The sequence below is a fragment of the Aureimonas sp. SK2 genome, from assembly GCF_029813115.1.
GTDB lineage: Bacteria > Pseudomonadota > Alphaproteobacteria > Rhizobiales > Rhizobiaceae > Aureimonas.
In genome coordinates, this window is sequence record NZ_JAPZDS010000018.1 from 1 (window position 1) to 54,550 (window position 54,550).

Below are 54,550 nucleotides of genomic sequence, written 5' to 3' on the forward strand. Positions count from 1 at the left end.
AGCCGCCGTCGCCAACTACGTCTCGATCCTCGAACGCGTGGGTTAGCGCAGGGCGGCGAGGCCCTCGAACAGGGCGCGGTGGGCCGTGCCGGCGCGGAAGAAGACCGCCGGCCGGCCGAAGGGCGCCTCGACCTCGACCTCCCCGCCGCCGGCATGGGCCGCCCCGCTCCAGAGGTGGATCCAGTCGGCGCCGGCCGGCAGATAGGCCGTGCGCGCCGTCTCGCCCGCCTTCCAGACCGGGGCGACCAGAAGGTCCGGCCCATAGAGATAGCTGTCCTGGATGGGAAAGGTCCGCCGGTCGTCGGGAAAGTGCAGGAACAGAGGACGCTGCACCGGCAGGCCCCGGCTCGCCGCCTCGTCGCTTAAGGCCCGCAGGTAGGGCGCGAGATGGACATGGATCCGCGTCATCCGGGCGAAGTGCGCGAGAACCGTCCCGTCGCCGTCGATCTGCAGGTTCTCCTTCGGCCGGTTGCCCTCGTGGGTGCGCATGACAGGCGTGAAGGCGGCCATCTCGGCCCAGCGCATGATCAGTTCGGGCGTGCGGACGTTGCCGAAGAGGCTGGTATAGCCGCCGATGTCGGAGTGATGGTAGGCGTTGCCGAGAAGCCCGGAGGAGAGGGCGCCGCAGATCACGGTGACGAGACCGTCGTGGCGCGAGAAGTCCACCGACTGGTCGCCGCCCCAGAGCAGCGGACAATGCGCCCCGACCCCGGTGAAGCCGGCGCGCATGAAGAAGAGCGCGTCGCCCGTTCTGCCCCTCGACGCCACGGCCCGCGCGTTGACCTCCGCCCAAAGCACCGGCCAGGGATTGTGCATGAGCTTGGCGTCGACGCCGTTCGCGAGATGCACGTCGATCGGCAGGTATTCGCCGAAGTCCGCCATCCAGCCGGACAGGCCGAAGTCCAGCATGTTGCGGCCGATCACCTCCTCGGCGAACCAGTCGGCGGCGGCCACGTTGGTGAAGTCCACCACGCCGCAGTCGAACTCGCCGAAATCGACCAGCGCGGTGCCGCCCTTGCCATCCGTCGCGAGATAGCCGGCGGCCTCGGCCTGCCCGAAGAGCGGCCCGTCGTTGCAGAGATAGGGATTGACGTAGCCGAGGAAGCGGATGCCGTCCTCGGCCAGATCCGCGATGCGCCGGCGAAGATCGGGATAGCGGGTGTCGCTCACCTGCCAGTCCCAGAAGAGGCGGGCGCCGAAGGAGGTGTGGCGCAGGCCCACCCAGTCCTCGCACCAGAGGCCGGAAACCTCGACGCCCGCCGCGCGGATCGCTTCCAGCCGGGTGAACGAGTTCGCGCCGTCCTTGAGGCCGACGATCGCGCCCCCCATCACCCAGTCAGGCAGCGGCGGCTGGCGGCCGAAGTGGGCGGAGAGCTGCTCCACCAGCCCGAGAAAGTCCGGCGCCTCGAAGAACTCGATGCGCTCGGGGATCGCCCAAACCTCGATCTCGTGGAAGGCGTCGTGGCGGAAGTCGAAGACCGAATAGGCCGGCGTCTCGACATGGAGGGCGTAGCGGCGCGAGGAGAGGAAGGTCGGCTGGGGATAGTTGGTGTGGTAGTAGTCGCCCCCCGCCCGGCCCGCGACGTCGGCCTTGAAGGTGATCTCCTGCGTCTTGTCGCGCCCGACACCGGGCTCGGAGGTCCAGAGCGGAAAGCGCCGGCCGCGCAGGTCGAAATAGGACATCTGCTCGCCGCCGCCCCAGACGTGCTCGCCGTCCTCCGCCTCGACGCGCAGCCAAAGCCGGTTGATCGCGGGATCGAGCGCTTCCGGGCGCAGCGTATCGCCCTCAATGACGAGGCGCAGGCGCGGCGCGTCCCCTTCGCGCGCCGAGAGTTCGATCGTGTCGCCGTCGACGCTCGCGTGGCGCAGGGCGACACGCTCGACGACATAGTCCTCGATGTCGAAATTGCCCCGGAACATCTCCATCCGCTCTTCGCCCCGGCCGACGAAGAGGCAGGGGCTTTCGGCCGTGTGGCGGATGAGGAGCCTGCCGCCGATCGACAGGGAGAAGCCACCGGCTTTGCGTGTCAGGGCGAGAGCGCCGGGCGTGGGGGCGAGGCTGCGGGTCATGGCGTTCCTGCGAAGAGAATGGGCGTCGGGGCTCGACCCGTTCAGCCCTTGATCGAGCCGGCGGTGAGGCCGGACACGACGCGCTCCTGGAAGATCACGATCAGCACCGCCACCGGCACGATGCCGACGACGAGCGCCGCCGAGATCACCGGCCAGGGGAAGGAGAACTCGCCCTGGTAGAGCTGGATGCCGACGGGCAGCGTGCGCAAGGCGGGGTTGGAGTTGAAGGAGAGCGCCAGCAGGAACTCGTCCCAGGCATTGACGAAGGCGAGGATGCCGGCGGTGAAGACGCCGGGCGCGCAGAGCGGTACCACGACCTTGAAGAGGGCGCCGAGCCGCGTGCAGCCGTCGATCATCGCGGCGTTTTCCAGATCCTGCGGGATGCCCTCGAAGAAGGACACGAGGATCAGCGTGCAGACGGGAAGCGAGAGCACCGTGTAGGGCAGGACCAGCGCCGTCCACGAGTTGAGGAGGCCGAGCGCCCGCATGATCTCGAACAGCGGCACGAGGAGCGTGACGAGCGGAAAGGTCGAGACCGCGATGATCAGCGACAGGATCAGCCCGCGATAGGCAAGGTTCAGTCGCGCCAGCGCATAGGCGGCAAGCACGGAGACCAGCAGCGTCAGGCCCGTGGACAGCAGCGCCACCATGAAGCTGTTGAAGAGAAACAGAAGCAGCGGCTGGTCGGAAAAGGCCGTGGCAAAGTTGGCGAGCGTCGGCGCGTGGGGCGCCCAGGTGATCGGCAGGGTGGTGAGTTCGGCTTCCGTCTTCAGCGAGGTGAAGAGGATCCAGACCGCCGGAAACAGGCCGTTGATGAGGAGGACGCCCGCCGCGATCAGGCGCAGCGGCGTGCCGGAGAACAGCGCGAAGGGCGAGGACGGGGCGTCGGTCGCGGTGCTCATGGGTCTCATCCCTTCCGGCGCAGCATGCGCAGGTAGACGAAGGTCACGCACATGGAGAAGGCGAACATCACCACCGCCAGCGCCGACCCGTATCCGAGGTCGAGGAAGGAGACGGTGTTCTGGTGGATGTACATGGCGAGCGTGACGGTGGACGTGCCGGGGCCGCCGCCGGTCATCATGTAGGGAATGTCGAAGGTCTGGAGCGCGGTGATGGTGCGGAAGATCAGCGCGATCACGATGGCGGGCTTCAGGAGCGGCAGCGTGATCTCGAAGAACTGGCGCACACGCCCCGCCCCGTCGACGTCGGCCGCCTCGTAGAGCGAGCGCGGAATGGTCTGGAGGCCCGCCAGGATGATCAGGGCCATGAAGGACGAGGTCTTCCAGATGATGGTCAGGCAGATCGCCGCGAAGGCATAGGTCGGCGAGTTGAACCAGATGATGCCCTCGAAGCCGAGGCGCTGCAGGACGTCGTTCACGATGCCGTATTCGGAGTGGAAGAACCACGCGAAGATGAGGCCCGCGAAGGAGAGCGGCAGCGCCCAGGGGATGAGGAGCGACAGGCGCACCGGCCAGCGGTGGCGGAACGGCAGGTTGGCGAGCAGCGCCATGCCGAGCCCCATCAGGAGCGCGCCCGGCACCGTGATCGCGACGATCAGGAGCGTGTTCCAGGCGGCGTCCCAGAAGACCGGGTCCTCCCACATGAGGACATAGTTCTCGAACCCGGCGAACTCGGCCGGCAGGCCGGAGGTCAGCGACAGGTTCTGGAAGCTCATCCAGAACAGGCGCCCGACGGGATAGACGATGATCAGGGACAGGAGGATCGCGGCCGGCGCCAGGAGCAGCGCGGCCAGCACCTTGTCGCTGGGGTCGAGCCAGCGCACCCAGGAGGCCGGCTGCCGGTCGGTCTGTTTCATGGTGTCCGCCACTGCCAGGGTCATCGCGTCCTCCCCGCCGCCGGCCTCCGGGCGAGGAAGCCGTCGCTCAAAGGACCGGCGGGGAGCCCGCGCCGGCCGTCACGTTCGCACGAATGGTCGCTCGGGTCAGCGCAGGACGCGCCGCAGGCGGCTTTCCATCTCGGCCGCGCCGTCTTCCGGCGTCTTCACGCCGGCGAGCACCGAGTTCACCGTGGTGCGGATGATCTCGCTGACCTCGTTGTAGCGCGGGGTCACCGGCCGGGCGCGCGCGGTCTCGACCACGGGCAGGGCGTCCGCGAACCAGGGGGCGGCCTTCACGACCTCCGCGTCGGTATAGAGGCCGGCCCGGGTCGGCAGCAGCGCGGCGTTGACGGCCATGTACTGCGACACCTTCTCGCTGCTGAGATACTCGGCGAGCTTCTTGGCCTCCTCCTGGTGCTGCGAGAAGGCCGAGACGCCGAACTCCCAGCCGCCGAGGCAGCTCGACTGCTCGCCCGCGCCCAGCGCCGGCAGGCGGGCGACGCCGACCTTGCCGACGACCGCCGATTCCGGTCCCTGGAAGTGCTTCCAGGCATAGGACCAGTTCACGGCGAAGAGCACCTTGCCGGCCTGGAACTCCTTTCGCGTGTCGTCGGTCGCCACTTCCGAGATGTTCTTCTTGGCGACGCCTTCGTCGACGAAACCCTTCCACAGCGCCAGCGAGCGGGTCGCCGCCTCGCGGTCGAAGTCGAGCCGGCCGTCCGAAACGAGCTGCTTGCCCTGGCTCCAGTAGGGCAGGAGGAAGGTGCAGACCGCGCCCTCGATCGCCTTGCCCTGGAAGGAGAGGCCCTGAAGGTCGGCGGCCGCCGTGCCCTCGCCTTGCGAGACCGTCTTCGCGGCGGCGCTCAGCTCCTCCCAGGTGGTCGGCGGCGCGATGCCGTATTTGTCGAGAAGGTCCTTGCGATAATAGAGGAACATCGCGTCGGCGAAGGCCGGCAGGGCGACGACCTTCCCGTCCACCGTGTTGGCCTGCGCGTAGGCCGGCAGGTAGGCCGACATGTCCTTGTCGGCGAAAGGCGTCGTCCAGCCCGCGGCGGCGTACTGCGCCGGGCGGATCACGTCGAGCATCAGGACGTCGAGATTGGTGTCCTTGGCCGACATGACCGTATTGAGATACTGGGCCTGCGCCTCCGACGTGTTGCCGCCGGTCTCGATCGTGACCTTCACGTCCGCATTCTCGGCCTCGTAGGCATCGAGCATCTTGCGCCAGACGTCGGGCTGGTGCTGGCTGGAGACGAAGATCTTGAGCTGCGTCTGGCTGAGCGCGGGCGTCGCGACGAAGACGCAGGCACTGAGTGCGGCGCCGATCAGGCTGGTCATGCGCATGGGGTTGGTCCTCCCGTTGGTCGTGGGTGCAAGGATTCGGGGCCGTCTCACAGGATGGCCTTCTCGGTCGATGCATCGAAGAGATGGATTTTCGTCGGATCCACGCCGACCTGAAAAACCTGACCCGGCTCCAGCCGGATCGTCGGCGGCATGCGTGCCGTCATCACCGCCTCTCCCAGGGCGAAGTGGACGAGCGTGTCGGAGCCGAGCGGCTCGATGACCTGGGCGGCGACGGCGAGCGTCGAGCTGGCGTCGGCGGTGTTGAGGAAATGCTCCGGCCGGATGCCGACGATCACCTCCCGCCCCTCCTCCAGCCGTGCGGCCAGCGGCAGCGAATTGCCTCCCGCGAAGGCGAGCCGGTCGCCCTCTGCCCTCGCCTTGGCGAAGTTCATCGCGGGCGAACCGATGAAGCCGCCCACGAAGACGCTTGCCGGCCGGTTGTAGACCTCGTCGGGCGTTCCGACCTGCTCGATGTCGCCGCCCTTGAGGATCACGATCCGGTCGGCCAGCGTCATCGCCTCGACCTGGTCGTGGGTGACGTAGATGATCGTGGTGCCGATCGCCTGGTGCAGGCGCTTGATCTCGGTTCGCACCTCGCCGCGCAGCTTGGCGTCGAGGTTGGAGAGCGGCTCGTCGAACAGGAACACCTGCGGCCGGCGCACGATGGCGCGGCCCATGGCGACGCGCTGGCGCTGGCCGCCCGAAAGCTGGCCCGGCCGGCGGTCGAGAAGGTGCGCGATGCCGAGCATCCGGGCGGCGTCCTGGATGCGCCGCTCCGCCTCGGCCTTGTCCACGCCGCGAACCTTCAGGCTGAAGCCCATGTTCTCGGCGACCGTCTTGTGCGGGTAGAGCGCGTAGTCCTGGAACACCATGGCGATGTCGCGCTCGCGCGGCGGCAAGGCGTTGACCACGCGGTTGCCGATCCGGATCGTGCCGTCCGTGACGCTTTCGAGCCCCGCCACCATGCGCAGCGTCGTGGACTTGCCGCAGCCCGACGGGCCGACCAGCACCACGAGTTCGCCGTCGGCGATCTCGAGATCGATGCCCCTGACGATCTGGACGGCACCATAGCTCTTGTCGAGCTTCTGCAGGCTGACCGAGGCCATGCTCCGTATCTCCCGTTCGGCGGGACGCCAGGCGGACCCATCCCGTCCGCCCCGTCGTCCGACCGTCTCCTCGATGCGATCCTTAGCCCAACTCCCGAATGTAGAGCAATGGTGTATCAATTGTGCATTGCACGAGAGCGCGGTCAGCGGATGCGCGAGACGTAGTGCGCGACGCGGTGGTCGTACCAGGTGTGCGAGACCTCGGCGATCACCCCCTCGGCCGTCCAGCTCTTCCGCAGGATATGGCAGATCGGCGAGCCGGCGGCGGGCTCGAAGCCCTCGGGCTTCCAGGCGGGAACGGTGCGCAGGCCGATCTGGTCCTCGGCCTTCTCGATGAAGAGCCCGAGCCGGGTGCGGTAGAAGAGGTAGAGCGATTCGGAGAGATCCTCGGCGGTGATCGACGGGGTGAAGCTTGCGTCCAGCCAGATCTCCTCCACCGCCGCGACCTGGCCGGACAGGCGGCGAAGGCGCCGGATGCGGTGGCCGGCGCGCGAGGGGCCGAGGCCGGCGATCTCGTCCGGCTTGTCGAAGCGGCCGACGTCGAGCACTTCTGCCGTCGGCAGCCCGCCGCCCGCGATCAGCTCCAGCCGGAACATCGCGTAGAGGCTCTTCGGGTCGCTGGCGGCCCGGATGTAGTTGCCCGACCCCTGGATGCGCTCCAGGAGGCCGCGGACCTGGAGCTCGGCGAGCGCCTTGCGCAGCGTGCCGATGGAGGTGCCCATGTCGACCGCCATGTCGCGCTCGGGTCGCAGCTTCTCGCCGTCCACGAGGCGCCCCGCCGCGATGTCGCGCACCAGCGTCTCGGTGAGCTGGAGATAGACGGGGAGGCTTCCGCGCACCTGCCTCATGACCGGCGTTCCCTTCGCAGACGCAAATTGATACACCATTGATTTACACCGAACCGGGTGTTAGCTCCAGAGCCGAATTCGGGTTGGAGGAGGAAAACCATGAGCGTCGTCCCGATCACCTCGGCCGATCTCGCCGAAGTGGAGGTATCCTGGTTCTCGGCCCTGTGCTCCGACGACTACGCCTATCTCGGCGTGCCCGACGGCGCGCTCCGCTCCAGCTGGGAGCACTGCTCCGAGATTGCGCTGACGGCCGAGCGGCTGGGCTTCCGCAACATCCTGTGCCCCTCCTCCTACCAGGTCGGCCAGGACACGCTCTCCTTCGTGGCGGGCTGCGCGCCCATCACCAGCCGGATGAACTTCCTCGCCGCCATCCGCTGCGGCGAGATGCAGCCGATCATGCTGGCGCGCACCGTCGCGACGCTCGACCACATGCTGAAGGGGCGACTGACGCTCAACGTCATCAGCTCCGACTTTCCCGGCGAGCGGGCTGACAGCGCCTTCCGCTACCGGCGCAGCCACGAGGTCGTGGAGATCCTGCGCCAGGCCTGGACGCGCGAGACGATCGACTTCGAGGGCGAGGTCTACAACTTCAAGGGCGTTTCCACCGAGCCCGCCCGCCCCTACCAGCAGAACGGCGGCCCGCTCCTTTATTTTGGCGGCTATTCGCCGGACGCGCTCGAACTCTGCGGCGCGCAGTGCGACGTCTATCTGATGTGGCCCGAGACGCGCGAGCAGCTGGCCGAGCGCATGAAGGCCGTCCATGCGCGGGCCGAAGCGCACGGGCGCACGCTGGACTACGGGCTGCGGGTCCACGTGATCGTGCGCGACACCGAGCGGGAAGCGCGCGACTATGCCGAGCATCTCGTCTCCAAGCTCGACGACGAATACGGAAAGCTGATCCGCTCACGCGCCCATGACAGCATCTCGCTCGGCGTCGCGCACCAGGCGCGCGCCCGCGAGCTCGCCGACCAGTTCGGCTATATCGAGCCCAACCTGTGGACCGGGATCGGCCGGGCGCGCTCGGGCTGCGGCGCCGCGCTCGTCGGCTCCACCGATCAGGTGCTCTCGGCGCTCGAAGACTACAAGCGCATGGGCATCCGCGCCTTCATCCTGTCGGGCTACCCGCATCTCGACGAGGCGGAGCATTTCGGCACCAAGGTCCTGCCTCATATGAAGACCTGCTCGCTGCCGCAAGCGCGCGGCCGCGTGCCCGACACCACACCGAACACGTCCTTGGGCCTGGGGGAGCGCCGCTGATGGACCGCGTCACACTCGGAAACGACCTCACCGTCAGCCGCCTCGTCTACGGCCTCTGGCGCCTCGGCGACGATGCCGACACGTCGCCCGCCCACGTGCAGCGCAAGGTGGAGTCCTGCCTGGAACAGGGCATCACCACCATGGACCACGCCGACATCTACGGCGGCTACACGGGCGAGGCGATCTTCGGCGCGGCGCTGAAGGCCGCCCCGCAGCTCCGCGACCGGATCGAGATCGTCACCAAATGCGGCATCGTCGCGCCGATGGGCCGCCATGCCGGCGCGCGGGTGAAGCACTACGACACCGGCCGGGCCCACATCACCGCGTCGGTCGAGACCTCGCTGCGCGACATGGGTCTCGAGCGCATCGACCTTCTCCTGATCCACCGGCCCGACCCGATGATCGACCCGTTCGAGACCGGCGCGGTGCTGGACGAGCTGGTGGCGGCGGGCAAGGTGCGCGCCGTCGGCGTCTCGAACTTCAAGCCCCACGACCTCTCGCTCCTCCAGTCGGCGATGGCGAACCCTCTCGTCACCAACCAGATCGAGCTGAGCCTCCTGGAAACGGACGCCTTCACCAACGGCGACATCGCCGGGCTCATGGAGCGGCGCATCCACCCCATGGCCTGGTCGCCGCTCGGCGGCGGGCGGCTCTTCGGGGGCGAGGCGACGCCGCTGAAGACGAAGCTGTCCGAACTCGCACGCGCGCAGGGCGTGGACGAAGGCGCGGTCGCGCTTGCCTGGCTCCTGGCGCATCCCGCCGAAATCCTGCCCGTTCTCGGCACGAACGCTCTGCCCCGCATCGCCGCGATCTCGCAGGCGCTCCGCGTCGCGATCGACCGGCAGACCTGGTTCGAACTCTACACCGCCGCCCGAGGCCACGAGGTTCCGTGATGACCATCATGCAGCCCATCCGCCAGCCGCCCGAGCATCTCTTCGTGCCGGATGCGGACAACACCCGGTCCTTCCGCAACGCGCTGGGCAGCTTCACCACGGGCGTCACCGTGGTGACCACGCTCACGCAGGCCGGCCCGATCGGCATGACGGTGAATTCCTTCGCCTCCGTCTCGCTCGACCCGCCGCTGGTGCTGTGGTCGCCGGCCAAAAGCTCCGGCCGGCACGCCGCCTTCACCGGCGCCTCGCATTTCGCGGTGCATGTGCTGGGCGTCGAGCAGGACGGCTTGAGCGCCCGGTTCACGCGCGGCGGCGCCGGCTTCGAGGGGCTCGACTGGCGGGCCAATGCGGAAGGCGTGCCGGTGATCGCGGGCACCATCGCCCGCTTCGAATGCGCCACCGCTTCGCTGCACGACGGCGGCGACCACACGATCGTGCTCGGCCGCGTCCTGCGCGCCGCCCATCGCGAGGGCGAGCCGCTTCTCTTCTCGCGCGGCACGTTCGGGCGCTTCAGCACCCGTCACCAGGCCTGACGCGGCCACGCGGACCTTCGGTCGGCGACATTCGGGCAAGCCCATGATCCAACGCCTCATCCACTGCCTGCCGGCCGGGGTCCACCGCGAGCGGGCCGACCGCCTCGCCCTCCTGTTTCCGGGGCTCCTCGTCAGCGTGGTCGTGGCGCTGGCGGCGACCTTCCTGTCGGAGCACTACGGCGGGCCGGTGATGCTCTTCGCGCTCCTGCTCGGCATCGCCTTCAACTTCCTGTCGGCCGACGGTCCCTGCAAGCCCGGCATCGATTTCACGTCCCGCACCGTCCTGCGCTTCGGCGTGGCGCTGCTCGGCGCGCGCATCACCGTGTCCGACGCGATGATGCTGGGGCCGACGCCGATCGTCCTCGCGGTCGTCGGCGTCGTCACCACGATCGGCGTCGGGCTCCTCCTGTCGCGCCTCCTCGGCTTTCCTCGCCTGTTCGGGCTCCTCACGGGCGGGGCCGTCGGCATCTGCGGCGCCTCGGCCGCGCTCGCCATCGCCTCCGTCCTGCCGAAACGGGAGGATCTGGGCGAAAGCGACGTGATCTTCACCGTCGTGGTGGTAACGACGCTCTCCACCATCGCCATGGTGCTCTATCCCGTCATGCTCTCCCAGGGGCATCTCAACGACACGCAGATCGGCATCTTCCTCGGCGCCACGATCCACGACGTCGCGCAGGTCGTCGGCGCGGGCTTCTCCATTTCGCCCGAGGCCGGCGACGCCGCGACGCTCACCAAGCTCCTGCGCGTCGCCATGCTGGTGCCCGTGGTGCTCGCGATCTCGGTGGTCGTGGCGCGCGGAGAGGCCAAGGGCCGCGTCGCGGTGCCGGGCTTTCTCGTCGGCTTCGTCGCCATTGTCGCGGTCCACAGCCTCGGCCTCATCCCGGCCGCCGTGCAGTCGGCCTTGTCCGACGTGTCGCGCTGGGCACTGGTCGCGGCGATCGCCGCGCTCGGCATGAAGACCATGCTCGGCCAGATCGTCACCGTCGGCCCGCGCGCCCTGCTGCTGATCCTGGTCGAGACGGTCTGGATCGCCGGCGTCGGCGCGCTTCTCGTCCTCCTCGCCTGATCCCTGCCTGAGGGCGCCCGGCCTCCGCTTCCGGGAAAAAGGGCGATGGCCCGCGTGCGATAGGGTCGTTGGCCATTAAACTAACGCAAATCAGCGTCCAGCGTGCCGGCAGGGACGTTCTGGAGACTTGCGATGTCGGATCAATACGACGAAGGCCGAAAGGCCCATGCCGAAGGCCGGGCGCGGCACGAAAACCCGCACGACGTCAACACGGAGGACTGGGCTCGCTGGATGGACGGGTTCGACCAGGCGTCGACGGAAGCCGCCTATCGAAAGGTGCCGGCCGTGCAGTAGCCGGGCCGCACGCCCGAGCCTACGAAAAAGCCCGCCGGATCGATCGATCCGGCGGGCTTTAAACTGGTTGCGGGGGCGCGCAGCAGTCGAAACCACGAACCTCTGACGTCAATTGTCATCCCGCTTCGTTCCCATGGGTTCGGCTGGACGAAATCGGCGTAGGCAATGGGCAAGACCGATTCCCCTCAATCGCCGAGGGCAAGCTTTGCCGACAATGAGTCGTCCACTAGTGCTGCGAGTTCCGTGTTCACAGAGGATGATGTCAAGCTTGCGCTATTGCAGGCGATCGAGAAGTCAGGATCGCAACAGGCCTTCGCAGAGGCAACAGGCTTTTCAAAGCAGTATGTCAACAACGTAGTACGATTGCATCGGCGTAAGGCAATCAGCGATGCGTTGGTACGAGCGCTTGGGTTTAGGCGGGAGGTCGTTTACTTTCAAAATAAAAAAGGCGACCCTTAGGCCGCCTTCTCTGCTTCAATTCAGATGCCGTGTTAGGCAACCGAACCGATGTTGTCGGTGGTCAGGGTGTCGAAGGCAGCCTGGGTATTAAGGTTGTTGACCTGGCCCAGAAGGGTGATCGTTCCAGTGGTCGTGCCGGCATCCGTATCATGAATGATGTGAGCCGAGTTGGTCGTGGTGTTGAAGTAGATGTACACCATGTCCTGACCGTCGGTCGTAACCCGACCTGCGACAGCAGCGTCCGCCAAGGCGTCGGTAGCATAGCCCGCACCGGTAAGCACGACGATCTCATCGGAGCTGGCAACAGCCAGACCGCTAAGCGCGCCGACGTACTCAGTATTGCCAGCCAGGCCATACGACGAGATGTCGAAGATCAGGCTGTCGCCACCATTACCGGCCGTGAAGCCGCTGATCGTGTCCGTACCGGAAGCCGCAACCGTGATCGACGATGTGCCGGTCGTGTCAAGAGTTCCGAAATAGACCAGATCGGTTGCAGCGGCGGTTTCCGTCAGGCTGATCGAGTCGTTACCAGCACCGGCAAAGATCGAGTCCGCACCAGCACCACCCACGATGGTGTCAGCCACCGTGCTGCCGACGAGCGAGTCTGCACCGATACCACCGGTAATGGAGACAGAACCGGTCGACGTTTCTGCGCCGAACGTAAGCTGCGTGGTGTTCGCGCCGTTGATGACCGAGGTCGCCGACGTCGAAGCGTTAGTGAAGCCAGTGACGTTGAACGTGCCGGTGTCGAACGTGACGTTCTCGAAGCCAGTGATCCCAGCGCCGATTGCCGTAGCAGTGTTCGACCCAGCCGTGACGAGCAGGGTATCCGTGCCGTCACCACCGCTGATGGTGACATTGGCGGCGGAAAGCTGAGCCTGCTGCACGATCACCTGATCGTTGCCGGCGCCAGCGTAGATCGTGTCCTGACCACCGCCCGCTACGATCGAGTCATTGCCCGCGCCGGTGATGATCAGTTCGGCATTCGCCGTACCGGTCACGCTCGCGTTCGTCACGCCAAGCTGCAGGTAAGCAGTCGTCGCGCTCGTGGCCGTAGCAGTTGCCGCGGTCACAGTGTCAGCGGCAGCGCCGACGCCGAACGCAAGGGTCGCACCGAACTCTGCCACAACGAGGCTATTCGCCGCGTTCTGGAAGGTAATGGTGTTGCCACCAACGACCAACAGAGCGTCATTGCCGCTGGCGCGCGTACCAGCAGTACCGGGCGCAGCCACGGCACCGATGCCGCCGGCAGCCGACGTAAGGGCAACGCGATCAGCAACCGCACCACCGGTGTAGTCGGCAATCGTCTTGTTGCCGGTACCGTTGATCACGATCGTGTCCTGACCAGCGCCACCGAACACGGTGTCAAGGCCATCGCCGGTCGAGATGGTGTCATTACCGCCGTTACCGTAGAGCACGCTGTTGCCAGCGCCGCCACGGATCACGTCAGCAGCGTCTGCCGAGTCGTTGATGCTCTCACCGCCGAGAACCGTGGCGGTGCCGACGAAGTTGCGGATGTCGATCACGTCGTTGCCGGCACCGCCAGCGACGTTCAGCGTCGAAGCAGCCGTGAAGCCGAAAGCAGCCTGACCGCCGGTCACGGAGACGAAGTCGTTGCCAGCGCCGCCGAAGACGGAGTTGGCGCCGAGGTTACCACCGGTGCCGAGGGTGATCGTGTCGTTGCCACCGTTGCCGTAGATGGCATTGTTGCCGGTGGACGTGACGTTGATCGTGTCAGCCGAGTCCGTCGCATCGTTGATGCCGGCGCCGCCGAAGATCGTGTGGCTGCCAGCGCCCGAGACATTGAACGTGTCCGAGTCAGCGTTGCCGTACAGGGTGCTGTTGCCAGCGCCCGAAACGTTCACGGTGTCGTTGCCCGAGCCACCGAACACGGTGTTGTTGCTCGTCGCGATCGAACCGGCGAGGGTGATCGTGTCCGCGCCAGCGTTGCCGTACACCAGGTTGTTGCCGGTGCCGTTGACGCTAATCGTATCGGCGCCGTCCACGGTGTCCGTGATGGCCGAACCACCAAAGATCGTGTTGTTGCCGTTGCCGGTCACCGTGATGCTGTCGGAGTCGGCGTTGCCGAACACCTGATTAGCGCCACCGCCGTTGACGGAGATCGTGTCGTTACCGAGACCGCCGAAGACCGAGTTGTTGCCCGACGAGAAGACGTTGAGCGTGTCGGTGCCGGCGTTGCCGTAGATCGCGGCGCTACCAGCGACCGAATTGGTCGAGGTACCGACGTTGATCGTGTCAGCGCTGGAGTCCGTCGTGTCGGTGATCGCACCACCGCCGTAGACGGTAGCGGTCTGACCAGCGAGCGGGTTGACGGTGATGTTGTCGGCGCCCACGCCGCCAGCAACCAGGTCGTTACCCGAACCCGAGTTGATGTTGTCGTCACCGCCGTTGCCGTAGATGCGGTCGTTGCCGGTGCCGGACGTGATCACGTCCGACTCATCGGCCGCGTCGAACAGGCCCGAGCCGCCGAAGATCAGGTTGTCGCCGTTGTTGCCCGTGATGGCATCCGAACCGCCGAGGCCCATCAGGATGTCGGCATTCGCGGTGCCGGTGAGCGTGTTCGCACCAGCATCAGCGATCGACGCGACAGCGCCATCACCGATGATGACCGAGCCGCCGCCCTGCAGGACGAAGTTGGCGGTCGCGAGCTGCGCAAGCGTAACGCTGGCGATCGTCAGCGAAGTCGCACCGGTCTGGATGACGACGTTGGCGCCCTGCTGCGAAATGTTCGTGATCGCAGAGGTTGCGACGTTCAGCGTGTAGACGTCGGAAGCGGCATAGGTCGTCGTCTGCGACGCCGTGCCGTTGTAGGTCAAGCTAGCCATTGGTTCTCCTGGAGCCCAAAAGTCGGTCAAGGTGCGAGCGTGCACACTGCGCACCCTCCCCTGCATGCGAGTCTCTTACCAAGCGGTAATCGACCCATGCCAAAGGACGTATGCATAACGGCATACCCCAGAGCAAGCGTGTTCCGTATCAGATGCTCCGCCACCTACTTTGTGTGATGCACAAGCGCCACACGGCAAGACAGGTTCGGTTAAGGTTCCGAGATTTCAACACAATTCCCCGAACCCGTGGGTTTCAGGGCTTCTGGCTGCCAGCGGGATGGATTTGTGACGGCTTGACCCCGCTAAGTGCCCCCCTGACACTCAGCGTTGCAGCATCAATTTCGCGCAGCTGCACTCGAAAAGCGTGATGATCAGCTCTAGCCGCGATGTCTAAGCGGTCAATGACGAGAGGTCCATGTCCCTCCTGCCCTACGATAACGTCGCAAGAAGGCTCGTCGCACTTCAATGCCACCGTGACACAGCGGGCGGCAATGTAAGCGAAATAGGCGCCCTGCAGCGAGACCATCTCGTTGCCGATGGCCTTCGTCCCAGCGACAAGCTGGTTGATTTCGGCTGCGACTCTCCCGGTGTAAAAATCGCTCTTTCGTCTTATCTCAATTCTGGTAACATTTATGGTATTGATTATATAGCGGCGCTACTCGCTGATGGCTATGACCCGACACCCAGCTATCATGCTTTAACGGGTCGCCCTAAGCTAAGGAACGTCGGCAACGAGCGAAATTTCCTTTCACCGTTCGAAGGAGTGTTATTCGACGCTGCGCTGGCGCGAGACGTCTTTACACACCTGCCAATTAATCACTTGCGTCTGTGCCTTGCTAGCTTGCATCCTCGCATGCGCACGGGCGGGCGCTTCTATTGCAGCCTCTTTATTGCGCAAGACGATGTCGACTTTAGCGCCTCAATTCGACAGCCGCCACACGGCGAGGTCGAGACCTTCTCCTACTGCGATCCGTTCCACGTATGGGAACGAGACATCCACTTCGCGATGGAAGGCCTCGCTTGGCGTCTGGACGGCATCCATTCTTGGAACCACCCGCGGGGTCAGCAGATGGCCCACTTCGTCGCGGTCTAGCGTCGAGGAAGGCACCATGATGGCCGAGGGCATCGAGGTTCACCTGGGCAAGCGCGTTCTCGAACGCCGCCAGGAACTGAGCTGGAGTCAGAACGGTCTCGCGAAGGAACTCGGCATCAGCACGCCGCAGCTCCGGAAGTACGAGGCCGGCGCAAACCGCATCGGCGCGGAGACGCTCTACAAGCTCGCGATCCTCCTCGACGTCGAAGTCGGCTATTTCTACGAGGGACTGCCAGGTGTCGAGGCGCGCGGCTCGATCCGCAAAGGCCAATGGTCGATCGTCAAGCACGCCGAGAGTTTGGAGGCGATCTCCGACGCGGAGGTGCGCAAGATCCTCCTGGCGCTGATCGACCGCGCAACCCCACCGACCATGAACGCTGAGCGGGAAGGCGGGCGCCGTGCCGAAAACCCCTAGCAGCATTCATCTCGGATCCAACCTGCGCGACCTTCGCCAGCAGGCCGGCCTGACGATGGCTGAGCTGGGTGAAAAACTTGAGATCCCCCATCAGCAGATTCAGCGATACGAGACCGGCCTCAATGCGATGAGCGCGAGTATGCTCTATCGATTGAGCCAAGCGCTCGGCTGTGACGTTCGGAGGTTCTACGCCGGCCTCGAGGAGAACCCCGAGATCGAGCGGACCCATAACCTGCATTGGACGACGCTGGAAATGGCGGAGCGTCTGGAGGCGCTGCCGGAGGGTGAATTGAAGGACGGGCTCAAGCTCGTGATTTCAGCCCTCGGCAACAGCTAGGCGAGCCCGTCACCGCTGAAGGCGGAATGACCGCGCCTCACATCGCCACGTCCTTCCAGACCGGCCGCCGCACGATGCGGATGGAATGCAGCCGGCGCAGCACCTTCCCCTCCTTTTCAGACGCCGCCATGTTGCGTCCCTCGACTTCCATGTAGTCCGGTCGACCGCACTCCTCGCATTTCAGGCGCCGACGCAGGCCGTCGATCTCGACATCACCCAGCAGCAGACGCATGTCGCCAGGGTCGTAGTACCGCACCTGCCGGCAGAAGTTGCAGGTGACACGGATGACTAGGCCGAGCTGTTGAGCGCGGTGCAGAAACAGGCCATCGTTATCGCGCGAGGGCATCGAGAACGGATAGAGAACGCCGCGATGATTCGACAAGGCCGATCATGAGCGATGACCGACATCCCTCCCGGCCGGGGGCCGACGACCCGATCGCCTACGCGGACTGGTGCACGCGCAAGGAAACCCGCGAGTACGTCGGAGCCCGGTTGATGCTGATCGCGCGTGGCGTGGTCCCTGGTCCCGATCCCATCCAGCAGCTCGCCGAACTGGAGATCATCGACATCGTCACCGGCCGCGGGTCGATCAAGGATGGCAACTGTCCAACGTAGAAATCTGCGGGTCGTCGCAGAAACCGACACGATCGGTAGCGGTCCTTTCCCAAACCGTGCGTCCGCCAGAACAAACACGGAAAGCCCCCGAACCGTTCGGTCCGGAGGCTCATTCCCAAACAGTTCCTTCGGCCTGGAGGCCGAAGGTCCCGTATCGAGGCTTTTGAGATTAGCCGCGGAAGAGCGACAGGACGTTCTGCGCCGACTGGTTGGCGATCGACAGAGCCTGCACACCGAGCTGCTGCTTGACCTGCAGAGCCTGGAGCTTGGTGGACTCCTCGTTCATGTCGGCGTCAACGAGGCCGGACACGCCCTTGTCGATCGTGTCCATCAGCGTGGTCACGAAGTCCTTCTGGAGCTCGATGCGCTTGCTGATCGCGCCCAGCGTCGAGGCCGACGCAGTGACCTTCGACAGCGCCGTATTAACGCTGTTGAGGTAGGTCGTCAGCTTGGCGCGGCTGGCCGTGGTGACGTCCAGCGTCAGGATGCTCGTGCCGCGGCTTGCCGAAGCAACGGCGGTGCTCATCGTCGTCGCACCGGCCGCATGGAAGTCCACGTTCGCGCCGTCAACCTTTGCTTTCAGACCGGTGATGCCAGCCTGCGAGAGGGCCGTGTTGATCACTTTCGCATAGTCGTCGGCGTCGGAGATTTCGCCTGCTGGCGACAGACCAGAAGTCGCCAGCACGGTGGCCTGAGTGACGCTGAACTCCTTGGCGACGCCGTTCACAGTCACCTTGAAGTCGATCGAGTCGTTCCCATCGAGAAGGATCTTACCCGAACCAAACGCAGTGCCGTCCGTCTTAAGGCCCGCCGAGACGCCCGCGGTGGGCGTGTCAGCGACCATGCCACCATCGGCGGGCGCATTTCCAAGAACTACCGAGATGGTCTGGTTGTCGTTGCTGTCGATGCTTTCGAGCAGCACATTGTTGGCGTCCACCACCGTGACCGTGATGAGGGTCGACAGCGCCGGTGCACCCGACTGAGGAACAGCATTGTCGATCAGCGTCTTCACAGCGGCTGTCGTGCCGTTGGCCGCAATGTTGTTCGCACCGCTGATCGTGTAGTTGTAGCCATTTACGGTGATCGTGGCGTTCAACGTCTGCGCATTGGCGGTGTCCACAGCGAAGCCCGATAGATTGGCGCTTGCCTTCGCGGCGGTGACGGTAGTGCCCGAAGCCACGGCTTCGATGCCACCGATCAGCTGGTTACCGAGCTTGCCGCCGTCCAGGATGCCTTCCTTGGTGCCGCTGGCATCCGTCAGGGCGAAGGAGCCCGAGGCGATCTTGATCGTGTCGAGCGTCACCGCACCGGACTTGTCGCGGTTGAACGAGGAGACGACCGTCTTCTCGGCGAGGTAGGACGACGACGAGGAGTCAATCGCCAGCCAGTTCTCGCCCGAGAAGCTCGAGGCCCCGGCGATCGCGGTCAGCTGCTTCTGCAGCTCCTTGATCTCGCTCTGGAGCGCGACCTTGTCGGCCGCGTCACCGCTGGCGGCGACGATCTTCTTCTTAATCTCGTCGAGGACGTCGGCGGCCTGGTTCAGGCCCTCGTAGGCAACGTCGACGGTGGCGCCGCCGAGGCCGAGCGCGTCGGAGACCGACGACAGGGCCTTGTTGTCGGACTTGAGGGTCGTGGAGATCGACCAGTAGGCCGCGTTGTCCTTGGCCTCGCCGATGCGAAGGCCGGTCGAGATACGCGCCTGAGTCGCGTCGAGATCGCGGTTGCTGGCCTGCAGCGTGCGGAGAGCGGACTGAGCGGCGCCGTTGAAGTTAACAGAAGACATGTATTTCTTGTCCCGTAAAAGATACTGGTGGGACATGACGGATCGAACCGTCGAACCGAAGCAGTGGCCTCATGCCTGCGATCGTTACTCTTGATCGCTGCCGGTGAAGGCAAACTACCTCCGGTCTCTGAAGAAATTTCTAACGCCAAGCCACCCGTTTGGGCGGAGCGATCATTTCGTAGAGGCGGGTCATCCACCCTTCCATGAGCGCTACATGTCCTTGGGCCGGCTCCGCCTTACAACCGAAGAGAATACGCTCGACAAGGGCATCGACCCGTTCGTCCTTGAGCCCGCGCAGCGAAGTGATTCCCGTCCAGGCGAGATCCGTCGGCTTGATGTCTTGGCGGGGCAGGAGCTTGTCGGTGACCTCGTAGATCGAGGCATACGAAAACGACCGCTTGGGATCGCCTTTCTGTCCGTTCTCGGGAAACACCAATTCGGTCGGTTCGGTGCGGTTGCAGAAATCGCCGAGAGCGATGGCGCGCTGCAAGAGTTCCGCTGCGTACTTCGGCATATGCACGAAGTGGCGGGCGCCATCGCTGTCCGCATTCACCCAAATACTGCGCTCGAAGTCGATGTCGGCCCGGCGCAGATGCAGGAGATTGGCGATCGGCTGGAGCGTGATCGCTGAAACCAGAATGGCCAGACACGGCCCACGATCGACCACGGCGCCGCCTTCGGCACCCATCCGGTAGGCATCGAAGGCCGCCCGGAACTCTCGATCGTTCAGGGCTCTGTCGCGGCGAGTAATCGATGGCGCCTTCAGCTTGCGGGTCCGGAACCGTTCGATGATCCCCTTCCAAACGCCGAACTTTTCCACGTCAACGAAGAAACTCTTGAGACCTTCAGCAGCGGTTTCAGCACCGGATGCGGCGGCGGCGTCGATCAGCGCCTGCATGTCCCGCGTGTCCAGCCCGGCAAACGACAGGCGGCGAAAGTCGCCTGGAATGTAGCTGTCGATCAGCGAACGCTGGATCGTGAGGTTCAGATGCTTCTTCGCGATGCCTTCGGCACTGTGCGTGCCATCTGCAGCGCAGTCGAGGTACCAGTTGTAGACCTGTCCCACCTTCGGATCGTCGCCATCACGCAGCATGGGCATGTCCTTTTCAATCAAGGCATGTGCATGACATCCCAGCCTTTCGTCGGGCTGGGAGGACAGCGCGTTCCCATCGAGCCCGTTACGAGACTGGCCGACGCTCGAAAATGAGATGCTATCCCGGCGGCACCGGGCCAAGTGCAGCCCGGCGCCCAGGCGCCTGCATTTCCAGCCGCTGGGTCAGAACGGCCACGTTCGTTGCGAGACCGCCGACCGCCTGGTTGATTTCACGCAGGCCCGCGCTGATGTTCGCGAGGGAAGCGTCCACCCTGGCGTTGGTGGCCTTCAGCGCTTCCTCCACCGCCTGCACGCGGAAGCGGACCTCGTCATAGGCCGCAAGCCGCCGGTCCACCTCCACGATCCGCGTGTCGCGCTTCAGCACCAGCTCGGCCTGTGAGATCTTCAAGCCGCCGATGTCGCGGGTATTGGTGTTGACCTGTTCGCGCAAGGTGAACCAGCCGGTCACGGCGACGGCGAGGACGCCGCCGATCGCGATCATGGTGGACACATTGATGGTCCAGTCGAACTTCGGAGTGTTCATCGGGGCGCCCTCGCCTTCGGTGCTCATTCTCTGAAATGCCTTTCGGGTATGCTGGGATGCGTCAGGCGACGGCGTTGCGCGGCGCGTACCAGGCGGCGAGACGCGCCCCGATCGCCGAGACGGCGGCTGTCAGGAGGATCACCGTCTCCGGATCGGCAGCGACCTCGTGCGGGATCCAACCGAACTTTGCCGCCAGCAGCAAAAGCGGCGCGACGATAATCGGTCCAAGGGTGGCGCCGTTGGCCTTCGCGTTCGGGCCGCCGGTGGGGACGGGGACGACCGGGGGCGCCTCGATCGGAGGCCCGCTGTTGTGCCCGATCGTCGCCGCCGGCTCCGGACGCGGCGCCGGGACCGGCACGCTGATCACCTCGTCGGCCGGCGACCACGGCGTATCCCGGATCTTCGACCACCGATCGAACGCCGCCTTGAGCTTGGTATGGTAGCCGTGCTCGGCATACTGCGGCCCGTTGTAGCCCCGCGCGAAACCCGCCCAGTCACGCGCCCGCAGCTCGTCGTCGAGCTTGGCCGACAGGATGAAGTTGACCATCCCCTCCAGGTGCTTGTCGGCGTCGTCGAGGAAGTCGAGCACCATGTCCTGCACGGTGTCATACCCGAGCATGGCGTGGTTCTCGCCGAGGATCTGCCCGAGCCCCCAGGAGCCGGACTTCAGCGCCGCCGTCTCGTCGATCGCCATCGCCTGCAGGAGGCGCGGGTAGCTGTCCTTCGGATAGTTGCCGCGGATCCACTTGGCATAGGCCAAGCCCTCGCGAGCGGCGCGGTCGCGCTTTGCGCCGGGACCGAGGTTCTTCCAGAACCGGTGCGGCTCGAACAGCATCTTGGGCCGCCCGCGCGCGTCCCAGGCGCCGCCAGCGGCCTCGACGTCGATCACGGCGTGGATCTCGTCCTCGCCGACGCCGATGCGATGGCCGAGGCGGGGAAGGTCGATATCGTCGAGCGGGCGCGCGGCGCCGCGGAAGCCGTTGAAGCGGTCCATGGGAAATCTCCGGACATGAAAAAGGCGCCTCACGGGCGCCGGGGGAGGAACAGATGCAGCCTCAATCACTTGGCTTAGAAACAGAGCCAGCGAGATGACGCGGATGCGGAAACGGAAAAAGGCCATTAAGGCCGTGCGCTACGGTCTGCTGGGCCTGAGCGTAGGGCTACTCGTGGTCCTTGGGCTCATCTTCATTGGCGACGCGAAACAGGATCCCGCAGCGCGAGAAGCGGAGCGAGTCCAATCGGCGCAGGAGCGCGTTCAGGAAGTCACGCCTAATTCGGTGCCGGCTGCGCCAGCACAGCAGTGAGTACCGCGCTCGTCATGGCGCTGAAGCGCAATGTCCTGATACGTGGAGAGGGTTCACCGCACGCCAGCTGAATGGTTGCCATCCCAGCTTTCAGTGCCAGCTGGTACGGTTCAAGCGTTGCTTTTGGTCTCTGCTTGCAGTTTTTTGCCCGCAGGAAGGAGGCTGAGAATGCCACGCTTCAAGTTCAATCTCTTCACCGGGAGTGAGGTCATCAGCGACCCCGAAGGTTCAGAGATGCCAAACCTCGAAGCCGCTACGCGCAAGGCGATCGGAGACTGCCGAACATTCGCGAGCAATGAGCTGAGAGCCGGGCGTCCGTTTCCCGTATGGGCCGCGATGGAAATTTGCGACGAGAACGGCAGGGTGCGTCACATCGAATGGGTGAAGGACTTGATCCCCACAGCCGCCACGCATATTCCAACGGAGTGAGCCTAGCGGAGCGCTATTGGTTCACAGTGGCTTTGCCGGGTGGGCAGATTGGAAACATGGCATCCGATCGCTCACAGGCTACGGGCAACAAATCTTTAAGCGGAACGTGATGTCATGCTCGGCAGTCGAGCGTGTTGCGTTAAGCTCGACCGTGACGAGGCGCCGGGTTTGAAGACACCCCGGCGCCTTTCTCGTTTCGACCGTTCAGATCCGCAGCAACGCTGAAACCGTTCTGCGCTAAACTATGCTTCCCTTACGGTCGGAAACGCCGCATTGTAATAAAACCTTACGTAACAAACGTGCGCATTGCCAGATCTGAGGGTAGACAGGGCCATAACCTCTGGGTGTATCCTACACGTCAGTCAGGGGAAGCGGTTATGAGTTCATTCGCTACACTTATTGGATGCGTGCTTCTTGCGAACCTCGCAGCGGTGGCAGGCGTAATATTTGCATTAGTTGGTACTAATGATCGATCCGAGCACACTAGCCCTCCTGACAAACAGAAACATTAATCCTCGCCCGTACGAGCATCAGGCACACAGTCATGTGTCAGCACTACGCACTTATCCCACCGCTAAGCGTGAATTGCATCGCCGCCATCACTCGCGCGTCACAAGATCATATGCGGCACATATTGTATCGTGCCCGAACTACCTAGTCTAACACATTTGTGACCCGCACGGACGTGCTTTACTAACAACCGACCGGATATTGGGAGATGAAACTCCACCGGATAAGGTCGATGATGACGCTGATCACGAATGCGAGCTGGACCGCCGCATCAGAGCGCTCCGTCAAGGCTACACCGATGCCCGAAGCCCTTCATCCAGCCCTGCAGGAAGAACCGCAGTTGCCTTCGGTTTGGTTCGCTTTCGCGGCGACAGTCATTGGTGGCTTGAGCGAGGTGATGGCTCAGCGGCGACGTCCAATTAGCGTGACCCAAACAACGCTGAGTGCGGAAAAGGGAACATCCGCCGGAGCTGCATTATCTGAGCTTGGGTGCGGCGAAGATCGCCGTAGGTGATGGTCCGCCGACTTCCATCAAACGTCTGACAAATGACGTGTGCCTCCTCGTCCGACCATGGGCTTGCCGAAACTCCCCTTATCCCGTGCGCCAAGGCATTCCGTATCAGCCGCGCATCTTTCAGTTCATGGAGGATTGGATAGTCCGGATCGCTACTATCAACTTGCGCGAGCGAACGTTTCCAATCGAAGCCCTCCCTGACCATTTGGGTTTCAAGGAAGCCCCAGAGAAGTAGCGTCCGTCCAACTTCGGTGAGAAGCGCCTCTACATCTGGACCTAGGTCACCCATCTCTTGATCTCACTGCCTCCCGGTTTTTGCCTGCACATATCCTAACGTAACTCAGGATTGCGGGAAGTCGATTTGGCGGTGAGCCGTGACCACAGATTTGATTGACTACAAACAGGGAAACCGGTCAGATATTCGCATCGCGAAGCGAACTGCCCAGTACGACGCGAAGACCCGTCCGGCCTGCACACACCCGGACGGGTCGACCTTTAGCCGGCGGGCGTCACGAGGATTGACAGCCAGCCTTACGATGCATCACCATACTGCATCGCACAGTCCTCCCGGACATCTTTGCGAAGACCCGCTCGGCTTGCGGACGACTGTCCGAGCGGGTCGCCCATGACCGTCTATGGGCGCGATAGGCGCCGCCGCCTCAAACGGTCGGCCAAGCCTCAATCACAGCCGCCTTGCCCTTCGGCAGATACCCGCCAGCAGCCAGCGCATCGAGCGAGCCGCGCGTGATCGGATCGTCACGCTCGACTGCTTCGGCCATCTGGTATTTGATCCAAAAAGCCGCGAAGGCTGGGTTGTCCTTCGCCTCAACGAGCATGGCGTCTGTCATCCCGCCGGCGGACTGTGCCAGGACGATGAACTGGAGTCGCCCGAGCGTGGTGGGACGCGGTTCAGGTACGGATGGCAGAGCGGCAATCTCCTCCGCCGTCAGGTCGCGCAGGATCGGGGTCGCCGAGACACGCTTTGCCTCAGCGTCGAGCGTCACGGCGAATTCTCCGGTCGCAACCTTCTTCCGGGCGTCGAACTCGACCGGCAGAAGGTCTGCCGGCCAGAAGCCGACGTCTTCGAATTGCTCAGGCACAGGATCGAGGGCGGCGGGCAGGTTGGCGAGTGTAACGAGGTCAAGACCTTGGAGTTCAGTAGGCAGACCGGTAGGCGTGCCGGCTTCAAGCGTTGCGAGGGTGACGCGCGAATATATCATTAGGCAATCCTCTCGATGCGAACGATTCCGTTGCCGCCATTGCCTGTCGCCCCAGGGTTTGTCTGGTATGCGTTGGTGCCGCCGCTGCCGGCCCCATTGAAGACCGAGGCAGAGCCTAGATTGGCTCCGTCCCTTGCATCGCTTCCGGTTCCACCTGGCAAGCCTACAAGCCCCGGTGCCCCGGCTCCGCCACCCGCAACGTAAGCGCTACTCAATCCTGCGGTAGAACCTTTACCGCCAAGGCCTCCGGCCGGGCCAAGCCCAGGCGCTCCATCGCTCGGTGTGTATTGGTTCATCCACTGCCCGCCTGCCGAACCGTTGAGGTTGAGGTCACCACCGTTTGCTTGCCCGCCCGCGCCGCCAGAAGCGGTCCCCGGTTCTCCGCCATAGCAATAGAGGTCAATCCCAGGGCCGGTAACGTAAGAAGTACTGCCGGCCCGACCGTGTCCGTTGGATACGCCCGATCCACCTTTGCCAACACAAAGCTGCAACTTCGCGCCAGCGGAGAGTTTTAGCGTTTTCTGCGCTAACGCACCGCTGCCGCCGCCGGCTGTTACGGTGTTGCCGCTCGCCGATCCGCTCCCGCCACCTGCGCGGGCGGTAATCCTATATGTTCCATTCTCGACAATGAAAAATGGAATTGAAACGTCAAACTCGTTGGCGAAATCGAGGAGCCAGGGCTTGAACACAGCCCCAGCTCCTATGGCTTGGGGCTGCATCCCCTGATCGTAGGTCGGTGACATTCCGAACATGGTCAGAAGTCCTCGCCCTCGACAGTGACGACGATACCCGCCGCGACCGCGACGCCGGCAGCGAAATATAGTCGCTCGTTCGACTGAAGCGAAAGCGGCTGCGCGAAGTTGATGCCGAAGTCCGTGACCGGCGTTGCGGTCGTCTGGTTCATCGTATAGGCCGCCATGAGAGCCGAGCCGGCATAGGTCAGCGTCGCCCCGCCATCGGTCGAGCGATACATCTGCAACTGGTTTGCCGTGTTAGTCGCGCGGGGGATGGCCGTCGCCCGACGGACGAGCGATCCGTCTGGCCCGGCCGTGAAGGCGAGCACGGCGTTCGCGGCATCGCCATAGGTGGTCTTCGCCGCCGAGAGGACGGCGACGCCGGTCTTCTTCGTCTTGGTGAATGCAGCGAGGTTCGAGAGGGCCATGTTAGCGGACTCCGGTCAGGGCGAAAGCTTGAGAAAGGATCAGGGCACGGGAGGGAAAGTCGGCTTCCACGGCACTGACGCGGCCCGTCAGACCGTTCACCGCTTGCTCGACATCCTGTTCGATATCCGCGGCGAGCTGTTCATAGCCGATCGCCGTCTTGATATGATCGGCGGTGACGACGCCTGAGCGCCCAACCACCGAAACCACAGGCCCAGCCTCGATCGCCTCGACGGCAGTTTCGATCCGCTCCGCACTGGCGTGCGCCGTAGCGGCCATCTCCCCGGCATACCGCGCCACGACGCCGAGATCGTCGGCGAGCGGCATCAGGTTGACCGCATGCCCGTCTTCGTCGAACCCATAAGGGTTGGACGCCACGTTGTAGGCGCGAACGTTGTATTGCGGGATCCGCGTGAAGGCCAAGTCCTCACGCGGCGTGGTCGGGCGGGGTGCCGCCATCAGATCAGCTCCTCGGCTACGAGCGATGCGCTCATGTGTTTGTGGAAGGCTTGTTCCAGCGGCGTCGGCTCGCGCAGATGCGCACAGAAGGATCGCCGCTGGAGATTGCGGATGTCGTCGGGGTCGGGGATCACCATCACCTCATCAGTGATGCCGAGCCGGGCCGTCATGTCGAACCAGCGGGAGAACTCCCGCCGCTCGCGCAGCATGTCGAAGGCGAACTCCATCCGCCGCCGTTTGCCGCGCCGGTCGAAAAAGCGCGTGCCCCCGAGCGACTGCGTCATCCGGCTTTCGTCCTGGACGCTGAGGGCGGCGCCAAACATGTAGTTGTGCGGCGGGTCGAAGGCCGGGCCGAGGAATACCTTGCCGACATCCACGAACCCGTCTCCGTTAGACGGATCGTCGAACACGACGCGCCAGAAGCGCGCCGTCCAGTTCCGGCCGAACAGGCAGAACGCCGCCGTGGTGGTGATACCGAGATCCTCCACCAGCGGCTTGCCGGAAAACCAGTTCGGGTGCGACCAGGCCAGATCCCGCGTGCGGAACAACCGGGGATAGACCTCGACCGGTTCGGCGCCCGGGTTGAACACGATGTCGGTGAAGGCCGCGTCGTGCGCGCCCTGCACGATCAGCCGCGCCCCTGTCGAAAGGTTGTGGCCAAGGACGACGAGACCCCCAACCTGGCGCGGACGGTCCAGTGCGAAGGAGACCCTCGTCTTCTTAGGATCGAGCCCGGTGGAGCGAGCGACATGCCCGAGCACCGGATCGTGCAGAGCGTCGATCGACAGATCGCCCGCCTGCCACCCGCCGGCGGGCGACGACAGGTCCGCGAGATAGGCGAGGTTCGGAAACAGAAGCCGCATCATCGCGATCGTGTCACCCCCATAGATCCAGTGTCGTGACGCCGTCGCCGAGGTCCTCGCGCATCCCGACGATGGTGAAGAGCTTGCCGTCGTCCATGCCGAAGCGCGGCAGGCGAAGCCGCACGACGTCGCCGAGATCGAGATCGCCGGCATAGCGGCTGGGTACCGGCACGTCGTAGCGGTCGCGCTGGCGGCCATAGAGCGCCATGCGACGCGTCGCTTCGGCCTTGGCCGCCGCCTTGTCGACGAGAAGGGTCTGGAACGAGAGCTTCGGCGCCAGCTTGTGCAGCTCGGCCGTCGCGTCGTCCTTCACCTCTTCCTGCCGCCATTCCTTGGTGACGAAGGCCACGAAGTCGGGATTGGTCTCCCGCGTCGAGCCCGACAGGCTGTCCTCCGCCATCACCGCGTGGTTCAGCGAATGCTGCACGGTGATCGACTTCGCCGGCAAACCGCCGCCGCTGTCGCCCGTTGCCAGACGCTGAATGCCCGTGCCGTTCGCCTCGACGATCTCGACATGCGTGAAGGTCCGCTTCGGCTCGCCCTTCGGCGCGTCGAACCGCACCAGGCGAAACACGCCGAGGCGGTCGGGCGAGATCGAGGCGCCGATGCTGTCGAGGATCGCGCTGATCGCCGCCAGCATGTTGACCGAACTCGCGCCTGGCCAGAACTGCACCTCGGCGCTGTTGGCGGCATCCAGCGCAGCAATGTCGCTGTCGAGGAAGTCTACCCCCGGCACCAAGCCGGCGCGCTCCATCAGGATGCGGCGGACCACCTTCCCTGCCGTCCGGTCAGCCGGCGCCGCCCCCTCGACGGCCTCCACCGTGATCGTCCCTTGCGTCGTCTCCGGGCCGAGCCGAATGAGGCCAAGCGCCAGGCACGTGGCATAGAACCCGCCGGCTATGGTGGAAGCCAGCAGGGCGGCGAGGGTCGGATAATCCTGCCCCGTCGCCGTCAGCGGCTCCCCGGCGTCGCGAACGGTGCGCACGGCGGACAGCTTGTGGCCAACGCCGTAGACTTGGTCGAACCGGTTGACGAGAACCGGCGCGACGAGCTTCGGCGCGCCGTAGAGGATCGCCCGTGGGGCGTCCTTCAGGTTCTCGTCACCCTCCGCCTCGATCATGCCCCCGGCGATCGTCGTGCCGGCATAGACCGCCTCCTGGATCGGCTTGTCGAGGATGGCGAGCCGAGTGCGGATGCGAAGGCGGATTTCTTCCCACGTCACGTCGACCTGTTCCACCGTGCCGCGGAACACCGCCTGCCGTGTCCCGAAGCGGGCGCGGGCGTTGGGAAGGCTCCAGATTGTGAGATCGTAACCGTCGAAGGCGTACTCGAGGAGACGGTCGAGGCCGCCGTCCGAATTGTTCAGAAGGATCTCGCCCCGATCCACCTCCGCCGCCCCGGTGGTGCGGCCCTGGCCACCGAACAGGGCGCGGCGATAATCCCCGGTCGAGTTGATCCGGGGCTGGTAATGCACGTTCGGCACGTCGTCGTCCGGCCGGGTGTTGTACCCGGCCGGGCCGACGCAGAACCGGAACACGGTGGCGGCACCGCTCTGCCGGTGCCGCCCCCCGAGGTCGATCAGGTACTGCATGGATCTCCCTCACGCTGCGAGGTCGAGCGCCTGCTTGACCTTTCCGAGGAGTTGGTTGGTCTTCTCGATACGCTCCCGCGTTTCCTGGCCGGAGGCGTAGACGATGTCGCCGAGGCGCCGCAGCTCGCTCTGGAGCTGCATGTCCGCAGCGCTGCCGGAATTGGCCGCCCGCAAGGGGCGCGCCCGCTCCGGCACCACGACGGCGGGCAGACGCCCGGTGCGGTTGATTTCGTCGAGCGTGGACACGCCGAGCGCGGCGACAGCCGCCGCGCGCAGCATGTATTCTCCGTTCGACGCGTTCACCGGCACCGAGTCCGAAGTGGACGTCCCCGGCCCGGTGATCAGCCCGCCACCGGCACGGTTGATGCCGATGTACTGCTGGATCACCCCGATCACGGCAGCGAGCTGTTCCGCCGGCAGGCTCTCGCGCCACGAGCGGAAAGGATCGCTCCCGTCCGCCTGGAAGCCGTAGTTGCCGGTGTAACGAAGGCCGAGCTGCCGAATGCCAGCGTCGATCGCACGGTTGCGCTCCGGGTTCGCCCCGAAGGTCCGATTGCCGTCCACCTGCTTCTGTAGCTCCTTCTCCGCCTTCTCGGCCGCGATCCACTCGCCCATGAGCGTGGCGAGCGACTTCGTGTTGTCGTCGATCGCCTCCAGGAAGGACGCCTGGGTTTTCATGTAAGCGAGTTCGGCGCTCGCCTTGGCGTCGGCCGACTTCAGCGTGCCCTGCACCTCGTCGAAGACGCGATAGAAGGCCTCGCTCGACGCGTAGTAGTCCCGCGCCGCATCCAGATACTCCTGGCTGACGCCGAGGAGCTTCTGCTGCGCCTCCGGATCGCCGGAGGCCGCCAGCGCCGCGACGTCCCGGAACGAGGCCGCCGCGGCATCTACCTTCGCCTTGCCCGACAGGGGCGACGTGTCGGAGAGGTTCATGCCCGACACGAACTCGCGCAGGGACTTCACCCAATCCACCGTCCGCTGGTAGGCGGACTGGAGCTTGGCTTCCGCATCGGCCCGCGCCGCCGTGAGTTCGGTGAGGCGGCTTTCCAAGAACGCCTGGTAATTCTCCTGCACCTGTTCCGTCGTGACGGTGACAGCCTCGGAGAAGGACTTCACCACCCCGGCCAGCTCGGGGAACTTCGCCACCAGGGCATCGAAGGCCGAGCCGGTCAGTTCCGACCCGTTGACGATGTCCTGCGCGGCCAGCTTGAACCAGTCCATCACAAGGGATGGATCTTCGTTCAGGAGAGCTGCGTCCGCGAGCATGGTGTCACGGACCTTCAGAAGCTCCGCGACATCGTTGAGGTAGCCGACGCCCGACAGGTCGTTGATGCGCGCCTTGATGTCCTCGACGAACGTCTTGCGCACCCGATCGATCGCCTGGGTCAGCCGATCGTTGATGTCGGCCGCCGCCTTGAGGGACGTATCCCCCAACTCGACCAGCACCGACACGAGCCCCGCCGCCGTGCCCCTGAGACCCTGCAGGGCATTGCCGACGTCGGACACGGTCTTGTCCGTGAACAGCATCGACAGGGCGTATTCGCGCGAGGCCTCCTTCGCCTTGCGGACATTCTCCTCCCGCTCGGAGCGTGTGCGCTCCTCGATCGCGTCATACTCGGCCGAGTAGCGGGGATCGACGACGTCGCCGGTTCCCATCCAGGCCTCGCCGTAGGCGACCTTCACGTCGTCCACGAACTGCTGGACCTTGGTCTTCAGCTGCGCGGCCGCGTCACGCCCCTTGGAGAAAGCGTTGTCGATGCCGAGCCCGCTGGCCAGGCTTTCCAGGGCGGGCGCGAAGCCCTCCCGGAACTTGTCGATTTCCTTGTGCCAGGCCTCCGAGATCTTGATGAACGTGTCCGACCACTCGGCCGACGAATTGCCCGAACCCATCTTCCAGGCCTTCGAGCCGACGTCGATGAAGCCGCGCAGCGTGTTCCACCGTTCAGACATGAAGGCGCGCAGGTTGCCCGTCTCCTCGCCGGAGAGGGATTTCTTGAACGCCTGGTACTGAGGCTGGACCTCCGCCCATTTGTCCGCCGCCTGCTGGTGAGCGGCCTTGCGCTGGGCACGACCGCCGAGAACACCGCCAAGGGCACCCGCCGCCAGGCCGATCAGCCCGCCGATCGGGCCACCGGCCATGAAGCCGCCGAGCGCGCCCTGCAGTCCCCCCATGACGGGGGAGCCGCCCTGATAACCGGCTGAGAAGCCACCGAGACCGGCGGACAGCCCGCCCATGGCGCTGAAGCCCGGATACTGGACGCCGAGGATCGACCCCGCCTGGCTGAAGCCGTTCCACCCCGTCGCATTGCCGGCGGCATCGGTACGGATCGTCGGGCGCGACGTCGGAACGGGAATGTTCCCGAGCCGGCGCTGCGCGTCCACGACGCCCTCGGACGTGCCCTTGCGGATCACGCGCGTGTCGTTCGTGGATGAGGCGGTGTTCTGGCCGAGCACCCCGGCCCGATAGGCGCCGAGGATCTCGCCCTCACCGACCCGGCGGAAGCCCTCCCATTCATTACGCAGGCCGCTCGCGCTGGCACCGCGCCGCTGCGCGAGCGTCAGCGCCAGACGGTCCTGCAGCTCGGGCGAGTACAGCTGCGACCCGTCGAGCCCCAGCTCCTCGCGCAGGCCTCGAAGGGTGGTGCGGACGATCTGGTAGGCGCCGAGCGCCGAGGAATTGTAGGTGTTCCCCGGATGCCGCAGCATCGACGTCTGAAGGGCGTCGATCTGATTGAGCGTCATGCCCGTCAGATTGCGCTCGCCACCCGTGAACCGGCCATACGCCAGCGACGTGTTGTAGCCGTTGGCCCCCGCCGTCCCCTCCGCCCGCCGGATCAGATCCAGAAAGGCGTTGCCGGCGCGCGCGACGGTCGTGCTGGCCGTTGCCGGCAGCGAAACCGTGACAGGCGCCAGCGGCGCGCGGTCTACACGGCCGACAGGGGCCGCGAAGGTCCGCTCGACGGAGGAGCTACGCGACGGGGCGCTGAGAAGCTGCCCGATCGCCCCCGTCGCCTGCGCGACCGTCGAGCCGCCCTGCCCGCCCGTGCCGAAGAGACCTGCGAAGATCTGATCGAAGCCCTTTTGAGCGAGACGGTTGCCGAGCTGCGCGAAGGCGCCGACGAAAGTTTCCAGGATGCCCTTGCCGGATGACAGCGACGAGAAGAAGCTGCCGGCGGCCTCGCGCAGGTCGTCGAAGGCCTCCGTCTGCCGATCCAGCACCGTTTCCATCGACGCGATCTGGCGGGCGTTCTCGACATAGCTCTGCCCCCAAGCGCTGTTGAGGTCGATCCCCTGCCGGCGAAGCTCCATCTCCGCCTGAAGCGTCGCGAGCGCCTCGCGACGGGCATCGTCGTTCAACCCGATCAGGCCGATCTCGGCCTGCAGGCGACGCATCTCTTCCTCCTGCGCGGAGAACAGCGAGCGGCGCACCGTGGCGTCGAGCGTCTCCAGTTCGAGGTTGCGAGCCTCAGTCAGATCGCGAACGGCGGCCTCGGACCCCTCGGCCAGGCGGATTTGCTCGGCATACTGCGCGTTCACCGCGGCGACCTCGGCGGCATAGCCGTCCAGCCCAGCCTGTTCCCGGCCGATGCGGGCCTGACGCAGCGCCTCCGCCGCCTCGCTCTCGGCCTGCGCGTACACCATGACGGATGCCGCTGCCGCCCTGCGCTCGATCTCCTCCCTGTTCGCGCCCGGCTCAGACAGCGCCAGGCGCTCGCGCTGGGCCGCCAGAAGCGCCCGCTCTGCCACCGTCCGGGCGGTGATGCCCTGGACGTCCAGCTCGCGGCCCTGGCGAAGCACCTCCTCCTGGCGCTCGATTTCCTTGAGGGCAGCGAGACGCTGAGCCTCGGCCGTGTTCATCCGGCCCTCGATGGCGCGCGGATTGTCGTCGAGCGACCGAATGGCGGCCACACGCTCGCGATAGGCCTGTTCGATCTTCTGCCGCTCCGTACGGTTGTCCGGCAGGAAGCGGTCGAAGGCGTCCACCGCCTTCCGGTAGTTGTCGTTGGCGATCTCGCGCTTCTGTTCGCGGATCGCGTTGGTGATTGCCTTGATCCGGGCTTCCACCTCTTCCGCCTGCCGGGCGCCGTCGCGCATCCGCTCGCCGATCTCGCGCAGATCGTCGGGCAGCTGCTTGTCGAGAAGGATCCTCTCGACCTCCTCGCGCAGTGACTGCGCCGAGCGACGGCCCGCCTCGAACTCGGCGCCGAGATACCCGAAGGTACCCCGGTTTGTCTCGCCCTGTCCCATACGGAACAGCTCGCGCATGGGACCGAAGGGGTTCAGCGTTTCCAGCATGCCCGGCTTGCCGGCATCCACCAGCGTGTCGGCAAGGGCGGCTCTGGCGGCGACCTGTTCCTTCGCGAGAAGCGCGAGTTGGCGGCGCGCGTCCTCCGTCGACCGGATCATCTCCCGGTCGAAGATCCGGCCCATGACGGACCCGAGATCGCCCTGCGCCGTCTGCAACGTGCGGATCGAGGCCGCATAGGAGTTGGCGGCCTTCTCCGCCTTCTCCAAGTTGGCGGCCGTGTCGTTGCCGAAGTAGCGGGCGGCGAGCGCCGCTGCGCCGAGCGCCCCCATCACCAGCGTCGTCGGCGTCATCAGCCCCATCATGGTGGTGCCGATCGCCTTCAACGAGCCGCGCACGCCGCCGGGGCCGTCCTGCAGCGCCTGGACGATCTGGCCCGCCTGACTGGAGATGATCTGGAACGGGCTGGCGCCCATCGCCCACATCGTCAGGAGGTCGTTCGTCTGATACCCCAGGTTCTTCATCTGGTCCTGGGTCAGGCGGATGTTGTCGTTCGCGGTGGTGAGGCGCCGCGAGGTGTTGTCGTATTCCTTGTTCAGCTGCTGCGTGCGCAGGATCACCTCGTCGTCGGTGATCGCACCGGCAACCCGGAGCGCCTGAGCTTCGGCGAGTTCCGCATTCAGCTTGGCCTGCGCGGCCGTCAGCGGATCCAGCTCGGCGCGAAACCGCGCCGTGCGCTGCGCCAGGTCCTCGGCGGCCTTGGCCTGCGCGCGCAGGGCCTCCTGGCTTTCCTCCGCCTGTTTCAGCATGCCGCGCAGCATGGCGCGCGTCTGATCGTCGAAGCTCTTGGCGGCGCCGATCGCCGCCTTCATCGGCGAGAGGTCGACGTCGGGCGACAGCTTCGGCGCGACGGCGCGCTGGAACGTCCGCAGGAGATTGTCTACCGCGCCGTCCAGCGCCGCGACGTCGCTCTTGCCGTCATCGGCCGCGCGGCTGACGACGCGCAGGCCGCGCTCCAGAGCCTTCCATGCAGCGGGCGATCCTTCGAGGCGCTTCTGCAGCTCCTGGAACGCTGCGGTCGGATTGCGGATCGAACGCCCAGCTTCCTCGTACACGCGGGCGTTCTCGCCCGCCGCCTGACCAGCACGGGCATGCGCTGCCGCGAGGCCGTCGAGTGCCGTCTTGGTCTGGTCGATCCCCTCGGCCTTGCCACGGAAGACAAGCTCTTCGATGCGCGTTTCCGTGACGGCCATGGGAACTCCTATCGCGATGGGAAAGGCGGCTGCGTGGGCCGCCTACTCGTCTTCGTCGGACTGCCGCCACAGCATCTGCATGACGCTGAGGGCGCTCGCGGCCATTTCGTCGTCGGTCTGATCGGGCGGGGGCGGGTCCTCGACCTCGTAGCGGTGCAGCCGAAGCTGGAACCGCTCCTCGGCGCCGCGCTCTTCGAGCGCCGTATCGATCGCCAGGCGCAGACGGCCGAGATCGCAAGACATGATCGCGTCGTCCGACCACGCCGGCAGAAGGCGGATCGCCGCCTGATAGATCGAGACGAACAGCTCGTCGGGCGTCAGCCCGCGGCGCCGTTTCCCGCCTGTCCCTCGTCGGGGGCCTGATCGTCTTCCGTCTCCGGATCGCGACCGCCGTTCCGGCACATGCCAACGAACTTGCTGAGCGGCACGACGAGCTTGTTCATGCCGGCGCTCCAGACCATCTCCTTCAGATCGTCGGTGGAGATGTTCTTGGCCGTCACGATGCCGGTTTTGACGATCGACTGGTAGACGTCGAGATTGCTGTTCAGGAGGCCCTGCACGGCGCCGTCGAAGCCGCCGAACTGGCGAGAGATCGCGGTGGCGTTCTTCAGGTTGGCGCGCAGGAGATGGGTCTCGCCGCCGAGTTCGACCTCGACGTCGTTGGAAAGCTTCGTGCTCATAGGATGGTCCTCGATCGGTTCGGATCGTTCGGGTTCGGAAGGGGTGAGCGGCGGCGCGCCCGAACAACACGCCGCCGCCCGTCACGCCCGCGGCCTAAGAATTCGCGGGCGATGGGGATCAGGCCGGGGTTTCGGTGACCGGCTTGTCGTCGAGTTCCAGGGTGAGCTGGAGCTTCTGCGTGTCGTTCGCGCCGCCGAAGTCCTTCTGGTTCGACATCACGTAGGCCGGGAAGTAGTCGATCTGGACCTTGCCCTTGCCGATCGGGATCTCGACCTTGATGTTGAAGCGCTCGTGGGACTCCACCGCCTCGATCGCGGCGAGCTGCCCGACGTCCTCCGGCTGACGATCGCAGGTGAGCGCCATCGACCCGTAGTTGATCGAGCCCTTGGCCTTCTTCGTCTGACCGGAGTTCACATGGTCGGACGTGATCAGCTGGCGCGTGCCGCCGTAGCCGCCGATGTTCGTCAGGCCGTCGATCGCCTTGTAGGTCGCGTCGGCTTTGGCGCTGGCGAGGGTGAACGTATCGTCGGCGATGGCGCCGATCGACACCTTCGTCTTTGCGGTTTTGATGATCCGGCCCACGGCCGACCTCCTATGTTGGGGCAACAAAAAAGCCGCCCATGGGGCGGCCTGGACGTCTCGCCGGGGCGAGGGGTTTGGGCTTGCGGCTTAGTCGGGCTTGGACCCGGCACCGCTCTCGCCCGCCGGCTTACGGCCACCGGGTGCGGGCTCGGGCTTCTTCTCGCCCTCGATCTGGATGGTGCCGATGGCGAGCTTCGCCACGACATGCGGATTGTCGGCCTCGATCTGGACCGACTTCGTCTCGCCCGGCAGGATTTCGACGCTGCCTTTTCCCTTCTGGGGAAGCGTCGTGCTCCGCTCGGACACGTTCGTCACGTTGATCATGGTTCCGCCTTCTGGAATTGGAACTCGTAGGGGACGCTGAAGCTCAATCGGAAGAACGCGTCCGTCTCGTTCCGATCATCGACGACGGGGGAGCCCGCCGACAGGCAGACCACCCCGTCGAACTCCTCGCCGCGAAACAGTGAGGCGATCTGTTCCGCCCACATCGGGCCGAGCGACAGGCCCTCGCCCTTCGGCAAGGTGATCACGAAGCGGAACGCACCGTCCTCGCGCCACCACTGCCCGCCGGGCGCGCCGACCGTTGCCGGATCCGACGTCGAATACGGGAACTGGAGAACCACGAATGCCGAATGCGAGCGATCCGCGCCCGGCCTCCGGTTGATCTCGCGGATCGGGCAGTCAGGCTCCTGGAAGCCGGCAGCGAGCCGAGCGGCGACCGCCGACATGACGATGGGATGGGCCATCAGTGGGGCCTCACGAAGATAGTGGGTTGCCGGCGCCGCCACTCGTCGAGCGCGGCGTCCTTCAGGTCCCGGTCGTTGCGTTGCATCGTCGTCTTGCCCGCCCAGGCTTCGAGCGGCACGGCACCCTGGAGCGCCTGCCAGCCGAAGGTCACCTTGGCGACGTTGCCGAAGCGGTGACCGGCGACCGCCGCTACGCCTTCGTAGAGGCCGTCCGGGACCTTCTTCGACCAGCCCTTCTCGATCCGGCGCGCATAGGGCTGCACGTTCACGAACGTATAAAGCTGCCCATCAGGGATCGGCGTCTTCGGATCGTGCGGCTCACCATCGACGTACATCACATGGCTTTGGCTGAAGCGCCCGGACAGAACCGGGGAGTTCCGCCGCAGCTCGGCGCCGATCCACACAAGGACGTCGTTCAGGAGGTCGAAGCGGGCGACGATCACGCCGTCCGGCTTCACGGAGATCAGCGGCGCGCCTTCCCGGCCGTCGACAATCTGGCGATGCGGGGCAAGCTGTCCGGACCCGCCGCCGTTGATCTGTTTCGCCTCCGTGATCTTGTCGAGCGCATAGGCGGCGAGGCGCTGCGAGCGGACACGGGGCGAAAGGTGGCGCTCGAATGCCAGCTCGACCTCCCGGAAGATCGGCGCGATCTTCGGCGGCTTCACAGACCGCTCGCCCGCAGCTCGTAGGCGATCAAGGTGCCGTCCACGCGGCGGCGCTGATCGTCCACGATGTTCACGTAAAGATCCTGGCCGTCGAACTGCACCCGGTCTCCTTCCCGCAGCGGTTCGGACCATGTCACGTCGGGCGCGAACACGATCAGCTTGCGCTGCCCTTCCTGAATGCCGGCGGTGATCTCGGCTTCGTTGAACTCGACGATGCGGGCGCGCACGGGACAGTTCGGCGCGCCCGAACGCACCAGAACCACCGACGAGCGGGGCATCTCTTCCGCATAGGCCTGCATCATCTCGCGAGCGCGCGGCGTCATGACCACACCCGGAACGGCGCCAGCAGCGCGTCCTCCGTCGCGGTGATGCCCTTGCGGACATCGTCCGGGTTCATCCAGCTCGTCGAGCCGACGCCTTCGACGGTGCGCGCTCGCATCGCCATGTCGGCACGGCTGGCCGAGAGGAGGCGCCCCGCCATCAGCGTGATCGCCTGGACGATCGGGGCGGCCTTGGCGGCGACCTCCTCGGCCGTGTCACCGTAGCCGCAGGTGAAGCGCACGCGCACGCCCTGGCGCTCGGCGCCGACGTTCGGCCATCCGCCGTTCGGCACGACGATGCCGAACTCGCCTTTCAGGGCGCGATACCGCGCAGAGGGCAGAAGCGTCTCGACGCCCTGCCCGTCCGTCACCGCGATCTCGTCGATCCGCTGAAACGGCGGAAACGGCAGACGCAGCTCGTCGGCCGGGAAGGCGTCGAGATAGAGATCCCAGGTCTGCGTCACGAGCGCCCGTCCGAGCCAGCCCTGCACCCCCTCCAGCGACTGCCGAGCGACTTGGATGAAGCCGCCAAGGCGGGCGTCGGCCTCGAACAGTCCGAGCGACGCGGCAACGGCTTCGGCCGTCACCGGCTCGCTCGCCGGAGGGGTGTGCAGGACCAGCACGGACATGGAGCATTAGCCCTTCGGCTTGCCGGGCTTGCCAGAGGCCGGCGGGGTGTCGTTCGTCTCGGCGCCGCTGCCCGCGCCGCTTTCCTGCGTTGCCGCTTCGAGGCGACGTTTGTGTTCGGCAATCGCCTCGTCGGCTTCCTCGCCCACCTTGCGGGCGCGCTCGCCATGGGCCGCGATGGCCTTGTCGGCCGCCTCGGCGGCCTCCGTCGTGCGGGTCTGGTGCCCGGCGATCTCGCGCTCGGCCGTCTCGCGAGCGTCATCGACCGACTTGCGATGGGCGGCGATCTTGTCGGCCGCCTCCGTCGCCGCCTCGTCGATCTCTTTTTGGAAATCGAAGCCGCTGCCCCACTGCGTCGCCGGCAGATCGGCCTTCGGCACCGCTGCGTTCTCCTCGTCGCTTTCGGCGACGCATCCGGCCTTTACCAGGCGGCCGAGCTGCAGGCGGTCGATGGTGACCACCTGGCCGACGCGCACCGGCTTGCCGTCTTGAGTGAATTCCGAGAGCGCCGTGCGCTCGATCAGGTCCGTCATGATCGTCTCCTGTCAGGATGGGCGCGGACGGGTCCGGCCTTACGGGTTGAAGCGATTGTCGCCGCTGATCAGCATGGCGGAGCCGAGCACCGCCGCGCCGTTGTCGGAGGAGAGCTGCACCGCGACGAAGCCGAAGCCCTCGTCCAGGCGCTCCGCATAGGCCTCGGCGGTGAAGGCTACCGGCCCTGCGGCCGTCGCGACCTTCTCGACCGGCGCGCCGAGCGCCTTCGAGCCGGTGCCCCCGGCATCGGTTGCCTGCAGGAACTGGACGACGGCTTTCTTGCCGACGCCGAGCGCTGCGGTGGTGACGGCGGCCATGATCTGACTGGCACCGGCAATGGACACGAACGGCGAGGTCTTGGCCGCCTGAATGTCCTGCGGAGTGACGGCCGCGTTGACGCGCAGCCGCTGCGAGAGCTTGACGCTCATGGTGCGGTTCCTTTCGGAAGTGGATGAAGGGGCAGGCGAGAGGCGGGGCCGCCGGAGCGGCCGCGCCGATCCGGATCAGATGCCGGGCACGTCCAGGGCGACGAAGGGCGAGACCTCGTAGCCGTTCTCCAGCGTCAGGGGCTTCCGCAGCCAGGGCGAGCCGTCGACGTTCCAGAAGATCTTGATCACCGTCTTGTTCTGCTTGAACAGGACGTGCTCGGACGCGGCGACGAACGGCCCGGAGCCGTCCTTGATCAGGTACATGGACAGATCGCCGTACCAGAGATCGCCGAACTGGCCGAGGAGCGGGTTGCGGTCGGACATGATCGCCGGGCGGCCGAGAAGCGTGGAGGGCTCTCCCTCGCGCGCCGACTGCGTCCAGATGTAATGCCCTTCCGGGTCCGTCATCTTGCTCAGCGCCGGCAGGGCCGAGCGGCTGTAGACGAAGACGCCGTTGCCGTACCCACGCGCCGACATCTCCAGGACGTCGTCATAGGTGATGCGGTTGGCCTGGACGCGCTTCACCTTATAGGTGGCGCCGGCGTTCAGAAGGCCGAGCGGCTTTTTGATGCCGTCGCCGCGCAGGAAGGCGAAGTCCTCGGACTGGCGAACGGCGCCGCGCAGCTGCGTTTCGATGAAGGCGGCCGAGCCCTGCCAGTTGCGCAGGAGCTTGTCCGTCACGGTGATGGTGCCGGCGACCTCGTGCGGCGTCAGCGTGATCTCGCGCAGGGCAAGGCTCGTCTCGGGCTTCTCGTCGCCCTCACCGATCCACTTCACCTCGACGCCGCCGAACATATTGCCCGGCGCCGCCCCGCTCTGATCGAGCGCCGTGACCGTCACAGCCGCATCGGGTGCGCTGCCCGGCTGCAGCACCTGCGCGCGGGGACGAATGATCGCCTCCTGCGGATTGACCTGCAGGAGGGTGTTGCGGAACTCCGGTGGGATCGCGAAACCGCCGGACGCGCCATCGTCCATGCGCAGCTCGGCCGAGGCGGGGTCGCCTTCATTGGCAGCGGCGTTCTCGACGTAGTTCAAACGCTGATCGTTCGGATTGAACCGGACGGCAGCCATGAACTCGCCCATGCTCTCGAACTCGCGGCGAGCACCAGGCGCGGGCGGGTGGATGACGCCGCCGCCACGCGCGGCTGCCAGGCGGGTTTCGGTGAGGGTGGCGGCGCCCGCGTTTAGCTCTTCCAGCCGGGCGATACGCTTGTCGAGGGCGGCACGCTGTTCCCGCATCGACTGGAAGTCCCGTTCCTCGTCTTCCGTGAGGTCGCGATCTTCCGCCTCGCTGGCTTCAGTCAGCGCCTCCATCTTCTTTTGAAGCTCGACGCGGCTGGCGCGCAGGGCAACGAGGGGCGAGGCGAGGAGCGCGCCGCCCCAGTCGTGAGCGGAGGCCACATGCACGGCGTGCTCGACGAGCGGCGAGGCATGCGCGGTGCCGATCGCCACGAGGGCAACGACAAGGGAAAGGGTCAAGAGGGCCGCGATCCCAAGGGGGCGAGCGGCGAAAAGCTGAGTGGACATGGTGGGTCCTTTCTACGGACACGAAAAAGCCCGCTCGCGGCAGTGCCGGAACGGGCCAGAAACTCGCCGCTGGCGAATGGATCAGAGGGCGGCGATCGCCCGGTGTCGTCGGGGTGTACTCGCCGCCGCGCGAGGCGGCGGCGATGCGTGACCGGCGCCGAAGCGGGCCAGGGTTTCGTCCATGGTGGCGATGCGATCAGCCATGCCGGCACGCACCGCGTCCGCGCCGATCACCATGCGCCCCTTACCGAAGTCGCTCCGCACGACGGCGGTGGAGACACCCCGGTTCGAGGCGACACGGTCCACGAACATCTTGTCGAAGAAGGCGCACTGCGCTTCGAGCTGCGCCCGCGCCTCGTCGCTGAGAGGCAGGTGAGGCGGCGCCTCGTTCTTGCCTTCGGCCGACTTGATCACCGTCCGCTTCACGCCCGCCCTTTCCAGCGCGGCGCTGATGTCGTCGTGGACCGTCATGGCGCCGATCGAGCCGACCCACCCCGTGGGCGTCATCACGACCTCGTCGGCCGCGCTGGCGATCCAGTAGGCCGCGCTCGCCGCCGTCGCGTTCACCTGCGCGACGATCGGCTTCTGCCCACGAAGCGAATGGATCAGGCTCGACAGCTCCTCCGTGCCCTGCACGGTGCCGCCTGGCGAGTCCACGTCGAGGACAATAGCGTTGACCCGATCGTCCGCGACGGCCTCGCGCATCGCGGCGCCGAACGCCTCGTTGCTGGTCCCGCCGGAGATCGACGAGAACATGTTCATGCGGTTCGCGACGACGCCGCGGAGCGGCAGGATCGCCACCGCTCCCTCACGTCGGGCGACGTCGGACGACATCTGAGGGCTGATCCGTGCCTCGATCTCAGCGGCGTCGAACTTCGCCCCCTCCGCCTGCAAGGCGAGGAAGGCGATCATCGCCTCGAGCTTTTCGGGCTGCATCGCCCAGATCTCGGACGCGACCGCCAGAAGGATGCGGGCATACTTCATGTTTCCGTCTCCCCTTCGGATTTCGGCCTGGCAGGCTGTTGCGGTGTCGGTGGCGGCGGGGGTCGCAACGCCTGGTCGATCGGCACGTAGCCGGCCTGGACGAAGTGGTGATCGCCGTCCGGGCCGATCCCGTCCTCGTCTTCGAGATCGAGAATGCGGTTCGGCGAGAAGGCGCCGACGCCGAACATCTTGGTGTAGAAGTCCGACCGGGCCGCCATGTCGCCGCGCAGGAGGGCGTTCATGTTGAGCTTGACGACGTAGCCTGCCGCCCGCTCCGCCTCCGTGAACAGCTTCCAGTTCATCTCGCTCTCGATCGCCGAGCACCAGGGCTCGATCGTCTGGCGGACGAAGCCGATCATCAGCTGTTCGATGCCCGATCCCCACGTTGTAGTGCCCTGATGGCTCTGCAGCAGGATCGTCGGCACGTCGTAGATGCGGGCGATCTCGCCGAGCTGGAACTCGCGTGTCGCCAGGAACTGCGCGTCCTCCGGCGGGATCGTCGTCTGGATGAACTTCATCCCCTCTTCGAGCACTTTCACCCGGTGCGCGTTGTCGAGGCCGCCCTGCCCTTCCAGCCGCGAGGCCGGGTTGTCCGGCGCCGGCTTACGCTCGCCGTTCTGCGCGCGCAGGTTCGACTGCGCCTGGGAACCGAGCTTGCCGGGATGCATCAGGAAGCCGCCGGACTTCATGTCGTTGGCGAAGAATTTGCCGCCGAACTCCTCCAGGGCGAGCGCCATGCCGATGGCCTGGCGCGCCGCCGTCACCGGCGAGATGCCCACGAACCCGTCATAGGACTGGTCCATGATGTGGACGACGTCCATGTGATCGATGTCGAACTGCTTGCCCCCGATCGTGGTCCGGTAGAAGAACCGGTCCCCTTCGCGCTTCGGTGCCGTGCGGTCGGGCAGGAGCGGCCAGAGACCGACCGCCTGGCCTGCGCCGTTGCGCTCGATCTCGTTGTAGCCGTTGCCCCAGCGCAGGACGTGGCCCATCAGCACCTTGCGGTGCGTCCGGCCCGACATGAAGTCGTTCGGCCTCTTGCCGAGGCGCTGCGCCAGCGGATGATCGTCCGCTTCCTCCATCCCGCCGCCGTCCTTCGGCCGCATGATGCGGAAGGGGAAGGTCGCGATCGGATTGGCGATCCGGTTGATGCAGGCGTAGACCGCCGGCAGGTTGAGCGCGAGGTGCTCGTTCACGTTGACACCGGCATTCGTCTTGCCACCGCCGATCAGCCGGACGAACCACCCCTGCGCGTCGGAGATCATGCTCGACGGGCCGTAGCTCGCCGCCTCGAACGGCGCGGGCGCCGCGTCGGCCGCTTCGACGATCGCGGTGGACTGGCGGCGGATACGGGGAACACGGGTCATCAGATTTCGATCTCCAATAGCCCGCGTTCCTCGTAGACCGACACTTCGGGACCGGCCTGGTTGACCGCCAGCGCCGTCGCCATGACACAGGCAACGATGCCGTCGATCTTGTCGGCGCTCGTGCTTTTCGCCGGCACGTAGTTCAGGTTCGCGTCAAAGCGGACCTGGCAGTGCGCGGCCATCCAGGCGAGGACGGGATGCCCGCCGTGATCGAGCGCCTGGGCGAACACCATGCGCTCGAACTCTTTCGTCGCCTCGCCAAGGGTCGCATGCCCCTGCCGCAGCGTCGTGATCAGCTCCGGGTCCAGCCCGTAATCGACTTCGAGATCGGTGATCAGCTTCTGCGCGTTCCATGGGTCGAACCCCATGGCCCGCACGTCGAAGGTGCCGATCCCGTCCATGATCGCCTTCGCTACGAAGTTCTGATCGACGCTATCGCCAGGCGTGACCTGCAGCGCGTCGTTCCGGACCCAACGATGCCAGTCCACCCGGCGATCTTCACGGGCACGCTCGTCGAGCGTTCCTTCCGGGACCCAGAACTGAGGCAGGAGCCCCCAGTGCTCGTGATCCTCGTCGGGCTCGAACAGCCAGACCAACGCCGTGATGTCGCGCGTCGCCGACACGTCGCAGGCGCCGAAGGCGCGCCGGCCCTTGAACCGCTTCGCGAACTCGCGCCAGCTGTCGGGCTCACCGCCGCAGGCCTTCCACTTCGACGTCGGAAGCCAGCCGCCGACCTGATCGACCCAGCGATTGAGGTGGTAGCACTGGAACAGCGCCTCATCGACCGGGCGCCCCTTCGCGCGTTTAAATTCCGTGCGCAGGTAGTCGAACGTCGGCGTCAGGCCGAGGCTCGGGTTCGCCTTCCGCCACACCGCCTCGTCGGTCCAGTCGTCCTCCTCGCCGATCGCGAAATGCACGACGAGCGTGCGGGGATCGTCGATCGCGCCGGACATGATGCCGATGCTCTCTTGGTACCACTCCCAACCGACGCGGCTGGCCTTGCGGCCCGCCGTCGAGGCGTACAGCTCGATCGGCTGCAGACGGGCGCCGGTTCCCTGGCGCAGCGTCGCGGCCAGTTCGGACGTCGTCCACTCGTGGATCTCGTCGCCTACGATCACCGTGGGCGAGCGCCCGTGCTTCCCGTCCGGCTTACCGGTCAGGAGCTGGCACAGCGCGCCGGTCTCGCGCAGGAAGATGCCCTTCTTCGACATCGTGATGCGCTGGTTGCCGGCACTGTCCTCGACGAGCCCCTTCGCCTGGGCAACGATGTCCCGCATCTTCTGAAACGTGACCATGCCCTGGTCCTCGTTCCGTCCGAACACGTAGCCCTCGCCACCCGGCACCCGCTCCAGGGCGAAGAACAGGATGCCGAGCGCCGCCAGGAACTCGGACTTCCCGTTCTTGCGCGGGATCCACAGATCCAGCCGTCGGAACAGCCGGACATGCGCGATCGAGGCCTCGTGCGTCGCCGCGTCGATGATCTCGATCGGGATCTTCCAACCGACGAGAAGCCGGACGGTGATCTCTTGCCAGGGGAGGAGTTTAAACGTCACCCCTCGGAAGCGGTCGTTGGTCAGCCGAAAGATCGTCGGCCAGGCGTGCGCGATCTTGTCGGCCTTGGCATGGTCGAACCAAGCCTTGTCCGTTGCCGCAGCCTTACGCCAGGCGTTGATTGCCCAGGCGTAGGCCGCGTCACCTTCGACGCTCGCCAGCCAAGCCGGGAGCGCGGTGACATCGCTATGCTCGTCCATAGCGTCAGTTCAGGACCGGCGGCATCGTGTCCGCGTCGTTCATCAGGTCGGACGGGTTGCCCGATCCGGCGGTCGCGTCTTGCTCCGGCGCCGACCGTGCAACGGGGCCGGAGCTGAACAGATCGCGTTGCTGCGAGAGGTTGAAGCTCTCGACACGCGCCAAGGCGCTGTCCGAGCGCGGCGTGAACCCGAAGTCATCCTCGATCGCGCGCAGGATCGGCTCCGCCTGCGCCATGATCTTCAGCGAGGGATGCGGGATCATCCGCTCTTCCCCGCCGACGGGCGTCCACTTCGTGACGAGGTTCCCCTTCGGACAGTCGCGGCGGAGCTGGTCCATCGCGGCTTCATGGATCTGCGTCCACATGCAGTAGCGCGTCAGGGCACCGCGATAGCCGGGACGCCGCCGGCCGCCAGCCTGAAGCGTCTGCGCCTGCGAGCGCCACAGCGAGATGGCGCGGGCGTAGTAGGCCGGCGCCTTCAGGAACACGCTCGGCACCGCGAACGGATCCTGCGAGACGACTTCCTGTTCCGCCGCCACCGCGGCGGCCTCGATCTGCCGATCCGTCGCCTTTTTGCGCCGGCCCGGATAGCCCTTCGCCGCCTGCAAGGCGGGATCGTCCCTGCGTCGGCCCATGACATCACCTCGTACAACCGTGCGGGCGACCCTTCTGCGCCCGGAAAAAAATGTTTCTGCCGGCGAAATTTCGCGCGCGCAAAGAGCGAGTTAACCTGCCGGTCCCGCCCCTTCGGCCCCCGACTTTCGACCCCCCTACCCCTCCGAAGGGTTGAGCCGGCGGAAGGCGTCCTCCTCGCGCTCCTGCGCCTGCACCTCGCCGTCATGGCAGGGCTTGCACAGGGGCTCGAACGGGCCCCCGAAGAACTTCACGGGATCGCCATGATGGCGCTCGACGTGGTTGACCACCGTCGCTGCCGTGACGAGCCCCCGACCCGAACAGCGGCGGCACAGCGGCTCGTCGGTCAGAACCGAGACGCGGATCGCCTGCCATTCGGGGGTCTTGTAGAGGGCTCGCCACGGCTTCGTGCGCCGTCGCTTGGCATCGTACTCGCGTCGCATGTCGATGCGCGCCGGCTGAGAGCGAGGACGGAAGGACGCGGGCCGAGTTGCCATCGTTGATCCTCCAGCAAAAAGCCCCGCTCGCATCTCTGCGCCGGGGCCTACGTCTTCGCACTGTGAGAGGTATGTCAAATTCCAGGCGCTCGTCAAGCGCCTTCTTCCGCCTGTGCGCAATCGCCCTTCGGAGCCAGCGAGAGGAGCACACGACCGGGCTGGCGCATCTCCTCACCTTCCCAAGGCCATACGGGCACGGTGCACGGCACGACGAAGAAGCGGGACAGGCGCCGCTCCAATGTGGAGGCGAGAGAATGGAGCGCCAGCGCCCAGGCCTGATACTCGATCCGCTCGGCCAGGAGGATGGCAGGCGAAGGGTCGAGGTACTGCTTGTGGTAGGCGCCCGGATACGGGCGGCGCGTCTTCGGGTTCCTGCCGTCGACCTCGCATGGAACCGCTGGAAGCCCCGGCCCGGCCGCTGCGTTGATCATACGAAACCACAGAGGCTTGCCGTTCGCCCCCTTGATCGTCCGACGATAGATCGGCCCGTGATCCCGCCATGAAGGCGTCTGGCCAGTAACCGCAAGCCGACGCACGAGAGCGGCGATCCGATCACCTTTCGGCACAGCGATCGCCAAGCCGTCCCGGTGCGCCTCGGCGTACTCAATCGGCGTCAGCCCCTGGCAGTCGCGCAGACCATCCCACTGCGGATCGACCTCGATCGTCCACTCGGCCAGCGCCTCCACGGCCTTGTCCACGATCATGGCATCGGCATCCGGGAACACCAGCTCGCTATAATCGCGGCCAGGGCCGGACGTATCCACCCGGCAGCCGAGAAGAGCGAGCCGTTCCAACGCATCCCATGGCGAAGACGAGGCGATCCGGTACCTGCCGCGCCCTTCTTCGTCAATCCGATCCAGCTTGGGGATTTCGTGCTGATACGTCCAAGCCAGCAAGTCCCTGATTTCTATGTGTTTCTTGTTCAAGGAAAGCTCTCTTGCGATAGTTGGAGCGATGGTTTTCGAGAGTTTGTCGAGGGTTTGATAAGGCGGGATAGCCGAGTGTTTTCCGTGGGTTGAGCCTTGGTTTCGATGGTTGCGAGGGTTTTCCCGGGGTGATGGCGTAAGAGGCCGGATCACGATGGAGATGGACTTTCGCGCGTATACGCGAGGAACCCTCGCGAACCCTCGCAAAGCCCTGGTGCACAAGGCATGGCGATGGTTCGAACACCCATCTTCGACCGTCGCAAACCCTCGCAAACCGTCGCAACCGCTAGGCGCACCCTTCCCGATCCCCCACGAGGAGGGTTCGGGCGAGGCATAACGGCAGGGATCGACGACGGCGAGGCGTTACGGCGGGCGCGGCAAGGCGTGATGCTCCACAGAGGGCTCCGAAATCGCGTCCAGCCGGGCGCGGCGTGAGAGGGGCGAACCGGCCATGGCTGGCGTTATTCCTCCTCTTCCGTCACGGCGGGGCCGCCGTAGTTCTCGGGATACTCGTCGGGCGTCTCCGTATGGGCGCCACGGCTCTTGCGACGGCGCTCCGGCACGTCGACGAGCTTCACCCCGAGATACCGCCGGGTGCGCCCGTCCTCGCGCTCGTGATGCTTGACCATGATGCGGCCGAACAACGTCTGTTTGATCGGCAGGATCGCGCTATCCTCGGCGAAGGCGACGTAGGCTTCGTACATCTCCGTTGCCGGCACGGAACCGCCGGGATCGGGCGCCACGCAACGCTCGCGGAACGCGGCCGTCGGGTCCATGGCGGCGCGGTACTTCTTCGTCTGCGCTACGACCTCGTCGGGAATGACGAGGCCTTCCCGCAGGTAGGTCAGCGCACCCTCGATCAGCCAGTTCAGGATACCGGAGTGCTCCGGCTCGAACTCGGCCACCACGTCCTCGAAATTGCGCTGCCGGTCCTCGGCAATCGTCACCGGCCAGTGCACCACCGTCATGCGGCGCCAGATGCCGTTGCTCATGTCCGTGATCTTCGGATAGCCGTTGCCGGACATATGCGCGGTGAAGATCGGGTGGAACTCGAAATAGCCCTGGAAGAGCGGGCGCACGGCGATCTTCTCGCCGCCGGTCAACTTCTTCACGAGGTCGACGCGCAGCATCTCGCCTTCGGGCAGCTCCTGGACGCGCAGGAGCCGCGCGTTGTGCAGGCGGGCAAGATCCGGCGAGGCGCTGCCACTCTGGCCGCTCTCGCCGAAGAAGCTCTCGGCCGGCAGGGTCACCGCGGCGCCGCCGAGAACGCGGCAGATGACCTCCATGATAATGGACTTGCCGTTGGCGCCGGAGCCGTAGTGGAAGAACAGCTTCTGCACGGTGATGCCAAGAAGGCCGAGCCCGAACCCGACCTGGATCAGGCGCTGCACCTTCTTGTCGGGCAAGAACTCGTCGAGGAAGGCCGTAAGCTTCGGGCACCGCGCGCTCGCGTCGTAGGCGGTCGGAACGACGGCGGTGATGTAGTCCGCCCGGTCATGGCCGAGCTTCGCGCTGTACCGGGCGAACTTGTGCGGGATCGTGTCCGGCGCGTCGGCGGGCGCGTCGTCGCGCTCGGCGTCCGGGTTTGGCACTCGCTCCGTGCCACTCGTGAAGGTCAGCGTATGCCCGCGCACGGCGACCTTGTGATGGTCCGCGTTGAAGGCGTCGGGGCCGCGCACCAGGTGCGGGGCCGCGCACTTCAACATGGCGTCCAGCTTATTCGCGTTCTTCGAGCTGACGGCCCACTTCATGCGGCTGGCGGCCCGGCCCTTGAAGCGTTCCATGATCTCGGCGGCGCGCTCGATCCGCGCCTTGTCAGCCTCCGTGCGATCGCCCTCGTCTTTCGCCAGGGCGTCCTTCGCCATGTCGATCACCATGGCCTCGCCGTTCGTCAGGCGCAGGCATTCCGCCTCCAGGCCGATGCGCTCGCCCAGGAGCTGCGCGAGGCCGAGCGCGGCCTGTGAGCCGTTGGCGATGTCCCAATGCGTCCCGGTCCACACGCCATAGGCCGCCTTGGTGCCGCCCTCCTGGCGAAGCACGACGAGGTCTGCCCCGAAATGCGCGATCAGGCGGCGGCCGTTGTCCGTGTCCGAATGATCGCAACCCGCGCACCAAAGAACGATCCAGTCTTCCGGGTCCTCCGTCTGCTTGGCGCGGGGGATGTCGAAGCCGCTGGCAACGGGAAGATCCTCGCCCTCTTCGACGATCTCGTCGCGATCGGCGGTCGGGCCGGCTCCGTTCTGCGCGCGGGCAGCGGCGACCAGCTCGCGGATCAGCGCGAGATTCGGATCGTCTTTCTTGGCCATGTCAGTGTCCGTATGCGTGAGAGGCGAGGATGTCGGCGAAGTCGAAGCCGCGAGGCGGCCAAGCGATCGTCACGTTCACGCCGTCGGCCCCGAGCCGCGCCTTTGCGCGCGCCATGTCCGAAGCGGTGGCGTAGACCTCGCTGTCCCCGTCCGCGACGAGGAGAATTTCCGTGATGCCCGGCGGAACCTGCATGGCGTCGCTCGGGCTTTGATCTGCCTTCGGGATCCACCCCTTCACCCACACGGGACGAAGCACCCCGTTCTTGTCGGGCTTCTTTATCTCCGGGTGCGCGAAGCGCCCGGAGAGGTCGGCGGGACCGGCGAGGTTCCCGAGGTCGCCGGCCGCCGCATAGATCGTGTCGGCGCGCGGTCCCTCCGCCATGGCGATGGCCAGCGTGTTCTCGATCCCCTCGCCCGAGACGAAGCGGTGACGGTGCGGATCGGGGAGTATCTGCCCGTCCAACTCCAGGAAGCCAACGAGCGGGATCAGGCCGCCCTTCTTCGAGCCGCGCATCTTCTTCGACGGCAGCGGGTCGCCTCGCGGCTTCTCCGGGTCGGGGATCAGCGGCCGGAACTTCGGCCGCCGCTTGAGGTCGATCCACGTCAGATGGCAGCCGAGGACGGCTCCGGAGGGATCGACGAAGGGAGCCACCATCGCGGGACCCACCAGCAGCTCTACCGGATGCTTGCGTTCGTCCTGACCATGCCAATAGGTCTCGATCGGCGCCGTGCGCAGAAACGGCGTCACGGGCAGTTCGCGGGCGTAGCAGTCGAGCCGCCGCGCCAGATAGGTAAGGTGAAGACCCTCAGGCTGCGCATGGAGCCACTTGCCCCGCGCCTTGGTCTGTTCGGCCAGGCGGAAATCGTGGGCTGCGCGCTCGTCTGCCTCCGCCTTCGCGGCGGTCTCGCGCTGCCGCGCCGCGATCCGCTCGGCGTGCTGACGAACCTCGGCCTCGTCGACCTCCTGGCCGTCCGGCACGGCGCGGCCGAGCACGGCCGCGCAGGCCTGGAGAAAGTCCCGCCGCTGATCGAGGCCGAGCACATGCGCGGCGAGGCCGATCGCGTCTCGCCCTTCGGCAGCGCCACGACACAGCCATCCCTTGTCAGGTCGTACCTGAAGCCGGTCGCGCCCGCCGCAGAATGGGCACGGGCCGACATGCTCGCCCGTGGTCGACGCAAACCGCAGGCCGCTGAGCGGCAGCATGGGCATGGCCTCGGCGATCGAAACGCCCCGCGCCTCTTCCACGAACAGGTCAAGCGCCTGGCGCCCGCTCAAGACAGTGCACCCACGATCAGGTCGCGCGGTACGAGCACGGCGGGCGAGTATACCGCGCCAAAGCTCATGCGCTCGCCACGGCACGCGCCGGGCAGATGCATCAAGGCTCCCGCCCACCCCGCGAACCAATCGCTTTCATCGAAGATCCGGGCAAGGTCGGAATGAGCGGCGGCGATCGCCACGAAGCGCGAGGCCGGCGCAGGACGCACGATGATCCCCATGGCGCGCAACGGCCGCTGGAGCGGATTGCCAAACCCGGCCGACACGATCGCCTCGCCGACGCATCCTGCACCGCCGATGACGGGCGCAGTCAACAGCCAGGCGAGGCAGCCGATGCCGTCTTGATCCGCCAGCTCGAACCGATCGGCATTCGACCCCGAAGTCATGCACATGACCATTATTGGCCCTTCCCCGTCATGTACCTGGCTGCTTTCAGGTGCGGGCGCTCTTCCAACACCACGTCCATGCGGCGCCAGGACCGCCGCCCTGCGCGACGTTCGCGGTCCTCACGGCGGAAGTCCGAGGCAAGCCGGTTGATCGCCTGGAAGACGCCGCGCGCCTTTGCAGGGTCACGCTCGAAGCGATGCGCCATGTAGAGGTCGTACAGCTCGGCGCCGCGATCCCGGCGGCGGTTGTTCCAGGCCATGCGGCAGGGCGAGGCGCAGAACTCACGTTCCCGCGCGCCCGGCACCAGGTCCGTTCCGCACTCGAGGCAAGCGTTTAAACGGATCGTCACAGGAGCGCCCTCGCTCCGTTCGCCCACCGTTCGGCTACCTTGGCGCGCTCCGCCTTCAAATGCTCGCTGACGCGCCCCACAGTGAGAGACTGCGCGCCGGGGATGGTTTCCAGGAAGATGTAGCCGCGAGCGCCGTCCCACTCGGCTGAGACGATGTCGACGCCCGAGACGCCCTTCTTCGCCCAGGCGTGGTTTACGGCCTCGACGATCGAGCGCATGAACTCGTTCGCATCACCCTTCGGATCGCGCATGCCATCGGCGGTCAGGACGCGAAGCGCGGGGCTCACGATCCTTCCTCCACGACTTCGAGAAGCTCGGCGACGAGCGCGCTCAGGTCTCGCAGCTCTCGCGAGATCACCGCCCGATCGGCGGCCGAGAAAGATCCGTCAGCCGAGCGCCGAGCATGCGCGTGGACGATCGCCAGCTTGCTCTCCGAGCCTTCCTTGGCGAGCCGCGCGACGTCCTCGATCGACAGGTTGCGCCGCACGGGTGCGCGATCGGCCTTGTGCCGCGCCACCAGCCAGGCCGAGACGATCGGTTGCTGCGCGCGCTTCTCCAGCACCATGAGATCATCGACCGCGAGGAAGCGGTCGGGGAAGGAGATCGACGCGGCCGCGCTGACGGTGGACGGCGAGCGGTGGCCGCAAAGGATCTGCGCGGCCGTGGTGCCGCCCACGGCGTCGATCAGCGCGTGGGTCGTGGACTTCAGCGCCTTCAGGTCAGGGGGCAGGTCGGTCATCGCGCTGCCGCCTGGGAAAAGGTGACGGACGATTTCGCGGGACACGATGCTGCGGCAGCGTCATTGCTGCACGGACGTTCTGCCAAGCCCGGCCGAGAACGAAGGAATTCCAAGCGAGATTTATGCATGCCAACGGCGTTCACGGCTCCGCCAGTCAGCCCTTCGATCTTCTCAACGACATCAGCGTCGGGACGGCTTCGGCCTGTCTCCCAACGCCATATGGTCCCAGCTCCGGCACGAGGATCGAGGCCCAGCTCCTCGGCGACGCGCTGGGTGCTCCAGCCCTGCCGCTCCCGCCACTCTTTTAATGTCGTCATGCTGGGGCTCCTTCAGTGAGCCCGAATATCGCAAATTATGCGATACCGTCAAGCGCGACATCGGATTTTATGCGATACGCATTTTCTGCGATGGCTGGTAGCGGTGGCGGCATGAGCAATCGCGTTAAGCAGCTTCGAGAGTCCCGTGGGTGGACGCAATCCGACCTTGGTGAACGGATTGGAGTTGGCTGGCAGACCGTAAGTCGCATAGAGAACGCCAGAACACGCATCATGCCCAAGCATGAGAAGAGTCTCGCCGTGGCACTAGAGGTGCCTGTTACGAGCCTTTATGCTGAACCTGATTCTGGACAAATCGCGGAAGACGAGCGCGATACAGTGGAGGTGCCTTTGCTCGCGAGGATCAGCGCAAGCAGCTTTAGGCAACAAGACGGCGTCAAGGTTGCAGACATTGAGCGCCACGTCAAAGTTTCGCATCTGCCTAAGGGCGATTGGTTTGCGCTCACTGTCGAGGGAGATTCGATGAATCGGATCGCCCCTGATGGATCGATTATCATTGTCAACCGCGCAGATGATCACTTGGTTGATGGCGGGTATTATGTGTTCTCGCTTAATGACGGCGCTGCGACATTTAAGAAGTTCAAGCGTGAACCGTCGCCGATGCTTGTTCCATTTTCATGGAGCCCAGACCACTATTCAATCCCAATTGGAGATCAAGACCTCTATGTGTTTGGACGCGTAAAGCGGATTATCACCGATCTCTAGAGGGTAAGAGCACATCAGGCTGACCAGTGGGCAAGCCCAGCCGGCAGGAGTGAAAGCTCATACGCCGCCCATCTTGGGTTTTCCACAGTCACCACCGTAGGCAGCTTTCAGATTCCAACCGGCTCACTGCATCAATATCGCATTTTTTAAGATACACACTTGCTAGCATCGCAGATTATGCGATATTTGCTCCCATCCCTTCGGATAGGAGCCTGCCGTGCTTTCCCCGCCTCCTCCCACAACCGCCACCATCACCCCAACCATGCGCGCCGCCGCGCGCCGCATCGGCCAGAACAAGTACCATCGCGGCCGCAAGACCTGGGAAACCCCCAGTGCCCAGGACGTCGCCAAAGACACGGTGACGAAGCTGGTCCTGGCGAACCTCGCCAAGGTCACCCACGGCAATGGCCGTGACCGCGTCCGCCTGACGGACCTCGGCCGCGAGATCGCGGGCCTGTCGAAGCCCGCTGGCGAGGAGCTCGTCCAGTGAAGCGCGCGACCCTCTCCGACGAGTTGGCCGAGCTGCGCCGCATCGCCCGGCACTACCGCCCCCTATCGCGCCTCCTGCGCGGCACGGTCGAATTCCTGGCGCTCATGATCTTCATGGGCGGCCTCGGTGCCTTCGCCCTCGGCGCCGCCGATCCCTCGCCTGCCGCAGCGCCCGTCATGCTGGTGGAAGCACGCTGATGGCCGAGCTGCGCACCATCACCGCCGACCTCGTGAAGGCCGTGCCGGCGCCCGCGCTCGGCGCTGCGCCGATGCTCCAGTGGATCGACATCGCACACCTGCGCGCCGATCCTCGCTACCAGCGCGATCTGCGCCCGGACAACGTCCGTGCGATCCAGCGTATTGCCGAGAGCTTCGACTGGTCGAAGTTCTCGGCCGTCCATGTGGCCCCGATCGAGGGCGGCCTGTTCGCCATCATCGACGGCCAGCACCGCACCCACGCCGCGCTCGCCTGCGGTCTGGAGAAGGTGCCGTGCCTCGTTACGCACATGACGTTGAAGCAGCAGGCCTCAGCCTTCGCGGCGATCAACGGCTTGGCAACGCGTGTCACGCCCGTGCAGATCTTCCGCGCCGCGCTGGCGGCGGAGGAGGCTTGGGCGCTGAAGCTGCTCGAGGTCTGCGAGAAGGCGGACTGCAAGGCGGTGACCTACAACACGTCGAGCGTCAACAAGCGGCCGGGCGATGTCTTCTGCATCACCTACCTGCGCACTTTGATCGAGCGGCGCGGCACCGAGACGACGACCCTCGCCCTGACCATCCTGCGCAAGACGGAGGGCGTCGGGGACAAGGTCGAGTTCTACGCCTACGCCCTGTTCCGACCGATCCTCGAAGCCCTCGCATCGCGGCCGCACGCCCTCAAGAACCCGCAGGCCGCAATCGATCTCCTCGAGCTATTCAACTTCGACAAGTTCGAGCGAGACGTGAGCGCGCAGATCCTCGACGCCCGCCGCAAGGGCGAGAAGGCAATCGGCCGCGTCGAGCTGATGGAAGCCGTGATCGGCACCGCGCTCGATCGCGGCTTGAACATGACGGGAGCGCGCTGATGGCCTCGCGTCATGACATCGACCACTTGGCCGAGCTGATCGCCGAGAGCAAGCGCGACGCGGCGCTACGGCTCCTGAAGGACATGCACCCCGACAAGGCACCCTGGCCGCTTCACGTCCCGCGCCGCGTCGCTGACCGCCGTGCCGAACCTGCAGGGAGGGCGACATGACGGACACCGCCCTCGCCTTTTCAATCGACCGCGGATGTCTTGCGGCCGCCGTCGAGCGCGTGTCCCGCGTCGTGCAGAAGCGGAACACGATGGAAATCCTCGGCCACATCCTGATCAAGGCCGAGGCCGGATCCGTGACCCTGCGCGGGACGGATCTCGAACTGGACGCACTGGTCCGCGTCGAGGGCGCAGCGATCGGCACGCCCGGCGGCCTGGCCGTGCCATCGGCGGAGTTCGCCGCGGCACTCGCCCGCTGGCCGGACGGCGTACTGACCGTCGAGAGCGACGGCCGTCGGCTGACGGCTAAGGTCGGCCGCTCGCGCGCTTCGCTGCCAGTCCTGCCGGAGGTCGATTTCCCCGACATCCGGCGCGGCGACACGGACACGACGTTTCAGATTCCCGGCTCCGACCTCACGGCCATGGCGGAGAAGTGCGGCTTCGCAGTCGGCACCGACGAGGTCCGCGCTTACCTTATGGGGATCTA

Annotated in this window: 59 protein-coding genes (1 of these 59 cut by a window edge); 17 read left to right on the plus strand and 42 right to left on the minus strand. The window is 65.8% G+C overall.

The genetic code is table 11. The features are described 5' to 3' along the window. Window positions 1-42 precede the first annotated feature (42 nt). From O5O54_RS18775 to O5O54_RS18800, 6 genes are all read right to left on the minus strand, one after another. On the minus strand, window positions 43-2,070 hold the full coding sequence (locus O5O54_RS18775) for an alpha-glucosidase (protein WP_279483377.1): 2,028 nt from the start codon (window positions 2,068-2,070) through the stop codon (window positions 43-45). 41 nt (window positions 2,071-2,111) lie between these two features. Next, window positions 2,112-2,972 carry a carbohydrate ABC transporter permease gene (locus O5O54_RS18780; protein WP_279483378.1) on the minus strand — a complete coding sequence of 287 codons (861 nt, stop codon included), beginning with the start codon at window positions 2,970-2,972 and terminating at the stop codon, window positions 2,112-2,114. Between the two features lie 5 nt (window positions 2,973-2,977). After that, window positions 2,978-3,886 carry a sugar ABC transporter permease gene (locus O5O54_RS18785; RefSeq protein ID WP_279483451.1) on the minus strand — a complete coding sequence of 303 codons (909 nt, stop codon included), beginning with the start codon at window positions 3,884-3,886 and terminating at the stop codon, window positions 2,978-2,980. Between the two features lie 126 nt (window positions 3,887-4,012). Beyond that, entirely contained in the window at window positions 4,013-5,251 is a 1,239-nt protein-coding gene (locus O5O54_RS18790) for an ABC transporter substrate-binding protein (protein WP_279483379.1), read from the minus strand. A gap of 47 nt (window positions 5,252-5,298) precedes the next feature. Next, window positions 5,299-6,357 (minus strand): sn-glycerol-3-phosphate ABC transporter ATP-binding protein UgpC, encoded by a 1,059-nt coding sequence (locus O5O54_RS18795; RefSeq protein WP_279483380.1) that lies wholly within the window; start codon window positions 6,355-6,357, stop codon window positions 5,299-5,301. Window positions 6,358-6,500: 143 nt separating this feature from the next. Next, a complete protein-coding gene (locus O5O54_RS18800) occupies window positions 6,501-7,205 on the minus strand; it encodes a GntR family transcriptional regulator (protein WP_279483381.1) in 705 nt (234 codons plus the stop codon). Window positions 7,206-7,304: 99 nt separating this feature from the next. On the opposite strand from O5O54_RS18800, the gene O5O54_RS18805 reads away from it, so the two are divergent. The 5 genes from O5O54_RS18805 (at window position 7,305) to O5O54_RS18825 (ending at window position 11,248) form a co-directional block, all read left to right on the plus strand. Further along, complete coding sequence (locus O5O54_RS18805) at window positions 7,305-8,462, plus strand: LLM class flavin-dependent oxidoreductase (protein WP_279483382.1); 1,158 nt, start codon at window positions 7,305-7,307, stop codon at window positions 8,460-8,462. Then, window positions 8,462-9,355, plus strand: a complete 894-nt coding sequence (locus tag O5O54_RS18810; protein WP_279483383.1) for an aldo/keto reductase family oxidoreductase — start codon at window positions 8,462-8,464, stop codon at window positions 9,353-9,355. The genes O5O54_RS18805 and O5O54_RS18810 overlap by 1 nt, the downstream gene beginning before the upstream one ends. Then, window positions 9,355-9,888 carry a flavin reductase family protein gene (locus O5O54_RS18815; protein WP_279483384.1) on the plus strand — a complete coding sequence of 178 codons (534 nt, stop codon included), beginning with the start codon at window positions 9,355-9,357 and terminating at the stop codon, window positions 9,886-9,888. Before O5O54_RS18810 ends, O5O54_RS18815 begins: the two co-directional genes overlap by 1 nt. Before the next feature lie 43 nt (window positions 9,889-9,931). Continuing rightward, complete coding sequence (locus tag O5O54_RS18820) at window positions 9,932-10,954, plus strand: YeiH family protein (protein ID WP_279483385.1); 1,023 nt, start codon at window positions 9,932-9,934, stop codon at window positions 10,952-10,954. A 132-nt stretch (window positions 10,955-11,086) separates the two neighbouring features. After that, window positions 11,087-11,248 carry a hypothetical protein gene (locus O5O54_RS18825; RefSeq protein ID WP_279483386.1) on the plus strand — a complete coding sequence of 54 codons (162 nt, stop codon included), beginning with the start codon at window positions 11,087-11,089 and terminating at the stop codon, window positions 11,246-11,248. A 491-nt stretch (window positions 11,249-11,739) separates the two neighbouring features. On the opposite strand, the gene O5O54_RS18830 is transcribed toward O5O54_RS18825, so the two are convergent. Then, the gene (locus tag O5O54_RS18830; RefSeq protein WP_279483388.1) at window positions 11,740-14,553 is read right to left on the minus strand and encodes a calcium-binding protein; all 2,814 of its coding nucleotides are present in this window, start codon (window positions 14,551-14,553) and stop codon (window positions 11,740-11,742) included. Between the two features lie 415 nt (window positions 14,554-14,968). On the opposite strand from O5O54_RS18830, the gene O5O54_RS18835 reads away from it, so the two are divergent. The 3 genes from O5O54_RS18835 to O5O54_RS18845 are packed head-to-tail and all read left to right on the plus strand — an operon-like array spanning window position 14,969 to window position 16,398. Next, complete coding sequence (locus tag O5O54_RS18835; RefSeq protein WP_279483389.1) at window positions 14,969-15,646, plus strand: class I SAM-dependent methyltransferase; 678 nt, start codon at window positions 14,969-14,971, stop codon at window positions 15,644-15,646. Between the two features lie 16 nt (window positions 15,647-15,662). Beyond that, window positions 15,663-16,061, plus strand: a complete 399-nt coding sequence (locus tag O5O54_RS18840; RefSeq protein ID WP_279483390.1) for a helix-turn-helix transcriptional regulator — start codon at window positions 15,663-15,665, stop codon at window positions 16,059-16,061. After that, on the plus strand, window positions 16,045-16,398 hold the full coding sequence (locus O5O54_RS18845) for a helix-turn-helix transcriptional regulator (protein ID WP_279483391.1): 354 nt from the start codon (window positions 16,045-16,047) through the stop codon (window positions 16,396-16,398). Before O5O54_RS18840 ends, O5O54_RS18845 begins: the two co-directional genes overlap by 17 nt. A 37-nt stretch (window positions 16,399-16,435) precedes the next feature. Here the strand turns inward: O5O54_RS18845 and O5O54_RS18850 are convergent, their stop codons facing one another. Beyond that, window positions 16,436-16,780 carry a hypothetical protein gene (locus tag O5O54_RS18850; protein WP_279483392.1) on the minus strand — a complete coding sequence of 115 codons (345 nt, stop codon included), beginning with the start codon at window positions 16,778-16,780 and terminating at the stop codon, window positions 16,436-16,438. 8 nt (window positions 16,781-16,788) lie between these two features. On the opposite strand from O5O54_RS18850, the gene O5O54_RS18855 reads away from it, so the two are divergent. Continuing rightward, window positions 16,789-17,013 carry a hypothetical protein gene (locus O5O54_RS18855; RefSeq protein WP_279483393.1) on the plus strand — a complete coding sequence of 75 codons (225 nt, stop codon included), beginning with the start codon at window positions 16,789-16,791 and terminating at the stop codon, window positions 17,011-17,013. A 169-nt stretch (window positions 17,014-17,182) separates the two neighbouring features. On the opposite strand, the gene O5O54_RS18860 is transcribed toward O5O54_RS18855, so the two are convergent. The 4 genes from O5O54_RS18860 to O5O54_RS18875 form a co-directional block, all read right to left on the minus strand. Then, a complete protein-coding gene (locus O5O54_RS18860) occupies window positions 17,183-18,832 on the minus strand; it encodes a flagellin (RefSeq protein ID WP_279483394.1) in 1,650 nt (549 codons plus the stop codon). Between the two features lie 103 nt (window positions 18,833-18,935). Continuing rightward, window positions 18,936-19,889 carry a hypothetical protein gene (locus O5O54_RS18865; RefSeq protein WP_279483395.1) on the minus strand — a complete coding sequence of 318 codons (954 nt, stop codon included), beginning with the start codon at window positions 19,887-19,889 and terminating at the stop codon, window positions 18,936-18,938. Between the two features lie 118 nt (window positions 19,890-20,007). Continuing rightward, window positions 20,008-20,460 (minus strand): hypothetical protein, encoded by a 453-nt coding sequence (locus O5O54_RS18870; protein WP_279483396.1) that lies wholly within the window; start codon window positions 20,458-20,460, stop codon window positions 20,008-20,010. Between the two features lie 34 nt (window positions 20,461-20,494). Beyond that, window positions 20,495-21,427, minus strand: coding sequence for an N-acetylmuramidase family protein (locus O5O54_RS18875; RefSeq protein ID WP_279483397.1), 933 nt, complete (start codon window positions 21,425-21,427; stop codon window positions 20,495-20,497). 478 nt (window positions 21,428-21,905) lie between these two features. Between O5O54_RS18875 and O5O54_RS18880 the strand changes: the two genes are divergently transcribed. Then, window positions 21,906-22,166: a DUF6894 family protein gene (locus O5O54_RS18880; protein WP_279483398.1), complete on the plus strand. Its 261-nt coding sequence runs from the start codon at window positions 21,906-21,908 to the stop codon at window positions 22,164-22,166. A 742-nt stretch (window positions 22,167-22,908) separates the two neighbouring features. Further along, window positions 22,909-23,190 carry a hypothetical protein gene (locus O5O54_RS18885; RefSeq protein WP_279483399.1) on the plus strand — a complete coding sequence of 94 codons (282 nt, stop codon included), beginning with the start codon at window positions 22,909-22,911 and terminating at the stop codon, window positions 23,188-23,190. Between the two features lie 659 nt (window positions 23,191-23,849). Here the strand turns inward: O5O54_RS18885 and O5O54_RS18890 are convergent. From O5O54_RS18890 to O5O54_RS19035, 30 genes are all read right to left on the minus strand, one after another. Then, window positions 23,850-24,410 carry a hypothetical protein gene (locus O5O54_RS18890; protein ID WP_279483400.1) on the minus strand — a complete coding sequence of 187 codons (561 nt, stop codon included), beginning with the start codon at window positions 24,408-24,410 and terminating at the stop codon, window positions 23,850-23,852. A gap of 754 nt (window positions 24,411-25,164) precedes the next feature. Next, on the minus strand, window positions 25,165-25,572 hold the full coding sequence (locus tag O5O54_RS18895; protein ID WP_279483401.1) for a hypothetical protein: 408 nt from the start codon (window positions 25,570-25,572) through the stop codon (window positions 25,165-25,167). A 1-nt stretch (window position 25,573) separates the two neighbouring features. Next, window positions 25,574-26,029 (minus strand): hypothetical protein, encoded by a 456-nt coding sequence (locus O5O54_RS18900; RefSeq protein WP_279483402.1) that lies wholly within the window; start codon window positions 26,027-26,029, stop codon window positions 25,574-25,576. Continuing rightward, entirely contained in the window at window positions 26,029-26,895 is an 867-nt protein-coding gene (locus O5O54_RS18905) for a hypothetical protein (RefSeq protein WP_279483403.1), read from the minus strand. The genes O5O54_RS18900 and O5O54_RS18905 overlap by 1 nt, the downstream gene beginning before the upstream one ends. Before the next feature lie 10 nt (window positions 26,896-26,905). Then, entirely contained in the window at window positions 26,906-28,483 is a 1,578-nt protein-coding gene (locus O5O54_RS18910) for a hypothetical protein (protein WP_279483404.1), read from the minus strand. Window positions 28,484-28,492: 9 nt separating this feature from the next. Next, a complete protein-coding gene (locus O5O54_RS18915) occupies window positions 28,493-33,982 on the minus strand; it encodes a phage tail length tape measure family protein (RefSeq protein WP_279483405.1) in 5,490 nt (1,829 codons plus the stop codon). 42 nt (window positions 33,983-34,024) lie between these two features. Continuing rightward, window positions 34,025-34,225: a hypothetical protein gene (locus O5O54_RS18920; RefSeq protein WP_279483406.1), complete on the minus strand. Its 201-nt coding sequence runs from the start codon at window positions 34,223-34,225 to the stop codon at window positions 34,025-34,027. 74 nt (window positions 34,226-34,299) lie between these two features. Beyond that, the gene (locus tag O5O54_RS18925) at window positions 34,300-34,662 is read right to left on the minus strand and encodes a hypothetical protein (RefSeq protein WP_279483407.1); all 363 of its coding nucleotides are present in this window, start codon (window positions 34,660-34,662) and stop codon (window positions 34,300-34,302) included. Between the two features lie 118 nt (window positions 34,663-34,780). Continuing rightward, a complete protein-coding gene (locus tag O5O54_RS18930; protein WP_279483408.1) occupies window positions 34,781-35,245 on the minus strand; it encodes a hypothetical protein in 465 nt (154 codons plus the stop codon). Between the two features lie 87 nt (window positions 35,246-35,332). Further along, a complete protein-coding gene (locus O5O54_RS18935; RefSeq protein WP_279483409.1) occupies window positions 35,333-35,569 on the minus strand; it encodes a hypothetical protein in 237 nt (78 codons plus the stop codon). Continuing rightward, the gene (locus O5O54_RS18940; protein ID WP_279483410.1) at window positions 35,566-35,991 is read right to left on the minus strand and encodes a phage tail terminator-like protein; all 426 of its coding nucleotides are present in this window, start codon (window positions 35,989-35,991) and stop codon (window positions 35,566-35,568) included. Before O5O54_RS18940 ends, O5O54_RS18935 begins: the two co-directional genes overlap by 4 nt. After that, a complete protein-coding gene (locus O5O54_RS18945; RefSeq protein WP_279483411.1) occupies window positions 35,991-36,656 on the minus strand; it encodes a hypothetical protein in 666 nt (221 codons plus the stop codon). Before O5O54_RS18945 ends, O5O54_RS18940 begins: the two co-directional genes overlap by 1 nt. After that, a complete protein-coding gene (locus O5O54_RS18950; RefSeq protein ID WP_279483412.1) occupies window positions 36,653-36,979 on the minus strand; it encodes a hypothetical protein in 327 nt (108 codons plus the stop codon). Before O5O54_RS18950 ends, O5O54_RS18945 begins: the two co-directional genes overlap by 4 nt. Beyond that, window positions 36,976-37,605, minus strand: coding sequence for a hypothetical protein (locus tag O5O54_RS18955; RefSeq protein WP_279483413.1), 630 nt, complete (start codon window positions 37,603-37,605; stop codon window positions 36,976-36,978). Before O5O54_RS18955 ends, O5O54_RS18950 begins: the two co-directional genes overlap by 4 nt. Window positions 37,606-37,611: 6 nt before the next feature. After that, window positions 37,612-38,136 carry a hypothetical protein gene (locus O5O54_RS18960; RefSeq protein ID WP_279483414.1) on the minus strand — a complete coding sequence of 175 codons (525 nt, stop codon included), beginning with the start codon at window positions 38,134-38,136 and terminating at the stop codon, window positions 37,612-37,614. Window positions 38,137-38,175: 39 nt separating this feature from the next. After that, window positions 38,176-38,565 carry a hypothetical protein gene (locus O5O54_RS18965; protein ID WP_279483415.1) on the minus strand — a complete coding sequence of 130 codons (390 nt, stop codon included), beginning with the start codon at window positions 38,563-38,565 and terminating at the stop codon, window positions 38,176-38,178. A gap of 75 nt (window positions 38,566-38,640) precedes the next feature. Beyond that, window positions 38,641-40,092, minus strand: coding sequence for a phage major capsid protein (locus O5O54_RS18970; protein ID WP_279483416.1), 1,452 nt, complete (start codon window positions 40,090-40,092; stop codon window positions 38,641-38,643). Between the two features lie 81 nt (window positions 40,093-40,173). Continuing rightward, a complete protein-coding gene (locus tag O5O54_RS18975) occupies window positions 40,174-41,076 on the minus strand; it encodes a S49 family peptidase (protein ID WP_279483417.1) in 903 nt (300 codons plus the stop codon). Further along, the gene (locus tag O5O54_RS18980) at window positions 41,073-42,443 is read right to left on the minus strand and encodes a phage portal protein (protein ID WP_279483418.1); all 1,371 of its coding nucleotides are present in this window, start codon (window positions 42,441-42,443) and stop codon (window positions 41,073-41,075) included. Before O5O54_RS18980 ends, O5O54_RS18975 begins: the two co-directional genes overlap by 4 nt. Then, on the minus strand, window positions 42,443-44,194 hold the full coding sequence (locus tag O5O54_RS18985) for a terminase large subunit (protein WP_279483419.1): 1,752 nt from the start codon (window positions 44,192-44,194) through the stop codon (window positions 42,443-42,445). The genes O5O54_RS18980 and O5O54_RS18985 overlap by 1 nt, the downstream gene beginning before the upstream one ends. Window positions 44,195-44,198: 4 nt before the next feature. Beyond that, complete coding sequence (locus tag O5O54_RS18990) at window positions 44,199-44,828, minus strand: P27 family phage terminase small subunit (RefSeq protein ID WP_279483420.1); 630 nt, start codon at window positions 44,826-44,828, stop codon at window positions 44,199-44,201. 135 nt (window positions 44,829-44,963) lie between these two features. Further along, window positions 44,964-45,323, minus strand: coding sequence for an HNH endonuclease (locus O5O54_RS18995; protein WP_279483421.1), 360 nt, complete (start codon window positions 45,321-45,323; stop codon window positions 44,964-44,966). A gap of 92 nt (window positions 45,324-45,415) precedes the next feature. Continuing rightward, window positions 45,416-46,249, minus strand: a complete 834-nt coding sequence (locus tag O5O54_RS19000) for a hypothetical protein (protein ID WP_279483423.1) — start codon at window positions 46,247-46,249, stop codon at window positions 45,416-45,418. A gap of 461 nt (window positions 46,250-46,710) precedes the next feature. Continuing rightward, window positions 46,711-48,555 carry a phage/plasmid primase, P4 family gene (locus O5O54_RS19005; protein ID WP_279483424.1) on the minus strand — a complete coding sequence of 615 codons (1,845 nt, stop codon included), beginning with the start codon at window positions 48,553-48,555 and terminating at the stop codon, window positions 46,711-46,713. A gap of 1 nt (window position 48,556) precedes the next feature. Further along, on the minus strand, window positions 48,557-49,831 hold the full coding sequence (locus O5O54_RS19010; protein WP_279483425.1) for a hypothetical protein: 1,275 nt from the start codon (window positions 49,829-49,831) through the stop codon (window positions 48,557-48,559). After that, window positions 49,828-50,217 (minus strand): hypothetical protein, encoded by a 390-nt coding sequence (locus tag O5O54_RS19015; protein ID WP_279483427.1) that lies wholly within the window; start codon window positions 50,215-50,217, stop codon window positions 49,828-49,830. Before O5O54_RS19015 ends, O5O54_RS19010 begins: the two co-directional genes overlap by 4 nt. An 11-nt stretch (window positions 50,218-50,228) precedes the next feature. Next, the gene (locus O5O54_RS19020) at window positions 50,229-50,477 is read right to left on the minus strand and encodes a transcriptional regulator (protein WP_279483428.1); all 249 of its coding nucleotides are present in this window, start codon (window positions 50,475-50,477) and stop codon (window positions 50,229-50,231) included. 86 nt (window positions 50,478-50,563) lie between these two features. Then, the gene (locus tag O5O54_RS19025; protein ID WP_279483429.1) at window positions 50,564-50,854 is read right to left on the minus strand and encodes a hypothetical protein; all 291 of its coding nucleotides are present in this window, start codon (window positions 50,852-50,854) and stop codon (window positions 50,564-50,566) included. Next, complete coding sequence (locus tag O5O54_RS19030) at window positions 50,851-51,306, minus strand: hypothetical protein (RefSeq protein ID WP_279483430.1); 456 nt, start codon at window positions 51,304-51,306, stop codon at window positions 50,851-50,853. The genes O5O54_RS19025 and O5O54_RS19030 overlap by 4 nt, the downstream gene beginning before the upstream one ends. After that, window positions 51,303-51,623, minus strand: coding sequence for a helix-turn-helix transcriptional regulator (locus O5O54_RS19035; protein ID WP_279483431.1), 321 nt, complete (start codon window positions 51,621-51,623; stop codon window positions 51,303-51,305). Before O5O54_RS19035 ends, O5O54_RS19030 begins: the two co-directional genes overlap by 4 nt. Window positions 51,624-51,734: 111 nt before the next feature. On the opposite strand from O5O54_RS19035, the gene O5O54_RS19040 reads away from it, so the two are divergent. The 6 genes from O5O54_RS19040 to dnaN form a co-directional block, all read left to right on the plus strand. Then, complete coding sequence (locus tag O5O54_RS19040; protein ID WP_279483432.1) at window positions 51,735-52,346, plus strand: LexA family transcriptional regulator; 612 nt, start codon at window positions 51,735-51,737, stop codon at window positions 52,344-52,346. 217 nt (window positions 52,347-52,563) lie between these two features. Then, entirely contained in the window at window positions 52,564-52,836 is a 273-nt protein-coding gene (locus O5O54_RS19045) for a hypothetical protein (protein ID WP_279483433.1), read from the plus strand. Beyond that, window positions 52,833-53,033, plus strand: a complete 201-nt coding sequence (locus O5O54_RS19050; protein WP_279483434.1) for a hypothetical protein — start codon at window positions 52,833-52,835, stop codon at window positions 53,031-53,033. Before O5O54_RS19045 ends, O5O54_RS19050 begins: the two co-directional genes overlap by 4 nt. Further along, on the plus strand, window positions 53,033-53,896 hold the full coding sequence (locus tag O5O54_RS19055; RefSeq protein WP_279483435.1) for a DUF6551 family protein: 864 nt from the start codon (window positions 53,033-53,035) through the stop codon (window positions 53,894-53,896). The genes O5O54_RS19050 and O5O54_RS19055 overlap by 1 nt, the downstream gene beginning before the upstream one ends. Beyond that, on the plus strand, window positions 53,896-54,066 hold the full coding sequence (locus tag O5O54_RS19060) for a hypothetical protein (protein WP_279483436.1): 171 nt from the start codon (window positions 53,896-53,898) through the stop codon (window positions 54,064-54,066). Before O5O54_RS19055 ends, O5O54_RS19060 begins: the two co-directional genes overlap by 1 nt. Beyond that, on the plus strand, window positions 54,063-54,550 hold the 5' end (the start) of the coding sequence (gene dnaN, locus O5O54_RS19065) for a DNA polymerase III subunit beta (RefSeq protein ID WP_279483437.1). Its footprint extends 625 nt past the window's final position; the window shows 488 of its 1,113 coding nt (coding positions 1-488); the start codon lies at window positions 54,063-54,065; its stop codon lies off the right edge, out of view. The genes O5O54_RS19060 and dnaN overlap by 4 nt, the downstream gene beginning before the upstream one ends.

What these genes read in the sequence shown, in the direction of transcription:
- O5O54_RS18855 (WP_279483393.1), top strand. Translation starts at nt 16,789, where the DNA reads ATGAGCGATGACCGACATCCCTCCCGGCCGGGGGCCGACGACCCGATC.
- O5O54_RS19015 (WP_279483427.1), bottom strand. Translation starts at nt 50,217, where the DNA reads ATGACTTCGGGGTCGAATGCCGATCGGTTCGAGCTGGCGGATCAAGAC.
- O5O54_RS18970 (WP_279483416.1), bottom strand. Translation starts at nt 40,092, where the DNA reads ATGTCCACTCAGCTTTTCGCCGCTCGCCCCCTTGGGATCGCGGCCCTC.
- O5O54_RS18910 (WP_279483404.1), bottom strand. Translation starts at nt 28,483, where the DNA reads ATGCAGTACCTGATCGACCTCGGGGGGCGGCACCGGCAGAGCGGTGCC.
- O5O54_RS19005 (WP_279483424.1), bottom strand. Translation starts at nt 48,555, where the DNA reads ATGGCCAAGAAAGACGATCCGAATCTCGCGCTGATCCGCGAGCTGGTC.
- O5O54_RS18895 (WP_279483401.1), bottom strand. Translation starts at nt 25,572, where the DNA reads ATGGCCCTCTCGAACCTCGCTGCATTCACCAAGACGAAGAAGACCGGC.
- O5O54_RS18920 (WP_279483406.1), bottom strand. Translation starts at nt 34,225, where the DNA reads ATGTCTTGCGATCTCGGCCGTCTGCGCCTGGCGATCGATACGGCGCTC.
- O5O54_RS18860 (WP_279483394.1), bottom strand. Translation starts at nt 18,832, where the DNA reads ATGTCCCACCAGTATCTTTTACGGGACAAGAAATACATGTCTTCTGTT.
- O5O54_RS18965 (WP_279483415.1), bottom strand. Translation starts at nt 38,565, where the DNA reads ATGAGCGTCAAGCTCTCGCAGCGGCTGCGCGTCAACGCGGCCGTCACT.
- O5O54_RS18905 (WP_279483403.1), bottom strand. Translation starts at nt 26,895, where the DNA reads ATGATGCGGCTTCTGTTTCCGAACCTCGCCTATCTCGCGGACCTGTCG.
- O5O54_RS18985 (WP_279483419.1), bottom strand. Translation starts at nt 44,194, where the DNA reads ATGGACGAGCATAGCGATGTCACCGCGCTCCCGGCTTGGCTGGCGAGC.
- O5O54_RS18875 (WP_279483397.1), bottom strand. Translation starts at nt 21,427, where the DNA reads ATGGACCGCTTCAACGGCTTCCGCGGCGCCGCGCGCCCGCTCGACGAT.
- O5O54_RS18940 (WP_279483410.1), bottom strand. Translation starts at nt 35,991, where the DNA reads ATGGCCCATCCCATCGTCATGTCGGCGGTCGCCGCTCGGCTCGCTGCC.
- O5O54_RS18995 (WP_279483421.1), bottom strand. Translation starts at nt 45,323, where the DNA reads ATGGCAACTCGGCCCGCGTCCTTCCGTCCTCGCTCTCAGCCGGCGCGC.
- O5O54_RS18865 (WP_279483395.1), bottom strand. Translation starts at nt 19,889, where the DNA reads ATGCTGCGTGATGGCGACGATCCGAAGGTGGGACAGGTCTACAACTGG.
- O5O54_RS18780 (WP_279483378.1), bottom strand. Translation starts at nt 2,972, where the DNA reads ATGAGCACCGCGACCGACGCCCCGTCCTCGCCCTTCGCGCTGTTCTCC.
- O5O54_RS18955 (WP_279483413.1), bottom strand. Translation starts at nt 37,605, where the DNA reads ATGTCCGTGCTGGTCCTGCACACCCCTCCGGCGAGCGAGCCGGTGACG.
- O5O54_RS19035 (WP_279483431.1), bottom strand. Translation starts at nt 51,623, where the DNA reads ATGACGACATTAAAAGAGTGGCGGGAGCGGCAGGGCTGGAGCACCCAG.
- O5O54_RS18990 (WP_279483420.1), bottom strand. Translation starts at nt 44,828, where the DNA reads ATGGGCCGACGCAGGGACGATCCCGCCTTGCAGGCGGCGAAGGGCTAT.
- O5O54_RS18790 (WP_279483379.1), bottom strand. Translation starts at nt 5,251, where the DNA reads ATGCGCATGACCAGCCTGATCGGCGCCGCACTCAGTGCCTGCGTCTTC.
- O5O54_RS18785 (WP_279483451.1), bottom strand. Translation starts at nt 3,886, where the DNA reads ATGAAACAGACCGACCGGCAGCCGGCCTCCTGGGTGCGCTGGCTCGAC.
- O5O54_RS18880 (WP_279483398.1), top strand. Translation starts at nt 21,906, where the DNA reads ATGCCACGCTTCAAGTTCAATCTCTTCACCGGGAGTGAGGTCATCAGC.
- O5O54_RS18805 (WP_279483382.1), top strand. Translation starts at nt 7,305, where the DNA reads ATGAGCGTCGTCCCGATCACCTCGGCCGATCTCGCCGAAGTGGAGGTA.
- O5O54_RS19020 (WP_279483428.1), bottom strand. Translation starts at nt 50,477, where the DNA reads ATGGCCTGGAACAACCGCCGCCGGGATCGCGGCGCCGAGCTGTACGAC.
- O5O54_RS19060 (WP_279483436.1), top strand. Translation starts at nt 53,896, where the DNA reads ATGGCCTCGCGTCATGACATCGACCACTTGGCCGAGCTGATCGCCGAG.
- O5O54_RS18825 (WP_279483386.1), top strand. Translation starts at nt 11,087, where the DNA reads ATGTCGGATCAATACGACGAAGGCCGAAAGGCCCATGCCGAAGGCCGG.
- O5O54_RS18775 (WP_279483377.1), bottom strand. Translation starts at nt 2,070, where the DNA reads ATGACCCGCAGCCTCGCCCCCACGCCCGGCGCTCTCGCCCTGACACGC.
- O5O54_RS18885 (WP_279483399.1), top strand. Translation starts at nt 22,909, where the DNA reads ATGATGACGCTGATCACGAATGCGAGCTGGACCGCCGCATCAGAGCGC.
- O5O54_RS18810 (WP_279483383.1), top strand. Translation starts at nt 8,462, where the DNA reads ATGGACCGCGTCACACTCGGAAACGACCTCACCGTCAGCCGCCTCGTC.
- O5O54_RS18835 (WP_279483389.1), top strand. Translation starts at nt 14,969, where the DNA reads ATGTCCCTCCTGCCCTACGATAACGTCGCAAGAAGGCTCGTCGCACTT.
- O5O54_RS18830 (WP_279483388.1), bottom strand. Translation starts at nt 14,553, where the DNA reads ATGGCTAGCTTGACCTACAACGGCACGGCGTCGCAGACGACGACCTAT.
- O5O54_RS18950 (WP_279483412.1), bottom strand. Translation starts at nt 36,979, where the DNA reads ATGACGCCGCGCGCTCGCGAGATGATGCAGGCCTATGCGGAAGAGATG.
- O5O54_RS18980 (WP_279483418.1), bottom strand. Translation starts at nt 42,443, where the DNA reads ATGACCCGTGTTCCCCGTATCCGCCGCCAGTCCACCGCGATCGTCGAA.
- O5O54_RS18900 (WP_279483402.1), bottom strand. Translation starts at nt 26,029, where the DNA reads ATGGCGGCACCCCGCCCGACCACGCCGCGTGAGGACTTGGCCTTCACG.
- O5O54_RS18815 (WP_279483384.1), top strand. Translation starts at nt 9,355, where the DNA reads ATGACCATCATGCAGCCCATCCGCCAGCCGCCCGAGCATCTCTTCGTG.
- O5O54_RS18870 (WP_279483396.1), bottom strand. Translation starts at nt 20,460, where the DNA reads ATGAGCACCGAAGGCGAGGGCGCCCCGATGAACACTCCGAAGTTCGAC.
- O5O54_RS19030 (WP_279483430.1), bottom strand. Translation starts at nt 51,306, where the DNA reads ATGACCGACCTGCCCCCTGACCTGAAGGCGCTGAAGTCCACGACCCAC.
- O5O54_RS18890 (WP_279483400.1), bottom strand. Translation starts at nt 24,410, where the DNA reads ATGATATATTCGCGCGTCACCCTCGCAACGCTTGAAGCCGGCACGCCT.
- O5O54_RS18915 (WP_279483405.1), bottom strand. Translation starts at nt 33,982, where the DNA reads ATGGCCGTCACGGAAACGCGCATCGAAGAGCTTGTCTTCCGTGGCAAG.
- O5O54_RS18960 (WP_279483414.1), bottom strand. Translation starts at nt 38,136, where the DNA reads ATGACGGACCTGATCGAGCGCACGGCGCTCTCGGAATTCACTCAAGAC.
- O5O54_RS18800 (WP_279483381.1), bottom strand. Translation starts at nt 7,205, where the DNA reads ATGAGGCAGGTGCGCGGAAGCCTCCCCGTCTATCTCCAGCTCACCGAG.
- O5O54_RS18795 (WP_279483380.1), bottom strand. Translation starts at nt 6,357, where the DNA reads ATGGCCTCGGTCAGCCTGCAGAAGCTCGACAAGAGCTATGGTGCCGTC.
- O5O54_RS19040 (WP_279483432.1), top strand. Translation starts at nt 51,735, where the DNA reads ATGAGCAATCGCGTTAAGCAGCTTCGAGAGTCCCGTGGGTGGACGCAA.
- O5O54_RS18925 (WP_279483407.1), bottom strand. Translation starts at nt 34,662, where the DNA reads ATGAGCACGAAGCTTTCCAACGACGTCGAGGTCGAACTCGGCGGCGAG.
- O5O54_RS18820 (WP_279483385.1), top strand. Translation starts at nt 9,932, where the DNA reads ATGATCCAACGCCTCATCCACTGCCTGCCGGCCGGGGTCCACCGCGAG.
- O5O54_RS18935 (WP_279483409.1), bottom strand. Translation starts at nt 35,569, where the DNA reads ATGATCAACGTGACGAACGTGTCCGAGCGGAGCACGACGCTTCCCCAG.
- O5O54_RS19055 (WP_279483435.1), top strand. Translation starts at nt 53,033, where the DNA reads ATGGCCGAGCTGCGCACCATCACCGCCGACCTCGTGAAGGCCGTGCCG.
- O5O54_RS18840 (WP_279483390.1), top strand. Translation starts at nt 15,663, where the DNA reads ATGATGGCCGAGGGCATCGAGGTTCACCTGGGCAAGCGCGTTCTCGAA.
- O5O54_RS18975 (WP_279483417.1), bottom strand. Translation starts at nt 41,076, where the DNA reads ATGAAGTATGCCCGCATCCTTCTGGCGGTCGCGTCCGAGATCTGGGCG.